This is a genomic window from Mesorhizobium sp. P2_E7 (assembly GCF_056403855.1).
In genome coordinates, this window is sequence record NZ_JBFUER010000001.1 from 3197680 (window position 1) to 3253942 (window position 56263).

Consider the following 56263-nt stretch of genomic DNA (forward strand, 5'->3'; position numbering starts at 1 on the left):
TGACGAGCTCGGCTTCGTCGACCACGCCGGCCATATAGTTCGCGATAATCCGGGATGCGAGAGCCTCGCGTGCTTCTGGCGATTGACCGTCGAGCTTGAGCTGCTCGAAGACACGCCCCAACAGCTCAAGCTCGGGTGGCTGCAGAATGCCAGCCTCCGTGGCCTTTCGTCGAATGGGCATTTGTTCTCCTCCACCCCGGTCAACGAACATACGACCGCGGCCAGGAAACTCAACTCACGTATTGAGGGCGCGCCGCCAGGCGGCACCTGACCTCAAATCCACTTCGGACCAGCGACGCCTTCAGCCCGCGGCCTGTGCCGCCGTTGCGCCGGGCGTCGACGAAATTGGCCAGCGCATCCAATGCTCGCCTTTCGCTTCATGGCGGATTGCCGGCCTGCTCCCGCAGCCAGGCGCAGAAATGCCTCGGAGCCATGCGGCGGTCGTCGGCGCGCATCAGCGCATAGTGCCAGGCTGGACCGCTCAGCACGTGACGGAAGGGGGCGACCAGAAGGCCCTGGTCCAACAAAGAACCGAACAGGGTGGGTGACAGCAGTGCCACGCCACCGCCTGCCAACGCGGCATTGGCGTTGAGTTCGTGGGTTGGAAAATCGACTGCGGCGAACCGCACGGCTGGCGGGATTTCGCCTTGCGCCATCATGAACCATTGTTCCCAGTCGGGATGCGGCAATAGATCGAAGTCGACCAGTTCCGCCGGAACGGCAAGCGAATGCGCCCCGAGCAGTGACGGCGCCAGCATCGGCGTCACGTCCACCGGAATGAGCCGGTGTTCCTCAAGGCCGGTCCACCCACCGCGACCCGTTCTGATGACGACGTCAAATGCTTTGGGATCGCGTATGTCCGTCGAGACATCGAGCTCGATGCCGGCGGGTCCCGACGCGGGATATTGCGGCAGGCGCGGTGCGAGCCAGCGTGACGCGAACGTGGGTGGTGCGGTGACCTTAAGCGGCGGCGTCGTCGCCTGAAATCGGTCGACCGCCACAGCGATCCCGGCGAGTGATTCCCGAACCTGGCTTGCCAGTTCGATGGCGGCAGGGGTCGGCACGACGCGCCCATGAGCGCGTACAAAAAGCGGCTGCCCAAGCTCGGCCTCCAACGAGCGGATACGCAGGCTGACCGCGGCAGGCGTCAGAAACAGGCGTTCGGCCGCGCGCGCAAAGCTGGCGGTCGCAACGCATACTTCGAGAATGCGCAAGGATTCGAGCGAGGGCCGCATGATTAGTTTTCCTTGTGACAGCGACAAGAAGAGCGCGTTTTTTGAGTAGCGCGCACTGGTGTAGATGCCGGCCTCGAAACTAGGAGGCATTTGATGTCGCTGCAATCAAGACACTTGTTTACCCTCTTCATGACGCTTCACCCCGTCATGGATCTTGGGCTCACGCCGGCGGGCGGCCGACGTATTTTCGCGGTCTCGGGCGGCCACTTCGAAGGCGAACGCATAAGCGGAACAATCTCGCCGCTCATCGGGTCCGATCTGCTTCTCGGCCGAGCGGACGGCACATTCCAGCAGGATGTCAGGCTGCTCCTCATCGCCGACGATGGCGGCTTGATCATCATGACCTATCGCGGCGTCAGGCGCGCGTCTCAGGCCATCGATGAACGCCTGGCACGCGGAGAGTTGGTCGATGCATCCGAATACTATCTACGCACAACGCCATATTTCGAGACCGCTGCGCCGGCCCATGCCTGGCTCAACAGCATTGTATCGGTCGCCGGCGGGGGCCGGACGGCAAGCGGTGTCGAATATGAGGTCTTTGAAATCCTCTGACGTGAAAGCGCGGCTACCCAATACGCCTCGCCTGGGGCGAGCATGGCAGATGATGCGTCGCTGGTTTTGGCTGCAAATGCAAAGGCGCCAAAGCTCGCGCATGCTGCACCAGCTGACCGACGAGCAACTCAGCGACATTGGCCAGCGCCGCAGCTCCAACGGGAAAGTCTCGCCACACCCAACAGACCGCCTCGATGAACGCTAGCCAGGCCATGTCACTCCGGTCGCTGAGCGGCGCAATCGGCAACGCCGCCATCCCATCCTCGCCAGCCGTGCGACGCCCTCAGCCCGCGGCCTGTGCCGCCTTGCGCCGCGCGTCGCTCACCGTCAGCCAGACGGCGGAGACGAGAAAGTAGAAGGCGCCGAACGCGGCATAGGGCGCGACGTTGGTGATGTCGATCGTCACTGCAGTGCCCGCCATCTTCACGAAGAAAATCCCGGCCAGCGCCGACTGGGCGCCGCTCAGCACCATTGCCCACTGCGCGCCGGACTTCCAGCGCCGGATCGCGGTGGCGAGCTGGAAAAGGCCAGACAGGACTGCCCAGACGCCGAACACGGCCAGCACCGCATTCATGCTTTTGCCGAGAGCAATGGCGACCGCCACCGTGGTGATGATGCTGATGACGAAGTTGAGCAGCTGCGTCTTGTTGCGGTTCAGGCCGCCGCTGCGCCGGGCATCGACGAAATTGGCCAGCGCATCCCAGGCGGGATAAGCGACCAGCATGATGGCCGCCAGGGACGGCATTGACTTGGCGACCGTGAACGCCAGCAGGACCCAGGCGGCCGCCACGGCAAAGCGTATGAAATAGTAGCTCTTCAGCCAGCTGTTCGAGAGCTGGGCGAGGTTGGTTTCGTTGGCCTTGGCAAGCATGTCGTTTTCTCCTTTGATAGTCTGCATACCTACTAGAAGGTAGGCAGAGTGGACGCGTTACGAGGATGCGGCGGCGAGCTCGCCGCCTAAGCCTGGCAAATTCCTTGTTAGTGAACCTTCGCCGATAGACGCTGCACGGCTGGCGTCAGGATGGCGTCAAAGACGGCAGGGTCGCCATAGGCGCGCGCCGACAGCATCGCGCCATGAAGGGTGGCCATGAAGGTCTCCGCCTCCAGTTCGGCAGAGCCGGCGAATTTGAGCACCCCCTGTTCGGCGCCCCGCTGCATAACCTTGGTCAGCCAGGACGACAGAAACCGGAAGTAGGCCCGCACCTCGACGGCTATTTCTGGCGGAAGTGCCGGGAGTTCGCTGGCAAGCAATGCGCAGACGCAAAACGGCATGCTCGCATCCTCAATGCATTTTGCCCAGAAACCGGCATAGGTCCGAAGCACGGCGAGCGGGTCAGGAAATTTGCTTTCCAGATCTGCCATGCTGGCCTCGGTACGCTCGCGATGGTGCGCCACAAGGGTGCGAACAAGGTCGACCTTGCTGGGGAAATGATGGTGAATGCTCGCCTTGCGGATTCCGACTTCGCCGGCGATGTCGGCGTAGCTGAATCCGTTATAGCCGCCGGCCACGATGAAGTTTCGAGCCGATGCCAGAATCTGATCGGAGGTCGCCACAAGATTGCTCATGTCGATGACCTACCTACTAGTAGGACGATTGTCAACATTGGATTTCCACGAGCCGGGAGATATGCGCCAAGGCCGGAGACTGATTTGGCAATCCACCCCAGAACGAAAAGCCCGCCCGCCAAGCCAGCGGGCGCGATAGTCACTACGGTCCATTCCCGCAGCGGGACAGGCCGTGCCAAATCACCTCTGCCCCAGGCTAGAACCAGCGGCGGTCACGTTCCTGGGCTTGCCCGAGCAGCAGGCCGATCAACAGCCCGGCAATGCCGCCAAGCACGAAAGCGCTGCTGATGGTGCCCGGATTCTGCTGGACGGTTTCGGACACCGTCTGCGCCTGCGACTTGAGCTGCTGCGCTGCCCGTGCCGCGCGCTCGGTGGCGCTGCCATACCAGCCGCCGGCTTCGTCGACGGCATCTTCTGCGCGGTCGGCGAGTGTGCGGTTGATCTTGGCTATCTCGCGCTTCAGCGATGCAACCTGCTTCTCCAGGGCCTCCTGGGCTTCTCGGGTGGAAATCTTCGGGGTTTCGTTGTCGGCCATGGGCTGTTCCTTTCGTTGAGGTACGGGGAACGGCGAACAGACAAGGATGGTTCCGCTGCCCGCGCTCACCGCCATTCGCCTGGCCGGCCGCTAACTTTTGATATTGAAAAGCGCTTCGCGCGGGGCTTATAAAAATAGACGTTTCCCATTGCTCTTGAGGAGAATTGCGATGGATAACGTCCAGAGCAACAAAGTTGATCCACCCGCCATCGAAGTGGTCGAAGCCTGCGGCGAATGGTTCGTTCGCGTGGTCGAAGACGGCAAGGCAACCACCACGTCGTTCGAACTCGAGGCGTTCGCCCTGACCTTCGCCGAGGGCCAGAGAATGCGGCTGGGGTTGGAAAGGATCGCGCGTATCTAGCATTCGCTGCGAATGCTTGATCGGCTCGAAGACCGCAGCCACCGTTGCCAGCCGGGTCCCTGCAAAACGACAGCGACATGCTTTTTGGGAACAGTCTCCCGATCCAACGGTTGTGGCTGATGGAGGGCACGCATTTGTCGAATCCATCGAGCCATGCCGAAACGCTGCGAGCGGTCTCCGACCTGCTTCACCGCGCCCGCCTCGTCATCCGCGATGGTGGTCATGCCGTGGCGATGTTCGAAATAGACACGCTGCTGCAGGTCGCCCAGACCGAGGTTGCGCGCAGCCTCGAACGCAACGATCGCTGAACCTCGATAGGACCTTGCGGGGCAGAAGAGCGGGCAAGCACCGCAGACGACTTTCTTCGCTTGCGGCAGGAACCTGTGTCCGGCGGGTGAGTTGACCCAAGCACCCCCATCAACAAGGAACACAAAAATGGCACCGACGAAGGCATCCTCCAAAGACCTCAGCAACCTCTTCCACGACACCCTCAAGGACATCTATTTCGCCGAGAAGAAGATCCTGGCGACACTTCCCAAAATGACCAAGGCAGCGCAGAGCCGCGAGCTTAAGGCAGCTTTCGAAAAGCACCGCGGCCAGACCGAAGAGCACGTCGCCCGGCTGGAGAAAGTGTTCGCGGTCATCGGCAAGAAGCCGGTCGGCAAGACCTGCGCGGCGATCATGGGCATCACCGAGGAAGGTGCGGAGATCATGGACGAATACAAGGGCGCGGCAGCGCTCGATGCCGGCCTGCTGGCGGCAGCACAGGCCGTCGAGCATTACGAGATTTCGCGCTACGGCACCTTGCGCACCTGGGCCGCGGAACTCGGCTACAACGAGGCGGTCAACCTGCTCGAGCTGACGCTCAGCGAAGAAAAGGAAACCGATGCGGCCCTGACCCAATTGGCGGAGTCGGCGGTCAACATCGCGGCGGAAGCCGCATAGCGCGAGCCGCCTGCCCTGCTCTACATCTCACGGAGCCCTGAAGCATCGGGGCTCCGAAAACCTTCCAGGGCGGCGGGCGCCGGATTACCAGCGCTGATGCACGTAGGGCTTGATGTCCTGGTCGTAGATCGCCTTCACCTTGGCCATCAGATCATTGGACAGCGGCGCAAGCGCTGCCGCTTCCGCATTGGAAACCGCCTGCGCCGGGTTGCGGGCGCCGGGAATGACAACCGTCACCGCGTCGAACATCAGGATCCAGCGCAGCGCGAACTTCGCCATCGTGGTGTCGCCGGACACCAGCGGACGGACCTTCTCGACCGCAGCCAGGCCAACGTCATAGGGCACGCCCGAAAAGGTCTCGCCGACATCGAAGGCTTCGCCGTTGCGGTTGAACAGGCGATGGTCGGTGCTTTCGAACTTGGTGTCCGCCTTGAACTTGCCGGACAACAAGCCACTGGCCAGCGGCACGCGGGCGATGATGGCGACATCGTTCTTCTTCGCCTGGTCGAAAAACAGTTCGGCCGGGCGCTGGCGGAAGGCGTTGAAGATGATCTGCACGCTGACGACGCCGGGATATTGCATCGCCTTCAGCGCCTCTTCGACGCGCTCGACGCTGACGCCGTAATTGCGGATCTTGCCCTGCGCGGTGAGCTTGTCGAGACGCTCGAACACCTCCGGATGGTAATACAGGTCCGTCGGCGGGCAATGCAGCTGGACGAGGTCGAGCGTATCGGTCTCGAGATATTTCAGGCTGCGGTCGATCCAGCTATTGAGGTTCTCGACGCTGTAGCCTTCGACGCTCTGTTTCGGCAGCCGCCGTCCGGCCTTGGTGGCGATGAACGGGCGCTCGCCGCCACGCTCCTTCATCACCCGCGCGATCAGCTTTTCCGAGCGGCCGTCGCCATAGACGTCGGCGGTGTCGAGGAAGGTGACGCCGGCATCGAGCGCCGCGTGCAAGGCGGCGATGGCATCGTCGTCATTGACCTCGCCCCAGGCGGCGCCGATCGCCCAGGCGCCAAAGCCGATCTCGCTGACACTGCGGCCGGTCCGGCCAAATTTCCGTGAATGCATCTCGCTGTTCCTGACTGCGGCTTCGCCGGCGATACCGGCTCCATGATTCTGATTTCGGGAAGCCTCATATCGCATGGCAACGCGATTGACATCCCTTTCCGTAAGATTTACCAGATAACAGGGTTGTATGACAACCAGGTAAGACTGCAATGATTTGGAGTCGGGAGGATCTCAAGTTGAAAACCGTTCTGAAACTGGCCGCGTCAGCGGCCTTGTGCCTTGGCGCGTTCGCCCATCCGGCACTCGCCGAAGACAACATCGTCAAGATCGGCGTCGTCGCCGCGGAGTCGGGTTCGTTCGTGTCAGCCGGCCACACGCTGCCGGCGGGCGTCGGCCTTGCCGTCAAGCAGATCAACGATGCCGGCGGCTTCAAGGTCGGCGGCAAGACCTACAAGCTGGAAATGGTCAAGCGCGACGACCGCACCGATATCGCCACGGCAATAGCAGCCACCCAGGAGCTGGTGCGCGACGTGAAGGTGCAGGCGATCTTCGGCTCGGAGACGCATGACTTTACGCTGGCCATGGCCAAGATCACCCAGCCGGCCAAGATCATCCATTTCGCCGGCAATTCGACGCTGGCGAAAATCTTAACGCCGGACTCGGTCAAGCCGGGCGGCGAGGACCACTATCTCTTCCAGTCCGAACCACAGGAGTTCCAGCGCTCCGGCTCGACCGCGCGCGGCGTGCTCTCCCTGCTCGAGCCGCTGCTCGGCTTCAAGCCGAAGAAATCGGTGATGATCGTCGGCAACGACGCCACCGGCCAGTTCCTGTCGTCCTACTATTTCAAGGCGCTGAAGGCCGAGGGCCAGGACGTCCCCGACATCATCTTCTACCCGCCTGACACCACCGACTTCTCGCCTTTCCTCACCCGCGCCAAGAGCCTCAATCCTGATATCATCCACTTCTGGTACAATGGCGATTCAACGCTGACGGCGCTGCCGCAGGCGCTCGAACTGGGTGCGGCCAAGAGCTACTTCCTCTTCGGCGTCGACCCCGGCATCTGGAAGGAAAAGCAGCTTTCGGCCGACGTGCCGGTGGCGATGAGCTGCGTGCCGGTGTGCTGGGGCGAGTCGTCCAACCCGAAGGCCAAGGCCTATTTCGACGCCTACTTCGCCGCCGGCGCGCCGCATGGCGTGACCTCGTCGGTGTCGCTGCTCTACCACGACTATGTCCACTTCCTCGTCGAAGCCTGGCAGAAGGCCGACAGTTTCGATCCGGACAAGACGGTCGAGGCGCTGCTCAGCCTCCACCACCAGGGCGTGGTCTCGGATGATTTGACCTTCAACCCGACGCACCAGGTCACCCACGCAACGGAAGTCTGCGCGGCCGCGCCCGGTGGCGACATCTCCTGTTCGATGCAGCAGCCACCGGCCGAAGCGCCGAAGAGCTGAGCCATCATCACAAGCTGGCGGCGCGCCACCCGCCGCCAGCTTTTCTTTTCTGAACTACAGCAGGTCTCGATCGCCGTGGATATTTTCATCCAGCAAATCCTCAACGGCCTTTCCATTGCCAGCGTCATCACGCTCATCGCCATCGGCGTGACCCTGATCTTCGGCCTGACCGGCATCATCAACTTCGCCCATGGCGAGTTCCTGATGGTCGGCGGCATCGTCACCTGGCTCGCCGTCAGCGCCGGGCTTGACTTTCCCATAGCGGTGGTGCTTTCGGTCCTCGCTGTCGGACTGATGGGCTATATCCTCGAGCGCGGCCTGTTCCGTTTCACGCTGGAGCGGCCGACCAACGGCTTCATCGTTTCGCTCGGCCTCATCGTCGTCTTGCAGCACGTCGTCGTGCTGTTCTGGAACCCCAACCAGAAAAGCATTCCGCGCCCGCTCACCACGGTGTGGGAAGTCGGCGGCGTGCGCATCGCGTCCGTGCGCGTCATGGTCATCCTGATCACCATAGCAGTCGTCGCGCTGAGCTTCCGCATGATCACCGCCAGCCGCTACGGCCGCGCTTTGCGCGCAAGCGTCGAGGACCGCGATACAGCCGCCCTGATGGGCATTCCGGTGCGCCGCTACATCACCGGCGTGTTCGTGCTCGGCAGCGCGCTGGCAGGGCTTGGCGGAGCGCTGCTGATTGCGCTCTTCCCCATCACGCCCTTCACCGGCGGCACCATGGTGATGAAGGGGTTTGCCGTGGCGCTGATCGGCGGACTCGGCAACATCTATGGCGCCGTCGCTGCCGGCCTCATCCTCGGCGTCGTCGAAGGCTTCAGCGCCGGTTACGGCTTCTCGCAATGGACCGACGCCTACTCCTTCGTGCTGATGATCCTGGTGCTGATGGTGCGCCCGCACGGCCTGTTCGGCGGCACCAGCGGACCGAGGATGGCGTCATGAGCATCGCCCCGAAGGCGTTGCGCTCGCTGCTTCCGGTGCTGGTCATCCTGGCGCTGATCGCGCTGGTGCCGCTCGCCTCGCCGTCGAACCGCTTCCTGTCGCTGGCGATCTCGGCCGGCATCAATGTCATTGCGCTCTATGGCCTGTCGGTGCTGTTCGGCCAGACCGGCATCTTGTCGATGGGCCATGCCGCCCTGGTCGGCGTCGGCGCCTATGCCGCGGCGATACTCGCGCGGGATTTTGGTGTCGGCTTCTGGGTCGCACTTCCAGTCGCTGCAATCGCCAGCGCGGTCTTTGCCATGATCGTCGGCATCCCGTCGCTGCGCGTCGGCGGCCACCACTTCGTCATCATGACTTTCGCCTTCGGCCAGCTGCTCGCCATCGTGCTCACCAATGGCGGCGACTATACCGGCGCTGCCACCGGGCTCGACCTGACCGACCACGTCACCCTGTTCGGCGCCAACATGACCGATTTGACGCGCTACTACCTGATGGTGGTGGCGTTCGTCACAGCGGCGGCCGTCGCAAGCTGGGCGATCATCCACTCCTCCTATGGCCGCACGCTGCGCGCCATCCGCGAGAACGAAAAGCTCGCGGCCTCACTCGGCATCAATGTGGGCCGGCACAAGATCTGCGCCTTCGTCGTCAGCGGCGTCTTCGCCGGCATTTCCGGCGTGCTGCTCGCCTATTTCCTCGGCCACATCTCGCCCTCGCAATTCTCCTCCTTCCCCAGCATCTACCTCGCACTGATGGTGATGATCGGCGGCGCCAGGCTGATCGAGGGACCGCTGGCCGGCGGCATCCTCGTCGCCTTCCTGCCGGAGGTGCTCAATCTCGATCCGGTGCAGTCGCGCATCGTCTATGGTGTGTGCCTGATCGCGGTGATCATGCTTTTGCCCGACGGCCTGATCGGCGGCGTCGTGCGGGCGCTGCGCGGCCTGTTCGCGAACAAGCCGAAGCAGGAAACCGAAGAGCGCAACAGCGCCCCTTCGGAGGTACGCCAATGAGCCCGATCCTGGCCATCAGCGGTCTCTCAAAACAGTTCGGCGGCGTCACCGCACTTGCCGGCGTCGACCTCGCCATCGAAGAGGGTGAAATCCTCGGCGTCGTCGGCCCCAACGGCTCCGGCAAGACCACGTTGTTCAACGTCGTCACCGGCGTCCACAAGCCGAGCGGCGGCACGGTGCTGTTTCGCGGCCGAGACATCACCGGCCTTGCGCCGCATGCCATATCGCGCACCGGCATCGGCTACACTTTTCAGCAGGCCATGGCCTTTGCCGGGCTTGGCGTGCTGGAAAATGTCCAGATCGCCGGCGAGCACGCGCGGACAGCTAGCGGCGCCAGCCCGTGGCCCACTCCACAAGCCCTGCTCGACTTTGTCGGCTTGGGCGCGCTGGCCGGCGAAAAAGCCGGCGTGCTGCCCTTCGGCAGCCTGCGCCTGCTCGGCCTGGCATTGGCGCTGGCCACACGGCCGTCGCTGCTATTGCTCGACGAGCCCGCCGCCGGCCTCAATGACCGTGAAACCACAGCCCTGGTCGGCCTCGTGCGCCAGCTTCCCGGCCACGGCATCACCGTCTGCGTCATCGACCACGACATGAAGCTGATGCAGATGCTGTGCCGGCGTCTTGCCGTGCTCGATTTCGGCTCCAAGATCGCCGACGGACCGACCGAAACCGTGCTGGCCGATCCCAAGGTGCTCGACGTCTATCTCGGAGGCGAGCTGTGAACCTGCTTGCCGTCTCCGAACTCGTCACCGGCTATGGCCCGACCATCGTCAATCGCGGCGTCTCGCTGACCTTGGCCGAAGGCGAGATCGTCACCATCCTCGGCCCCAATGGCGCCGGCAAGTCGACGCTGCTCAAGGCCATCGCCGGCCTGATCAAGCCACGCGCCGGCAGCATCGCCTTCGACGGCGCCGACGTCACCGGACTTGCCGCCGATGTCATGGCCCGGCGCGGCGTCGTGCTGGTGCCGGAAGGGCGAAAAATCTTCGTCGACATGACGGTGGAGGAGAACCTCCGCCTCGGCGCCTATGCCCGCCGCGACGAGGCAGCCGTCGAGGCCGATTTCGAAACCATGCTGTCCTTCTTCCCGATCCTCGCCACCAAGCGGCGCGACCGGGGCGGCTCGCTGAGCGGCGGCCAGCAGCAGATGCTGGCCATTGCGCGCGGGCTGATGACGCGGCCGCGCGTGCTGTTGCTCGACGAGCCGTCGCTCGGCTTGTCGCCGCTGCTGGTCAAGGAGATCAAGGCGATCATCCTGGGCATCGGCGAGCGCTTCGGCGCCTCGGTGCTTTTGGTCGAGCAGAATGCCGGCCTGGCGCTCGCCGTGGCGTCACGCGGCTATCTCATGCAGAACGGCAGGATCGTCGTCTCCGGTCCGATCGCCGAACTGCGCGACATGTCGCTGATGCGCGAACTCTATCTCGGCGGAGTCGCCGGATGAGCAAGCCGTTAGTCGTGAACAGCCCCTTAGTCGTGAACAGCTTTGTCGCGCAAATCCTCGAAGCGGGCATAGCTCTTGGTCAGATGGCTGCGCATGGCGCGCCGCGCCGCGTTGACGTCCCTTGCCTCGATGGCCCCGAGAATGGCGCGATGTTCTCGCTGCATGCGGTCGAGATATTTTTCCCGCTCGGCCTCGGTCATCCGGTCGAGCCGCGTCCATTGTCGCGGGATCATGGCGCTGCCGAACGTGTCGAACAGCCGGGTGAAATTCGCATTCTGCGTCGCGGCCAGAATGGCGCGATGGAAGCCAAAATCCTCTTCCGAGCCGGAACCGCCGGCACGCACCGCCGCCTCCAGCGCGTCGAGCTTCGCACTCATTTGCGAAAGCGCCGCATCGGTCCGCCGCTCGGCGGCAAGGCCCGTCGCTTCCACCTCGATGCCCATTCGCAGTTCGAGCACGCGCAGCACCTCGTCGATCGATTCGAGATCGTCGGGCAGGACGGAAAACGTCTTCGGCAGCGGGTCCTTGGCGACGAAGGCGCCGAGCCCCTGGCGCGTGGTGATCAGCCCACGGGCGCGCAGCGCGGCAAGCGCCTCGCGCACCACGGTGCGGCTGACACCCGTGGCGGCGACGATCTCCTGTTCGGTCGGCAGCCGCTGGCCCGGCGCAAGGTCGCCGGATTCGATCTGCGCGATCAGCGTGTTGACGAGCCCGGTCCTGAGATTGGGCGCCTGCGGTATGGCATCGAAAGTCATGGGCTCCGCCATCGGCGCGACTCCGGTTCGATTCTTGTTCAAAGGATTGCATCGACGGGTGTCCGCCGCAAGGTGACGAAAGGTCAGAGCAATTCCAGGGAAAAGTGTGCGCGGTTTTCCCGTCCGGAATTGCGTAACAACAACAAGATGAAGTGGCTCGCCGTTTCCTGGGAAACGGTGAAACGCTTCAGCCCGCCGGCGCGGGTCACAGGAGGATTCTCATGAAAGAACGCATCGGCTTCATCGGCCTGGGCAGCATGGGCGCCGGCATGGCCGACAATCTGCTCAGCAAAGGCTGGCCGCTGACGGTGTACGTGCATCGCAGCCGCACCGCAGCCGACCGGCTGATCGCAGCCGGCGCCACCGAAGCCGCCAGCCCGCGCGCGCTCGCCGCCGCCTGCGACATCGTCATCCTCTGCGTCACCGGCTCGCGCGAGGTCGAAGCGCTGATCAAGGGTCCGGACGGGCTGGCTGCAGCCGCGGACGGACATGCCGCCGCGGGGAAGCCGCTGCTGATCATCGACTGCTCGACCTCCAACCCGTCATCGACGACCGCACTTGCGGCCGACCTCGCCATGCAAGGCGTGACGCTGATCGACGCGCCGCTGGCGCGCACGCCCAAGGAAGCGGCCGAAGGCAAGCTCGACGTCATGGTCGGCGGCCCGGCCGCGGTCGTCGCCCGCGCGCAGCCTGTGCTCGAAGCCTTCGCCGCGCGTGTCGTCCACACCGGCCCGACCGGCAGCGGCCACACCATGAAGCTGCTCAACAATTTCGTCTCCATGGGCTATTCCGCGATCTATTCCGAGGCGCTGAGCCTCGGCGCCAAGGCCGGGCTGACGCCGCAGGTCTTCAACAGCGTTATATCAGGCAGCCGCATGGATTGCGGCTTCTACCAGGCCTTCTTCGACTTCGTCCTCAACCGCAACGAAAACGCCCAGCGCTTCGCCATCGCCAATGCGCTGAAAGACATGACCTACCTCGCCTCCTTCGCCCAAGCCGCCGGCATCGCCAACCCGATCGGCGCGGCGGTGCGCAATGGCTTTGCTACGGCAGTCACGACGGGTCATGGCGAGAAATTCGTGCCAGCGCTGTCGGATATTGTGGCGGGGTTGAATGGGGTGTCGCTGGTGGCGGCGGCGGAGTGAAAATGCCCGGGACGTGAAATCGCGTAGGGCGCTCCCCCTCTCCGTCCGCTGCGCGGCCACCTCTCCCCCACTTTGTGGGGGCGAGGAACCCAAGTTTTTCGAGGCCGCGACCTCTGCGACTAGCGTTCCTCGCCCCCATTGTAATGGGGGAGAGGTGGCTCGGCGCAGCCGAGACGGAGAGGGGGCTGGCACTGACATATGCGATTAGGCTGCAAGCGCGCGCCTTACGCAGATCAGGCGCGCCTCCAAGCACCCACTGGCGACCACCAGCCCATCCATGTCAAACCGCAAGATCGGTCGAGCGCGACATGTAAGGCGGCGCCTATCTGGTGTCGCCATGCAGGACGAGACGATGAAGACGGCACTTGAAAACTACCAAGCCCGGATGCAGCGGGTGCTGGACCACATCGACCAGCATCTTGACGGCGATCTTGGCCTGGAAGCGTTGAGCGGCGTCGCGGCGTTCTCGAAATTCCATTTCCACCGGCAGTTCACGTCGACGTTCGGCGTGTCCGTGCATCGCTATGTCCAGCTCGCCCGCCTGAAGCGCGCTTCGTACCGGCTTGCCGAGAGCGACGCCCAAAGCGTCACCGATATAGCGATGGATGCCGGCTACGACGCACCGGATGCTTTCGCCCGCGCCTTTCGGCAACGGTTCGGACAATCGCCTTCGTCGTTCCGCAAGTCTCCCGACTGGGGGTCGTGGCTCATGGCCTTCGGGCCGCTCGACAAAGCAAGGACCACGCTCATGCAGATCATCTTCGAACCCGACGACGTGACGATCCGCGACGTGCCCCCGACGCCGGTGGCGATCATGGAGCATCGCGGCGACCGGGCGACGCTCCAGGCCACCATCCAGCGCTTCATCGCCTGGCGCAAGGCCGCCGGCCTGTCGCCCGAGACGAGCCCGACCTTCAACATCTTCCGTTCCGAAAGGGAGCCGGTGAATCCTGCCGACTACAGCATGGACATCTGTGCCGGGACCGAGCTGCCGGTAGAGGGTGGGCCGATCAAGGACGCGCAAATGAAGGCTGGCGTCATCCCCGGCGGACGCTGCGCGGTGCTGCGCTACCCCGGCAACACCAACAATCTCGAGCCGGCAGCGCTTTACCTCTATCGCGAATGGCTTCCGGCCAGCGGCGAGGAAGCACGCGACTTTCCGGTCTATTGCCAGCGGCACTTTTCGTCGAACGGACCGGTGCGCGAAGTGGTGCTTGAGCTGTTTCTGCCGCTGAAATAGCGTGGTGGGGATAGCCCTGACGGTAGACCCGCCGGGGAAGTGAAATCGCAGAGGGCGTTCCCCCTCTCCGTCTCGGCTTCGCCGAGCCACCTCTCCCCCGCTCCCGCGGGGGCGAGGAACCCAAGCCTTTCAAGGGCGCAGCCTCCGAGATTAGCGTTTCCTCGCCCCCATGAAATGGGGGAGAGGTGGCTCGGCGAAGCCGAGACGGAGAGGGGGCTGGCGCAGCCGTATGCGATTGGCCCGGAGCGCGGGACAGATAAGGGAGGTTAACCCCGAGCCTGCCCGCGGATCGCCTTCCGTAGCCTTGAATGCCGCACCGGAGACGCAGCCTCCGGCATCGGCGCTGCCGGCTCCGCAACCGCCTCGCCCTCGTGCAGCCCCACACGCAGAGCCGCACCTGCCAGATGGTCGCGCATCGCCGCTTGCGCCTCTTCGGTGTCGCCGGCGCGGATCGCTTTCAGGATGCGCTCGTGCTCGCCAAGCGTGATGCTGGCCATATCGTCGGATTTCTGCTGGTTGCCTGCGGCCAGAATGCTTTCGCGCACGCGCTCGGACACGAAAACCAGGAACTGGCCCATATAGGCGTTGCGCGTCGCCTCGGCGACGGTGCGGTGGAATTCGAGGTCGCTGCGCAGCCAGGCGACGCTGCCATAGGGTGCGGCGCGCATGCCGGACAGCGCATCGCCCATGGCTTTCAGATCGGCGTCGCTTCGGCGTTTGGCGGCGAGCGCCGCCGCCTGCACTTCGAGGATGCCGCGCAGTTCGAACAGGTTGCGGAACGAATCGGCGCGCTGCAGCGTCTCATGGTCGATGGTCAGCACCGTCGGGTTGTTGGTCTCCGCCACGAAGGCGCCGCGGCCCTGCTGCGACCAGATGCGGCCTTCCGAGCGAAGCCTGGCGATCGCCTCGCGCACCACATTGCGGCTGACCCCGAAAGTGGTTGCCAGCGCCGCCTCGGTCGGCAACTGGTCACCCGGCTTCAGCCGGCCTTGCGCGATCTCGCGCGAGATGGAACTCGCCACCAGAGTGGAGAGGTGTGGACCGCGATTGACCTTGTCGAGTTTCAGCGTCATCGCTCACCTATAGTCGACAGCGGCGGCCGGCGCCAGAATGCGGCCGTTGCTCAGGATATGGCGCGGGTCGAAGGCGTCCTTGATGCCGGCGGCCAGATCGAGCGTCACCGGATCGATGCGGTCGAGGAACGCCTTCTGCTTGACCCGGCCGATGCCATGCTCGGCGCTGATCGAGCCGCCATAGCGGTCGACGACGGTGAAGATCTCGGCCTCCGCCTCCTCGAACAGATGCTCGATCGCCTCAGTGCCCATGCCTTCCGGCGGCACGACGTTGAGGTGGATATTGCCGTCGCCGACATGGCCGTAGGTGACGGCCAGCGCGTCGGGCCGGGCTTTCTCAATCGCCGCCAGCGCATCGCTGACGAAATCGGCAAGCCTGGAGATCGGCACCGAGACATCGGTGCGCAGATAACGGCCGCCCCTGCCCTGCCGTTCGACCATGATCTCGCGATAGAGCCACAGCCGCTCACCTTGCGCCCGCGTCGAGGCAATGATGCCGTCCTCGACAATATCCTCGACGCTGCCGAGGAAACCGAGCAGCATGCTGTTGAGGTCGATCAGCCCACCGGACGACACTTCGATCAGCACATAGGCCGGATAGGGCTTGCCGAGCGGATCGGCAAAATCCTGGCCTTCGCGCATGGTAATCTCGATGCCGACGCGCAGGATCAGTTCGAAAGCGGTGAGCAGGTCGCTGCAATCGCGCCGCGCCCTGGCATAGAGCGCCATCGCGTCCTCGACCGAGCGCAGGCCGACCAGTGCCGTTTCGATCTGCGTCGGCTTGGGAAACAGCTTCAGCGCGGCCGCGGTAACGATGCCCAGCGTGCCTTCCGAGCCGATGAAGATCTGCTTGAGATCATAGCCGCGATTGTCCTTGCGCAGCACTTTCAGCCCGTTCCAGATCCGGCCGTCGGCCAGCACCACTTCGAGCCCGAGCACGAGGTCACGCGTCATGCCGTAGCGCAGCACGTTGAAGCCGCCGGCATTGGTGGCGACATTGCCGCCGATGCGGCAGCTGCCTTGCGCACCGAAAGTGATCGGCAGCAGGCAGTCGCTCTCCTCGGCGGCGCGCTTGGCATCCTCGAGGATGCAGCCGGCCTCGACCACCATGGCGAAGTCGATCGGGCTGATCGAGCGGATCCTGTTCATGCGCTCCAGCGAAATGACGATCTCGCCGCCATCGGCGGCCACCGCAGCACCCACCAGACCGGTCAGGCCGCCTTGCGGCACGACCGGAATGCGCTCGGCATGGCAGAAGCGCATCACCGCCGACACCTCTTCCACCGAGGATGGCCGCGCCACCGCCAGCGGCCGGCCGTAGTGATCGCCCGACCAGTCGCGGCTGTAGCGCGCCAGATCCACCTCCTCGGTCAGCAGCCCGCCATTTGGCAGCAGGCCGGCCAGGGCTGCGATCTGCGATGCGGAGGTGGGCGGCACGGCATTCATCAAAGGACTCTGCACCCCAGGGGAAAACGACTGGACAAACACAGCTGTTGTCGTGTTATCATACAACCCTGATTGAGAACATCAAGCGAGGCGAACTTGCCGCCAAGCGTTCGATGTGGATGATCAGACTCGCAAATCACAGAATTCGGAGGACTTCCCCAATGAGCGACGCCCCGGGCTTTCGCTATATGCACACCATGATCAGGGTGCTCGACCTCGACAAGTCGATCGCCTTCTACACCGAAGTGCTCGGCATGACCTTGCTGCGCCGCGACGACTATCCCGGCGGCAAGTTCACCAATGCCTTTGTCGGCTACGGCCCCGAGGACAAGGAAGCCGTCGTCGAGCTGACGCTGAACTGGGGCCGCGAGGAACCGTATGAGGTCGGCACCGGCTTCGGCCATCTGGCGCTCGGCGTCAACGACATTTACGCCGTCTGCGCGGAACTCGAAAAGCGCGGCGCCAAGATCCCGCGCAAGCCCGGCCCGATGCAGCACGGCACCACCCACATCGCCTTCGTCGAAGACCCCGACGGCTACAAGATCGAGCTGATCGGCCTCGACACGATGTAGTCCTCTGGGCAGTAATTTCCGACCGGACCGCACCGGCCTCGCGCCGATGCGGTCCGGTCCTGTCCGCGCTTGCTTGGGAGGCGGGATCACTTGATGACCGCGATCTTGCTGCGGTCGATGGTGATGGCGACGGCGGCGATCAGCACCGCGCCGAACACCATATTTTCCAGGAAAATGTTGACGCCGACAAAGGTCATGCCGATGCGCACGATCGAGATGATCAGCGCGCCGACCGCCGTGCGGGCAACGCCGCCCAGCCCGCCGGTGATCGCCGTGCCGCCGACGATGACGGCGGCGATAGCCGGCAAAAGCAGCTGGTTGGCCAGCACCGGCGAACCGCTCGACAGCCGTGCCGCCAGCACGACGCCGGCGATGGCCGCCAGCATGCCCGACGCCGCAAAGGCGATGATCTTGGTGCGGTCGACATTGATGCCCGCTGCCCAGGCCGCCGGCTCACCGGCGCCGACAGCGATCGCCTGACGGCCAAAGCGCGTGTAGCGCAGCGCGAGAAAGGCGGCGATGCCGATCACCGCCGAAATCAGCACCACCACCGGAATGCCGACGACGGTGGCATTGATCCACGCGGTGTTTTCGCGGCCACCTTCCTCGATGGTGATGGCGCGGCCGTTGGAGACCCAGAGCGCCAGGCCGGTGACCACGCCACCGGTGGCGAGCGTCGCGACGAAGGATGGCACCCGCAGCTTGACGTGGACGACGCCGCTCAAGATTCCGAAGGCAAGACCCGACAGGATCGCGACTGGAAAGGCGGCGAGGCCGAGCGAGGGCAGCAATTGCGCCAGGATGACGCTGGCCAGCGAAGCCACCGCCTGGATCGACAGGTCGATGCCGCCGAGCAGGATGGCGAAGGTAACGCCGGTCGCCAGGATGAACAGCACGGCGGTGTTGGCAAACAGCAGCGCCACGGTCTCGCCGGTGAGGAAGCCGGGCGCGGCGATCTCGATGACCAGCAGCAGCCCGACAAGAAGGATCAGCGGAATAGCGCCTTGCGTCCACTTGCCTTCGAAAACCCGCCTGATGGAGAACGGTTCATTCATCGGCTCACACCATCGCTCTTAACAAATCAACCTGGTTCGGCTTGTTGCCGGGGCTGGCGTCGAAGCGCGCGGTGATCTCACCGTCGCGCATCACCAGCACCTGGTGCGACAGGCCGATCGTTTCCTCCAGCGTGTCGGAAATCAAAAGGATCGCCACGCCTTGCGCGGAGAGATCGCGGACCAGCTCGTAGACCTCTTCCTTGGCGCCGACATCGAGGCCCCGCGTTGGATGGTCGAGCACCAGGATACGCGAGCCCGCCGTCATCCAGCGCGCCAGCACCACCTTCTGCTGGTTGCCGCCGCTGAGCTTGCGGCAGGCGGCGTCGGGACCGGGCGCCTTGATGCTGAGCCGCTTGATCCAGTCGGCGGCGAGCCGGCGCTCCTTGCCATAGTCGATGGCGCCATGGCGCATGACGCTGGAGAGATCGGCCAGCGAAATGTTTTCCGCGATCGACAGGAACATCACCAGCCCTTCGAGCCGGCGCTCGCGCGGCACATAACCGATGCCCTTGCGCACCGCCGGCTCAGGCGAGCCGAAGCGCACGGCGTCACCGGCAATTTTCATCTCGCCGGCATCATGCTGCACGAAGCCGCCGATGGTGCGCGTCACCTCTTCGCGGCCGGAGCCGACGACGCCGGCAATGCCGACGATCTCACCGGCGCGGATCGAGAGATCGACGCCGTGATAGAAGCCGCTGGCGCCAAGGCCCCTGGCCTCGACCATGACCGTGTCGCGCGGCGCCAACTGGCGGGCCTCGCGGTAATACTCAGCCTGCAGGCCGCGGCCGACCATGATCTCGTGCAGCTCCGGCGCGGTGACCTCGGCGGCACGATGTTCGGCGACGACGGCGCCATCCTTCATCGTGTAGACGCGATCGGAGATGTTGAGCACCTCGTCGAGACGGTGCGAGACGAACACAAAACTGGCGCGGGATTTGAGCGAGCGCACGCGCGCGAACAGCACCGCGATGTCGGCGGCGTTGAGCACCGAGGTCGGCTCGTCCAACAGGATGAGCAACTGCCGCTCGACCACTTCCTCCAGCGTCAGCGCCTTGGCGAGCTCGACCATCTGGCGCGCGGCGAAGGTGAGTTCGGAGGTGCGCGCGGTGACGTCGATGTCGATGCCGATCTTGGCCAGTTGCCGCCGGGCCGCCGCATTCATGGCGCGCCAGTTGACGAGGCCGAAACGGGTGAAGCGATCTTCCTCGCCGAGATAGATGTTTTCGGCGACCGTCAGGTTGAGCACCAGCGACTGTTCCTGGAACACCATGCCGATGCCGTGCTTCGCCGCGTCACGAGCATTGCGCATGCGAAGCTGCTCACCGTCCAAAGTGAGGCTGCCGCCATCGGGCCGATAGCCACCGGCCAGCACCCGCATCAGTGTTGATTTGCCGGCGCCGTTCTCGCCGATCAGCCCGACCACTTCGTTGGGCCGCACCTCGATGGAGACGTCACGCAAGGCATGGACGCCGGGAAAATTCTTGATGAGGTTGGACGCCTGCAGCATGGCGCTCACTTCACGATCTTGAGGCGGACGCGGTCGAGCGAGAGCGCCACGGCGGCGATGATCATCAGGCCCTGCACCGTCTGCTGGATGTAGGGCGAAATGCCGAGCAGGATCATGCCATTGGCAAGCACGGTGACGATCAAGACGCCGATCAGCGTGTTGACGACGCCGCCCTCACCGCCGGTCAAAGCTGTCCCGCCGACAACAACGGCGGTGACCGCGGCAAACAGCCTGCCGTCGCCGATGACGGCATGCGACTGGCCGAGCTGCGCTGCCGCCAGCACACCGGCGATGCCGAAGAAGAAACCGGCCAGCGCAAAGGCGGTGACGCGCACGCGCACCACATTGACGCCGGAGAGCTTGGCGACATCCTCGTCGCCGCCGATCGCCAATATGTGGCGCCCGAGCTTGGTGTGGTACTGGATGACGGCCGCAAGCAAAAAGGCGCCGAACGCGACCCAGACAGCCACCGGCAGGCCGAGAAAGCGGTGCAGGGCCAGGTCGCGGATCGAGGCATCGTTCAGCTTGATGGCCGAGCCACCGAGCATATAGACCGACAGGCCGAGGCCGATGAACCACATGCCGAGCGTCGCCATGAAGGAGGGGATGCGCAGCATGGTCTGGACGAGACCGCTGACCAATCCCATCGCGGTGCCGGCGACGATGGCCGCGAGCACCGCCCACCAGCCATAGTCGTTGCCATTGCCGTCATTGGCGGCGAGCAGCACCACCACCATGGCCGATACCGACAGCGTGCCTTCGACCGACAGGTCGATGCTGCCCATCAGGATGATGAAGGTCAGCCCCATGGCCAGCGTCAGCGGCACGGCGGCGGAGTTGGCGAGGCGCACCAGATTGCGGACCTCTATGAAATTGGGATTGGCAATCGCGATCAGGATGCAGAGCACAATCAGCACCGCCAGTGGCGCCACGCTGCGCCAGCGCCTGCCGCCAAACAGTGTGGCGATGCGACCGGGGATCAAACTCATGGAAGTCGTCCGCTCGATGTCCGAAACGGACTTCAGGGGTTCCGTATGGATTGTCAAGAAACCGCTTCCCGTCTGCTGGTGACAGCCGTCGCGACAAGGGGAATCGCGACGGCTGCGGGAGGAAGCGGGCCGCCAGGGAGCAGCAGCCCGCTCCGATGGATCAGGTGCGGATCGCTCCGGTCACCCGGCCCCACAGATCGTTCCAGTCGATCTCGGGCTTCGCGTCGACATTGGTCTTGTAATATTCCTCGACATTGTCGTGTGAGATCAGCACCGCCTTGCCGTAGAATTCGCGGTGTTCCGGCGGCTCCCTGGTCGGGTCGAACTTGCCGATCTTGGCGTTGTAGCCGATGGCCAGACCCATGCCGCCCTGCCAGAACGGATCCGAGGTGACCGTGCAGGCGAACTCGCCGGTGCGCACCGCATCGACCGCCGTCTTGATGCCGTCGACGCCGACGATCGGCACCTTGCCGGCGAGGTTTTCGGCGCGCAGCGCTTCGAGCGCGCCGGAGCCCATGTCGTCATTGGCGGCCCAGATGCCCTTGATGTCGTCGCCGAAGCGGGTGAGCAGATTGCCCATCAGGTCGAAGGCTTCCGTCGATTTCCAGTTGGCGACCTGGAAGTCGAGCAGCTTGATGTCGGGGTTGGCGGCAAGGGCCGCGTCGAGGCCCTTCTTGCGTTCGATCGCCGCCGTGGTCGAGATCAGGCCGCCGAGTGCGACGATGCCGCCCTTGCCGCCGATGGTCTTGAACAGGATTTCGGCAATGGTCTTGCCGCTGTCGATGCCGTCGAACTCGATATGCGAGACATAGTTCGGGTTGAAGTCTTTCGGATGCAGGTCCGCCGGCTTGTTCCACTGCGTCACCACATAGGCGCCGGCCTTGGCGCACGCCTCGACGATCGGCCGCGCATCCGGCGTATCGTTCGGATCGGAATTCAGCACCATGTTGCCGCCGGTCTTGGCCAGCATTGCCTTGATGTCGGCAATGCCCTTCTCGGAATTGCCTTCCGACACCAGTGTGACGTGTTCGAGCCCCGCCCATTTGGCGTAGGCCTCGGCGCCCGTCTTCCACACCGCATGATAGGGGTTGGACAAAGAGCGGATCGACGTCACCAGTGTCGGCTTGTCCTGGGCGCGCAGCACGCTCGGCATGGCGAGCGCCGCCACGCCGGCGGTGGCGCCCAACATCAGCGTGCGCCGGTTGACGGTAAAATTCTTCGTGTCCTTCATGTCGCGAAATCCTCCCGATTGAATTCTGTTCCGCCCGGCGTCTTGCGCGGAGCGCGCGGCCGGGACTTCCACGTGACGGATTATCAAGCTCCTCTACTTGTACGACAACCCTTCAACACGATAACCATACCCTTTCTCTTGACGCGGCACAAGCGACTTGAGATCGTCGCGCGCAAGAGAAGGGGGCACTGATTTTGCCCCGGCAAAGGGAGTGATAATGCCGGATTACATCATCGTCGGCGGCGGCTCAGCCGGCTGCATTCTGGCCGCCAGGCTGAGCGAGGATCGCGATGTGTCGGTGGTCCTGCTCGAGGCCGGCCCGCCCGACACCGATCGCTACATCCATATGCCCGTCGGCTTCTTCAAGATGACGGCAGGGCCGCTGATCTGGGGCTATGACACCGCGCCCGGCAAGGCGATCGACGGCCGCACCATGGTCTATCCGCAGGCGCGGGTGCTCGGCGGCGGCTCCTCGATCAACGCGCAGGTTTTCACCCGCGGCTGCCCGCAGGATTATGATGGCTGGGCGGCGGACGACGGCTGCGCCGGATGGCGCTATGCCGATGTGCTGCCCTACTTCGTCCGCTCCGAGGGCAACGACACATTCGCCGATGCGCAGCATGGCATCGATGGCCCGCTCGGCGTCTCCAGCGGCGCACCGCATCCGCTGACCCGCATCTTCGTCAAGGCGGCGCAGCAGGCCGGGCTTCCCTTCCGCGCCGACTTCAATGCCGGCGAACAGGCAGGCGCCGGCTTCTACCAGACGACGACGCGCCGGGGGAAACGCTCAAGCACGGCGGTTGCCTATCTGAAACCAGCGCTCGGCCGCAAGAATCTGACGCTGCGCACCGATGCCACGGTCAGCCGCATCGTGGTCGAAAACGGTCGCGCCATCGGCGTCGAAATCATCGTCAATGGCCGCATGGAACTCATGCGCGCCGAGCGCGAGGTGATCGTCACCGCGGGCGCCATCGGCTCGCCGAAAGTTCTGATGCTGTCCGGCATCGGCCCCGCCGCGCATCTGGGTCAGCACGGCATCAAGGTGGTCCACGATGCGAAAGATGTCGGCCAGAATTTGCATGATCACATGGATGTCGATGTCGTCGCCGAGCTCAACGGACCGCATGGCATCGACCGTTATAAGAAAAAGCGTTGGCAGGCGGTTGCCGGCCTCGAATACGCGCTGTTCGGCAAGGGGCCGGTGGCTTCCAACATCGTCGAGGCCGGCGGCTTCTGGTGGGGCGATCGCGCAGAGACGACGCCTGACATCCAGTTCCATTTCCTGCCCGGCGCCGGCGTCGAGGAAGGCATCGGCTCGGTTCCCGGCGGCAATGGCTGCACGCTGAATTCCTACCATGTGCGGCCGCGCTCACGCGGCAGCGTCACGCTCCGATCGGCGGATCTGCGCGATGCCCCTGTTATCGACCCCAACCCGTTCGCCGAACGCTACGACCTCGAACGCGCCATCGACGGCATCGAGATCAGCCGCGAGATCCTGTCGCAGCCGGCTTTTTCGAAATACATCAGCCGCGAGCATCTGCCGGGCGCGGCGATGCAGGGGCGCAAGGCGCTCGAAGCCTTCGCCCGCGAGCACGGCCGCAGCGCCTATCATCCGGTCGGCACCTGCCGCATGGGCGGCGACGCCGACAGCGTCGTCGATCCCGAGCTTCGCGTGCGCGGGCTGCAGGGTCTGCGTGTGTGCGACAGCTCGGTGATGCCGAGCATCGTGTCGTCGAACACCAACGCGGCGGTGGTCATGATTGCCGAGAAAGCGGCGGATCTGATTGCGGGGCGGAAGGCGCCGGCGGCGTAGGCAGGATAATCGCATACGGCAGCGCCGGCCCCCTCTCCGTCCGCTGGGCGGCCACCTCTCCCCCACTCCGTGGGGGCGAGGAAACGCTAATTTCCAAGGCCGCGGCCTTCGTAAGCTTAGGTTCCTCGCCCCCATGAAATGGGGGAGAGGTGGCTCGGCGAAGCCGAGACGGAGAGGGGGAGCGCCATAGGCGATAATCTGCCGGCGCAACAAGCTCACTCCTCCGGAAACATCTCACGCGGCGGAAAATCTTCGCGGCTATAGTCCACCACGATGAACTTGCCGCCCTGATAGCGCTCGACCACCGGATTGTAGGTCACCTTGCCGCGCACGCGTTCGGCCTGGCTGTCGGAACTGTCGAGCGGCGTCCAGCCGAGCGTCTTGCGCGCATCGTTTCGCCAGAAGCCGCGGCTGTTGTTGGACTGACCCCAGATGACGGAGCAATCGACTCTTTCGGCCGCAGCGCAACACTCGATCAGCCGCACGAAATCGTCATGCGATATCCAGGTCGACAGGATGCGTTCGTCGGGCACTTCGGGCAGGACCGAGCCGATGCGGATCAGCACACTCTCGACCGCATGCTTATCGAAGTAGAGCCGCGCCAGCATCTCGCCATAGGCCTTCGACAGACCGTAATAGCCGTCCGGCCTGAGCAGGCAGTCCTGGTCGAGAATTTCTGTCCGCTCATAGAGGCCGACCGCATGCACCGAAGACGGAAACACCACCCGCGCCTTCTCCCGCCGCGCCGCCTCGTAAATGTGGAAAGCGCCGCGGAAATTCGGGCCGAGCACGGTCTCGAACGGCTGCTCAGTGGAGATGCCGCCGAAATGCAGGATCAGGCCGCAGCCTTGCACCAGATCGTCCACCGCCTGCTGGTCCTCGATATCGGCAATCGTGAAGCTGGCATTCTGCGGCAGCGGGATCGGCAACGGCACGAGATCGGTGAGCCGCAAGGTCCAGCCCAGGGCTGCCAACCGCGCCGACAGCAGGCGTCCGATCGTGCCGGAGGCCCCGGTCAACAGCACCGGTTTTTCGGGGATCATCACGCCTTGCCCTTCCGCAGAGACCGCAGACATGTTCGCATTGACGCCGCAAGGCGAATGAAGATTGCACACGGCGGGCACGTCGAAAATCTTATCATATCACCAGATAAATAATGGTTGCCACGAACGGCGGTTCGTTTATTGCTTGGGGACGATGAAACGTTCCTTTGGCCTTCCCCCGCAGATCAGCCGCACGGCGCAGGTTGCCGACTGGTTTGCGCGCGAAATACGGGCGGGACATTTGACCAGCGGCGAGAAATTGCCGACCGAGCAGGAACTGATCGCGCAATTCGGCGTCAGCCGCACGGTGATCCGCGAGGCCATGGCGTCGCTGCGCTCCGAAGGGCTGGTGACAAGCCGCCAGGGATCCGGCGTGTTCGTCGCCGACCATGCGGCCAACACCACATTCCGCATCATTTCCGACGAGCTGCATTCGCTGACCGAAGTGCAGAACGTGCTGCAGCTGCGGCTCGCCGTGGAACAGGAAGCCGCCGGCCTTGCCGCCGAAAAGCGCAGCGACGACGACCTTGCCCGCATGCGCGACTGCCTCGACGCCATCGACGCCTCGATCGCCGCAGGTGACAGCGCCATCGAACCCGACTTCGCCTTTCATCGGGCGATCGCGTCTGCCACCGGCAATCCCTATTTCGAACGTTTCATGCATTTTCTTGGACCCGTCCTCATTCCGCGCCAGCTGATGCGCCCGCGGGACGAGACGCCCGAGCAGCGGCGGCATTATCTGGAGCAGGTCCAGATGGAGCACCGCCGCATCTACCAGGCGATCGAGCGGCAGAATGTCGAAGCCGCCCGCTTCACCTTGCGCGAGCATCTGGAAGCCGGGCGCGAGCGCTATCGCCGCATGGTCGACGGCTAGGCCTAGCCTGCCGCCAACACCTATCTTCGATCCGCCCGCGCAGCCCATTCCGATTTACGCCAGCTCCGCGACCGGCATCTTGCAGGACTGCATCAGCGTGGTGAGCTGACGCTCTTCATCGGCGGTCAGATCGAGAAGCGGCGACCGCACCGGACCGCAATCGATGCCGGCAATGCGCGCACCCGCCTTGACGATCGACACGGCATAGCCGGCGCGCCGGTTGCGGATGGCGAGATAGGGCAGGAAGAAGGAGCGGATGAGATCGCCGACTTCCGTCGTGCGTCCGGCGCGCAGGGCGTTGAAGAAACGCAGCGCAATCTCCGGCGCGAAATTGTAGATCGCCGAGGAATAGGTCGTCATGCCTATTGCCGCGGCCGCGCTGGCATGGACTTCGGCCGTCGGCATGCCGCCGATGAAAACCAGCCGGTCGCCCATGCGGTAGCGCGTTGCGGTGAGGAGTTCGATGTCGCCGACGCCATCCTTGAAGCCGATGAGGTTCGGGCAATCCTGCGCCACGCGCTCGAGCGTCTCGGGTGTCAGAATGGCATTGTCCCTGTTATAGGCAATCACGCCAATGCCGACCGAGCGGCAGATGGCCGTCAGGTGCCGGCGCAGGCCCTCCTGCTCCGACTTGACGAGATAGGGCGGCAGCACCAGCAGACCATCGGCGCCATTGGCTTCGGCAGCCTTGGCGAATTCCACCGCCATATGCGTGCCATACCCGACACCGGCGAGCAGCGGCATGGTATCGGGAACCTCTTGCGACGCCGCCCGCACCACGCGCTTGTATTCTTCCAGCGTCAGCGAGAAGAACTCGCCGGTGCCGCCGGCGGCAAAGAGTCCGCTCGCGCCGGCCGTGCCTTGGGCAGCGACATGGGCGCGGTAGCCGTCTTCGTTGAAGGCGCCCTCACCGTCGAAGAAGGTCAGCGGAAAGGACAAGAGGCCGCGGCCAAGGGATCTGGTGAGTTCGGTGGGTGAGAACGTCAAGACGAATACTCCATGCAAGACGCCGGCAAGTGGGAGCTCTTGTCGGCAGGGATTTTGGCAGCCGGCGGCTGGTTCATACGAGGCCGGGCCGTACCTGGGCCGCGGCGGCTTCGATCGCCCTGGTGCCGAGGCCCGACTTGACGATGCGGATCAGCTCTTCCTCGCTGGTGTCCGCCGTGGAGGCGTCGAGCGCGACCTCGCCCGCATGCAGGAAGTTGATGCGGTCGCAGACCTCAAAAATCTGGTTGTAATTGTGGACGATCAGGATCACCGAAACCTGGCGCTGCTGGCGCAAATTCTGGATGAGACCCAGCACATGCGCGCTCTCGCGCACGCCAAGCGCCGCCAGCGGCTCGTCCAGCACCAGGATCTTTGGCGACGAATAGATCGAGCGGGCAACCGCGATGCACTGGCGCTGTCCGCCAGAGAGAAGATCGACGGTGCTGTTGACGCTGGGGATCGTGATGCCCAGCGTATCGAGATAGAGCTGCGCCTGTTCGCGCATCGTCCTGTTGTCGAGCAGGTTCAGGCCGAGGAAGCGCTTGTGATACTCGCGGCCGAGAAACATGTTGTGGAAGACGCTGAGGTCACCGACCAGCGCCAGATCCTGATAGACGGTTTCGATGCCCTGGGCGCGCGCATCGCGCGGCGAGGCGAAACGCACTTCCTTGCCTTGCGAGACGATGGTGCCGGTGTCGGGCTGGTGGAAGCCGGACAGGATCTTGATCAGCGTCGACTTGCCCGCGCCATTGTCGCCGACCAGCGCCAGCACTTCGCCCTGACGTAGCTTGATCGAGACATCCACGAGGGCCGTGACGGCGCCGAAACTCTTGGAGATGTTGGTCATCTCCAAGACGACCGGCGCATCCTTGCTGAGCGGAGGAATTGTGGTCTGATTGTTCATACGCGCCTCCGTGTGCGCAGGCGGTCGACCTGGATTGAGAGGATCATGGCGGCGATGATGGCTGCACCCAGATAGATGTCCGAGACCGTCGCCTGGACGCCGATCATCACCAGGCCGTTGTTGAGCGAAGCGACGACGAAGGCGCCGATCAGCGCGCCGATGACGGTGCCTGAGCCGCCCAGCAGCGAGGTGCCGCCGATGACCGCGGCGGCGATCGCCTGCAAGGTGAGGAACGGGCTGCCTGCCTGCGGATCGGCCGAGGTGAACTGCGCCGTGTTGATGATGCCGGCAAAGGCGGCGAAGCCGCCGGCGATCATGAAATTGTAGATTTTCATGCGATCGGTGCGCACACCGATTTCGCGCGCGCCGATGATGTTGGAGCCGGTGGCGATCGTGTGCAGGCCGAATGTGGTGCGCGAAAGCACCAGCGCCAGCACCAGCACCAGCACCACCGCCCACAGGAAGGGCGTGAAGGCGGTGATGCCGTGCAACGAGAACAGGCCATCCGAGGGCTGGTAGAGGCTCTGGCCGAAGATGGCGTTGAAGGGCTGTTCGACCGGCGCCACGATCGGCTGGCTGTTGTAGATCGAGACGACGATGCCTTGCAGGAAGAACAGCATGCCCACCGTGGTGATCAGCGACGGCACCTTGAAGCGAACCGTGATGATGCCGTTGATGGCGCCGACGAGGATGCCGATGAGCACGCCGATCAGCGCGCCGACGGCCAGCGGCACGCCATAGGTAACCGACAGCAGCGCCATGACATAGGGCGCGATCGAGAAGATGGCGCTAAGCGACAGATCGATCTCGCCGGTGATCATCAGCATCACCTCCGCGGCGGCGATCAGCCCGAGCCGGCCGGTGTCACGCAGCACCACGCTCATGAATTGCGGCGACAGGAAACCGCCATCGCTGCCGACCTGGAAATAGATCACCAGCACGATGGCGACGACGGCGATGCTCGCCTCGCGATAGCGCGACAAGAGGATGAGCAGCCTTTCCGTCGTAGTCTGCGGGGCCTTGACGCCGACGGCGCCTTTCCCGGCTGTTATGGCCTTGCTTGGCGGCACTTATTCACTTCCTGATTTCTGGGCGGATGGCTGCCTGAACGGCAGCAACTGGCGCCCTCGCCGCGCCATCTTAGGATGACGCGGCGAAGGCTGGAGTTGGAGGCAGAAAGCGTCAGGTCGGCTCGACGTCCGAGCGGCCCTCGAAACGGGACTTGCCGACATAGGCGTCGACATTGTCCTTGGTCACATAGGCCTGGCTGGTGTCGCTGTTGGCCGGGCCGACGAGACCGCCCGACAGCTTGTAGAGATACATTTGCTGCACCGGCAGGAAGCCTTGCAGATAGGCCTGCTGGTCGGTGGTGAAGTTGACGTCGCCGCCCTTGATGAAGTCCAACGTCTGCGGGAACAGGTCGAAGCCGGCAACCGCACCGCCTCCCTTCACCAGCCCGTATTTGTTCGACACGAAGCCGCAGGCATAGGTGTCGGAACCGCCGGTGCCGAACAGGCCGTTGACGGTCTTGTGGCTGAGATAATAGCTCTCGACGCGCGAGATTTCGGTTGCCGGATCCGGACCGGTGTTGACGACGTCGTAGGTGACGCCGCTGCCGCTGTCCTTGATCGCCTGGATGTAGCCGTCGAGACGCGGCTGCGTGTTGAGCGAACCGGGTACGCCGATCGACAGCATGACATGGCCACCCTTGGGGATCAGCTTCAGCCACTTGAGCGCCGAATTGTAGCCTGACTGGTAGAGCGGCTGGCCGACATAGGACAGCCGCTTGTTGGGGCTGCCGACCGGCACGTCGGCGTTGAAGGCGACGACCGGAATGCCGGCCTGCGCCGCCATGTCGGTGGCGGCGTCGAACGCCGTCGGATCGACCAGGCAGACCGCGATGCCGTCCGACTTCTGCGCGATCGCCGTCTGCATGGCGCTGACCATTTCGGAAACGACGTTCTTCTGCGAACCCGTCCACTGGTAGGAACAGCCGAAAGCGGCGCAAGCGTCCTGGATGCCATAGACCGTCGGCGTGAAGAACTGGTCCAGTGTCACATGGCAGACGAAGTGGAACTTGTAAGGCTTCTTCGGCAGGCCGGGCGATGAATCCGCTGCCCTCGCGGCGCTGATACCGCCGGCAAGACCGCCCAGACCACTGGCGAGGCCAGCGGCACCGAGGCCGAGTTTTCCCGCCAGCGCGAAAGCGCTGCGCCGGCTGATGCCGGCCATCTGATTTTTCGTTTCGTCGTCCATGCGTTCCTCCCTTGTCGTTTTGTAGGCGTCGCTACATTTGTCGTCTGGTTACATTGTTATATGATAACTTTTGTGTCAATGGTCTTTCACCGTCGAAATCGGGACGACGCTCTCGATCTGAACGGCGCGGGAAGGCGGCCGCAGGGTCGCCGCGAAGGACGATCAGGAATCACAGGAAGAGAACATGGCTGAAATCGAATTCAGGGCTGTCGCGAAGAACGGCCTGAAGGTGACGACGATCGGGCTCGGCGGCACGGGGCTCGGCAACATGTATCGCGCCGTGGATACGGATGCCGCGGTCAACACCGTGCAGGCGGCCTATGACAATGGCATCCGCTATTTCGATACAGCACCGGTCTATGGTTTTGGTGTCAGCGAAACCCGACTTGGGCTGGCGATCAAATCGCTGCCGCGTGCGGACATCGTCATCTCATCCAAGATCGGCTACGACCTCGTGCCGATCCCGCCTGAAGAATTGAAGCCGGCGCTGTGGGACCAGCCCGGCGCCTTCCACGCCGAGTTCGACTATTCGCGCGATGCCGTGATGCGCTCGCTCGAAGGCACGCTGAAGCGCCTCGACACCGACTATGTCGACATGGTCTCGATCCACGATCCTGACGAGGCCATCCATTTCGGCCCCGGCGAAGATCCCTATGCCAGGAGCCGTTTCAAGGAAGCCATGGACGGCGCCTATCCGGCGCTCGACGAATTGCGTTCGCAAGGCGTCATCAAGGCGGTCGGCGTCGGCATCAACCAGTGGCAGATGCTGTCCGATTTTGTCGTCGCCGGCGCCTTCGATTATTTCCTGCTCGCCGGCCGCTACACGCTGCTGGAACAGGAGCCGCTGGCCACCTTGCTGCCGCTCTGCCAACAGCGCGGCACCAGGATCATCATCGGTGGCCCCTACAATTCCGGCATTCTGGCAACGGGCGCAGTGAAAGGCGCGACCTTCAACACGCGGGAGGCGCCCGAGCCAGTGCTGGAGCGAGTGCGCCGCATCGAGGCGATTTGCGCCAGCCACAAAGTCTCGCTGCCGGCGGCAGCGCTGCAATTCCCGCTCGGCCATCCCCTGGTGTCGAGCGTCATTCCAGGCGCACGCTCGGCCGACGAGTTGAAGCAGAATCTGGGTTATCTCCGAGAGACCATTCCGCCGGCACTATGGGTCGATCTCAAGCAGGCCGGGTTGATCGAGGCGGGCGCGCCGACTCCCTAGTGGCAGGATAATCGCATAGGTTGGCGCCGCCCCCTCTCCGTCCGCTTCGCGGCCACCTCTCCCCCACTTTGTGGGGGCGAGGAACCCAAGCTTTTCAAGGCCGCGACGTCTGCGATTAGCGTTTCCTCGCCCCCATGAAATGGGGGAGAGGTGGCTCGGCGAAGCCGAGACGGAGAGGGGGCTGGCGCTGCCATAGGCAATTGCTCGAACCAACACTCAAAACGACAGCTATGCGCAACCCTTTCAACCGCCACTTGCGCAACCTGCGCAACCCACCGGAAACCCCCGGTTGCGCGGCCTTCGGCGGCAGCGAAGCGGCGATGCGAAAGCGCTTTTGCGCCAGTTCCGCGATCACACCATATGAACCGATCCAACCTCTGATACCTTGTTGAGCGCGGGACTTGTCCCGCTTTGGCCGGTGCTTCAGGCAACCCCATCCCAACCCCCCSCCCCCTGTGGCGCCGGCCATCCCCTCCCCCTCGGACCATTCCTCTCCCGCTGAAAGACAGCTTGCCCAAGGCACCGCCAGAGGCTTCACACCTCAGCTGGCGAATGCCATCGATCGCTTTTGATCGCCTGACGTCGTCCGGTTGAACCCGTTGGCGGGAGCGGACTCGGCCGTGCTGCTGCCCTTGCCAAATCCCGACATGCCGCTCATAGAACGGCTTGGATCATCGTCTGATCCGAAAGGCTGTTGCCCATTTGCCAAGGATCCTTCCGATGTCTGTGACGCCTTGGTCAAAACCGTGACGGCTACCCTCGGCAGCCTGGGCTGGACGGAGTTCTTCGGCGATCAGCTTGAGCCTGATGAGGCAGACCTCGTCCCGATGCGTATCGCCTCGGTGCACCGCGACCGTCTCGCCGGCCTGTCCCAGTCAGGGCCAACGGATCTGACGCTGCCGGCCAATGCCAACACCGGCGACTACGCCGTCGGCGATTGGGTGCTTGTCGATCCCCATACGCATCTGCTGCGCCGCCGCCTGACCCGCAAGACGGTGCTGGAGCGCCGCACCCAGGGCGGCAGGGTGCCGCAGCTGGCCGCGGCCAATGTCGACACGCTGTTCATCGTCACCTCCTGCAATGCCGATTTCAACATCGCCCGGCTCGAGCGCTATCTGGCGCTGGCCAACGAGGCCGGAACGACGCCGGTGATCCTGCTGACCAAGGCCGATACGGCTGACGATGCCGAGGCGTATCGAACGCAGGCCGCAGCCCTTCAGCGCGGACTGGCCGTGGTGATGCTGAACCCGCGCGTCGCCGATGCCGCAACCGCGCTCGCCGCCTGGTGCGGTGCGGGCCAGACGGTGGCGCTGGTCGGCTCGTCCGGCGTCGGCAAATCGACGCTGGTCAACACGCTGGCCGGATCAGGGCGGCAACTGACCGCGGGCATCCGGGAGCACGATGCGAAGGGCCGCCACACCACGACGGCGCGTTCGCTGCATGCCATTGCCGGTGGCGGCTGGGTGATCGATACGCCGGGCATGCGCACGCTGCATGTCAGCGACGTCGCCTCCGGCATCGACACGCTGTTTGCCGAAATCACCGAGCTTGCCCCGCTGTGCAAGTTCCGCGACTGCACCCATGTCCACGAACCGGGCTGCGCGGTGCAGGCTGCCTTGAAGGCCGGTACGCTCGATCCCGAGCGCCTGGCCCGCTGGCGCAAACTGTCCGAGGAAAACCAGGGCAACACGCCGGTCCAGAGCGGCCCGCGCGGCAACAAATCGCCGGGCGGTCGCCCAAAGCGGCGCTGAGCTGCCAAGGCATTCCAGAAAGAGAATTCAGGAAGCCCGGCGATGTGCCTTCAAACCGCCGGTCTGGTTCCGCCGCAAATCAGATAATAGCACTCGCCGTAGCTTATGTAGTCAGCCGAGCCTCTGTCCGGCCATTTGCCGGTTTCGTCGTGGGTCTTGAGAAGGCGTCTGCACTGCATCACCTTCGCTGCATTGCTGTTCGGAAACAGGGCGTTCAATACAGCATCCGGCGCGTCGAACATAATCGCCGCGAGAATGAGGCAGCCCAGGCTGGCGGCGAGGAACAGTTGGACGTTTCGCATTGCTACCGAATACGGCCGGGCCGATGTCCTGACAATGAACAACCCATATCATGATTAACACATGCGTAGCAGCTTTTTTGCTTAATCCAGTATAGGTACGGAAGAGTACTTGGCACCCAGATGCAGCCAGGTCTGCTGAACGGCTGTAGCGCCTTCGGCAGGACAATCGCATAGGGCACCCGCTAGTCCATCCCGCACGAGCACCCCGCATAATCCCTTGGGGTTATGGCCGCGCTGCGCCGGCTAAGTCATGCTCCGCCTCAACTTCGAGAAATGCGACCGGACCGCCTGCTCTTGAGGCAGCTTCCGGAAAAAGCATCGGACACAAGCTTCCCGGAGGCGGAACAATGCAAGACACTGTCAAACTCGACCGCGCGCTCGGCCTCTGGTCCGTCGTGCTTTTCGGCCTGGCCTACATGACGCCGATGATCGTCTTCGGCACCTTCGGCGCGCTGGCAACGGCGAGCCAGGGCACCACCGCCATGGCATATCTCATCGCGGCCGCGGCCATCCTGCTCACTGCCATCAGCTACGGCGTTATGGCGCGCGTCTATCCCGTCGCCGGCTCGGCCTACACCTATGCCCGCCGCTCGATCAGCCCCAGCATCGGCTTCCTCGTTGGCTGGGCTGTGCTGCTCGATTATTTCTTCCTGCCGATGGTGATCTGGCTGATCGGCGCTGCCTATCTTACGTCCGCCTTCCCCGCGGTTCCGACCTGGGTGTGGATCGTCGGCTTCATCGCGGTGACGACGATCGTCAACGTCGTCGGCATCGCCTTCGCCAACCGCATCAACTTCATCTTGATGCTGGTGCAGCTCGGCGTGCTCGTCGCCTTCCTGGTGCTGGCCGCCCGCTATGTCGTGGCGCTGAACGGCCCCGGTGGCCTCGTCTCGGTAACGCCCTTCTTCAAGGAAGGCGTGCCGTTCTCGGCTTCGGTCGCGGGTGCGGCGATTGCCGCCTACTCTTTCCTTGGCTTCGACGCCGTATCGACGCTGACCGAGGAGACCAGGGACGCCAGGAGCACCATGCCGAAGGCGATCCTGATCATTGCGCTCGCCGGCGGCCTGATCTTCATCGCCTCGGCCTATATCACCCAGCTTGCCCATCCCGGCGCCGAATTCGCATCGGTCGATGCCGCCGCCACCGAAATCGCCAAGGCGATCGGCGGCGACCTGTTCGTCACCATCTTCCTGGCGACGCTGGTGGTGGCGCAGTTCACCTCCGGCCTTGCAGCACAAGCCAGCGTCGGCCGGCTGCTCTATGCCATGGGCCGCGACACGGTGCTGCCGGCCTCGTTCTTCGGTAATCTGCATCCGAAGTGGCACACGCCGATCCTCAATCTGATCCTGGTCGGTGTGGTCGGACTGGCCGCGCTGACGATGGATGTCACAACCTCGACCTCCTTTATCAATTTCGGCGCCTTCCTCGCCTTCACCGCCGTCAACGTCTCGGTGATCGCGCTCTACCTCAAGCGCGACCAGCAGGTGCGCCCGCTCGGCATGCTGATAGGCCTGATCGTCCCGGCGCTGGCAGCGGTCTGCGACCTCTTCCTGCTGTGGAACCTCGATGAGCATGCCAAGGTGCTCGGCCTCGTCTGGCTGGCCGTCGGCGTCGCCTACCTCGCCTACCTCACCAGCTTCTTCAAAATCGCGCCGCCAGAGATGGATTTCGCGGAGTAGGCTAGGTGAGAAACAGCCGGAACAGTTCCGCCTGACTTGAGATGGCGAGTTTGGCATAGATCTGCCGGCGATGGACCTTCACCGTGTTGGGTGACAGCGACAGGACCGCGGCAAGCGAGAGATTGGAATGCCCCTTGAGGATCAGCGTGACGATTTCGGGTTCGCGCCGGGTCAGCAACGGATGCTCGATCCGCGTCGCGGGCGCTGCGTTCTTGATGTCGAGCGAGAGGCCCGGCACATGAAACCAGTGCCGCGCCGCGAGCGCGCAGACAATGGGTGCGGCGGATCTCAGCCGCTCCAGCTCCTCCTCGGCAAACACAGGCGCCGCACCGGTTCGCGACAAAGACAGTACGCCGGCAAAACCGTTCTCCAGTTTCAAGACGAAGCCGATCTCGTCGCCGATCTCGGTCGTCGCGTAGTGCCGCCGATAATATTCGGTGTGCAGGAAATCGTCGGGCGCCAGTTCCCGCATGACGATCATGCGCTCTGTGCCATCGCTGCGCACCGCGTCGTAGAACGGGTCCAGCACGTAGGCGCCGGCGAGGTAGCGGTCGACGATGATCGACCGCTCGGCGACGATCTTATCGTTGTAGAGGTCGAAGGCGCGACCTGCCGGCGAATAGAGAAAACCGTTCATCATCTGGAAGGGCGCGAGCAGCCGCAACGCCGCAGCCAGGGCATCGGGAAATCCGCGCGCGCCGATGGCGGCTGCAGCGGCACCGAGGCCGGCATTCCAGGCATCGAAGGACGGAGGCGAGCCTCTGGCGGCGGGTTTCATCGGAACGATAGGTCTCGTAGTGGCGGCGTCCGCAAGATTGCACAGGTCCGCCCGCGCAGCACAAGGAGAACCTCGCCATGAGCCATCCGCTGGACCTCAACGCCAACGCCATCGCCGACGGCATCCGCTCAGGGGCCTTCAGCGCCGAAACGGTGGTGGGCGAGTCCATCCGCCGCGCCAAGGCAGTCAACCGGATGCTCAATGCCTTTGCCGTCATCCGCGAGGAGCAGGCGCTGGAAGCGGCCCGCCTGGCCGACCGCACAGTGGCGCGCCGCGAGGCGACCGGGCCGCTGCACGGCGTGCCGTTCGCGGCCAAGGACCTGACGCCGACCGCCGGCGACCTGACGACGCTGGGCTCTTGGACCAAAGGCGATTGGGTGCCGACCGAGACGGCGCTCTGCATCCGCCGCCTGCAAGCGGCCGGCGCGATCCTGATCGGCAAGACGACGACGCCGGAATTCGCCTTCTCCTCCTTCACCAACAGCCCGCGCTGGGGCTCAACCCGCAACCCATGGAACCCGGAGCGCACCAGCGGCGGCTCCTCCGGTGGATCCGCCGTGGCGGTGGCGACAGGCGTGGTGCCGTTGGCCGAAGGCACAGACATGGGCGGCTCGGTGCGCATCCCGGCCGCCTTCTGCGACGTCGTGGGCTTAAAACCGAGCCTCGGCCGCATCCCGATGACCATCCTGCCCAGCGTGTTCGACAACATCTCGCATTTCGGCCCGCTGGCGCGCAGCGTTGGCGATGCCGTCGCCTTCATGGAAGCCACGGCAGGCGGCAGCGACGAGGACATCACCTCGCTGCCGATCGGCTTTGACGGGGCAGCCGCGCGGATGGGTGGGCTCGAAGGCAAGCGCTTCGCGCTGTCGTTCGACCTCGGTTACTACCAGATCCAGCCGCAGGTCGAAGCCGTGATCCGGCAGGCGGTCGCCGAGATGCGCAAGGCGGGCGCCATCGTTGACGAGGTGCCGATGGCCTGGACACGCGCCGTCAACGACGAATGGTTCGATCTCTGGTGCGTCTTCATGTCGGCCTTCTTCGGCGGCGAGCTTGCCGGCCATCGCCATCACATGGACCCGTCGGTGGTCGCGATGATCGAGCGCGGACTGGCGATGAACGCCACCGCCTACAAGCGCGTCGAGCTGCTGCGCACCGCAATGTGGCGCGACATGGCAAAACTCTTCGAACGCTATGATGCGCTGCTGTGCCCGACCTGCGCCATCACGGCTCCGCCGGTTGGCGAAACCGACGACGACTATGTCGCGACACTGCCCGACGGCCGCTTCAAGGGCCTGGACCTGACCTGCCCCTTCAATATGCTGCCGCAACTGCCGGCGCTGTCGCTGCCCGCCGGATTGGCGGCGGACGGGCTGCCGGTCGGCCTGCAGATCGTCGGGCGGCGCTTTGCGGACGAGGAGGTGCTGGCGATGGGGGCGGCGGTGGAGGCGCGACTCGAAGTTGCCGGCTTCAGTGCGGATCGGTTCAACGCTGCACTAAGGACGTTCGCATAGGGCAGCCGCCAGACCCCCACTCCGTCTCGGCTTCGCCGAGCCACCTCTACCCCCATGTTCATGGGGGAGAGGAAACGCTAACCGCCTGGGTCACGGCATCGAAAGACTTGGGTTTTCGTCTCTCGTCAAAAAGCTTGGGATTTCCTCATCCCCCACGAATGTGGGGGAGAGGTGGCTCGGCGAAGCCGAGACGGAGTGGGGGAACGCCGTAGGCGATTGCCATTGCCGCTAAACGACAGCAGCCCATCATCCCCGCTTCACCCAAACCGTGCCGCCGTCCACGCCCCACCAGCCGCATTCGACTCCACCGCCGCCGCAACAAACTTCACCCCACGCGCACCATCCACAACATCCGGCACCTGCGCCGCCCGCGCCGCATCGACCACCCCACCTGACCTATGCGCGCGAATGATATCCGCGGCGTCGCGGTAGAAATTGGCGAAGGCCTCGATATAGCCCTCCGGATGCGCCGCCGGCATGCGCGACACGCGCTGGGCTTCCGCCGTCGAGCCATGGCCGCCGCGCACCAGCGTGCGGGTTTCTTCGCCATAGGATGAGAAGCGCAACTCCTCCGGCCGGCAGCCCGACCATTCGAGCCCGGCTTTGTCGCCATAAATGCGCACGGACAGATCGTTGTAGTGGCCGGGCGAGGTCTGGCTGGCCAGGATTGTGCCGCGCGCCCCGCCCGTCCAGCGCACCAGCACATGCGCGTTGTCGTCGAGCCGGCGCCCGGGCACGGCGGTGAACAGATCCGCCGACACGGCTTCAGCCTCGCAGCCGGAGATATAGCTCGCCAGGTTGAAGGCGTGCACGCCGATATCGGCCAGCACCGCCGACTGCCCGGCGCGCGCCGGATCGGTGCGCCACTCCGCCTGCTTCTGGCCTTCGGCGTCGATCGGCTTCGTCAGCCAGTCCTGGATGTAGGCGCCGTGCACCGACACGATACGCCCGAGCTCACCAGCGGCCACCATCTCGCGCGCCTGGCGCACCATGGCGTAGCCGGTGTTGTTGAGCGTGACGACGAAGCGGCGCTTTTTCGCCTTCGCCAACGCCACCAGCGCCTGCGCCTCATCCAGCGTCGTCGACAGAGGCTTGTCGCAGATCACATCTATGCCGGCTTCAAGGAAGGCCGTAGCGATCGGCGCATGCAGATGGTTGGGCGTGACGATGACGACCGCCTCGATACCGTCCGGCAGCATTGCTTCCGCCTTGGCCATGGCGCGATAATCCGCATAGCTGCGCTCCGGCGCGATGCCGATCTCGGCGGCCGAGGCGGCAGCATTTTCCGGGTCCGACGACAGCGCGCCGGCAACCAGCACGATCTGGTCGTCCAGCCGCATGGCGAGCCGATGCACGGCGCCGATGAAGGCATTGCGCCCGCCGCCGACCATGCCGACCCTGAGCCGCTTGCCCGCCGATCCATCCGATGTTGCGTAGACCATTTCAAGCTCCTCCACCTGTGGCTTCGATCCATGCCGTGACTTCAAGGCGTTGCGACGGTTCAGAATCTTCTCTTCCGTCGCATTCCTCGACAACTGTCGCCGCATGGATCCCAGGGTCTCCGCGACGGAGCTTCGCCCCTGCTTCGCCCTAGGATGACGACGTTGTAAAGGCTTCCGCCCAACCACGCCGAACCCAACCGCTTTCGAACACGATTTCCAATTTTCATATTGTAAAACGATCGTATCGCGCTAGCCTGAAATCATGAGTGGGGCAAGCAAGGCATCGGGACGATCGATCGCCGACGAGGCGGCGACGCGCAAGCGCGGGCGCTCGCTGGCCGCACTCGGCTACATCCAGCCGCAGACCTATGAGGAGCTGCGTGCGGTGCTGTCGTCGGGCACGGTGCATTTCCCCAAGCGGCTGCGCCAGGTGGCGATCTTCCTGTGGCAGCATCCGAGCGACGTCGCGCTCGGCACCATCGCACAGGTGGCGGCACAGGCCGGTGTGCAGCCTTCGACCCTGGTGCGCTTTGCCCAGATTTTCGGCTATTCCGGCTTTTCGGATTTCCAGGGCCTGTTCAAGGAGCACGTCAAGGGATCGTGGCCGGAAGGGCGCGGCGAGCCGCGCACCGAGACCGAGCCCAACCTGCATTTCCTGCACGGCATGGTCGGGGCATCGCAGGCCTCGCTCGGCCGCATCGAGGCCGGCTTCGACGTCAAGAGTTTCGACAAGATGGTGGCGCTGCTGGCGGACGCCGAGTTGATCTATGTCATCGGCTCCAAGCGCGCCTTTCCGGTCACCGCCTATCTGTCGCTGACCCTGTCGCAGCAGGGCGTGCGCAACGTGCTGGTCGACAATGTCGGCTCCTCGGCACTTGACCAGATCGGCTGCATCGGCGGCCGGGATGCCGTGCTGGCGGTTTCCTTCAGTCCCTACAATTCGATCACACCTGATCTCGTGGCGGTCGCGCATGAACGCAAGGCCCGCATCGTCACCGTCACCGACAGCACCTTCAGCCCACTGATCCGCCTGTCGGACGCCTGGCTGGAAGTGGTGGAATCCGACTTCGCCGGCTTCCGCTCGCTGGCGGCGTCGCTCGCGGTGGGGATGGCGCTGGTCCATGGGGTGGCGGCGCGGCGCGGCGAATGAGCTGCCGCTGGCACAATTGACTATCCAGAATTAGCGTTCCATATTTCTAAAAATAGAAACTTTGTTCCCGGGAGGAGGAATGGAGATCCGGCTGGACGGCAAGGTGGCCTTGGTCACCGGGTCGACGCAAGGCATTGGCCGTGCGATCGCCGAGACCTTGGCGCGCTCCGGTGCGGCCGGCCTTCTCGTCACTGGGCGCGAGATAACACGTGGCAAGGCCGTGGCGACCGAGCTCTCGCAATTGGGCACGCCGACCATCTTCGTTGCCGCCGACCTCGCTGATCCGGAAGCCCCTGCCCTTCTGGCGCAGGCCTGCATCGAGCGCTTCGGCCGCATCGATGCGCTGGTCAACGCCGCCGGCCTGACCGACCGCGCCTCCTTCCTCGACGCCAGCCTCGACGACTGGGCGGCGCTGTTCGCTGTCAACGCACGCGCGCCGTTCTTCCTGATGCAGGCGGCGATTGCCGACATGAAGAGGCGCGGGGAGCCCGGCGCCATCGTCAACATCCTGTCGATCAACGCCCATTGCGGCTCACCGGAACTCGCCGTCTATTCCGCCACCAAGGGCGCGCTGGCGACGCTGACCAAGAACGCCGCCAACGCCCACCGCTTCGACCGCATCCGCGTCAACGGCATCAATGTCGGCTGGACCGATACGCCAGCCGAACGCGTGATGCAGGCCGAGACTTTGGGCAATGGCCCAGGCTGGCTCGACAAGGCCAATGCCGCGCAGCCTTTCGGACGGCTGCTGACGCCGACCGACATCGCCAGCCTCGCCGTCTTCCTGCTCTCCGACGCTGCCGGCCCGATGACCGGCGCGGTGATCGACCAGGAGCAGGCGGTAATCGGGGCGAACCGGTGAGCGCCTCCGCTGAGACACTCGGGCCGGAGTTGCTCGATCGTTTGCCGGCGTCGGTGCAGACACCGTCCTACGACCGCACGCTCCTCTCGCCCGGCATGGCGCATCTCGGCGTCGGCGCCTTCCATCGCTGCCATCAGGCCGAGTACACCGACGACCTCATCTCGCTGCGCTTCGACCGCTGGGGCATCGTCGGCATCAACATCCGCCCGCCCAGCCTCACCGACACGCTGGGACGGCAGAGCGGCCTCTACACGCGGCTGATCCGCGAAAACAGCCATATTGAGGCGCGCGTCATCGGCAGCATCGTCAGGGTGGTCGACAGCCAGGAGAGTGCCGCGCCGGCGCTCGGCGTGCTGGTCTCACCCGACATCGAACTGGTGACGATGACGGTTACGGAAAAAGGCTATTGCCATATCCCGTCGAGCGGCGAACTCGATCTCGCCCATCCCGATATCGTCCACGACCTCGCCAACCCCGAGACGCCGCGCAGCCTGCCCGGCCTGTTGGTGCGGGCGCTGGAGCTGCGCATGGCCACGCATGGAAGACCGCTGACGCTGCTGTCCTGCGACAACATTCCAGCCAACGGCATCATCCTCGGCAATGTCGTGCGCAGTTTTGCCGGAAGGCGCGGCAATGGGCTGGCGGATTGGATCGCGGCCAATGTCGCCTTCCCGTCTTCCATGGTCGACCGCATCGCGCCGGCGGTAACGCAGGCTGACCTCGACAGCGTCGAACAATGGTTCGGCTACCGCGATGCCGCCGTCGCCGTCGGCGAGCCGTTCCGGCAGTGGGTGATCGAGGAAAAATTCGCCGGCCGCATGCCGCGCTGGGATTTGGTCGGCGCCACCTTCGTCGACGACGTCACGCCGTTCGAGCATCTCAAGATGCGGGTGCTGAACGGCGCCCAGACGACGCTTGCCACGCTTGGCGAGCTGGCCGGGCTCGAGCACACATCGGATGCCATGGCCGACCCGCTGCTGTCGGACTTCATCAGGCGCATGCTGGTCGAAGAAACTGTGCCGACGCTGATGCCGGTATCCGGCATCCTGCCCCTCGCCTATGTCGAGCAAAGCCTCGGCCGGCTGAAGAACACGGCGATCCGCCACCGCAACCACCAGGTCGCCACCGACGGTTCGCAGAAGATCGTCCAGCGCCTGCTCAACCCGATCCGTGACCGTCTGAGCCAGGGTGAGAGCATCGGCCTTTTGTCGGTGCCGGTCGCCGGCTGGATGGCCTATCTCATCCAGGCCTCTGACCGCTTCGGTAAACGCTGGCCGGTCTCCGATCCCTATGCGGACAAAGTCGCCGCAATCGCCGATGCGACCGGCCATGATGCGCGAGCGCTGGCTTCGGCGATCCTGGCCATCGACACGATTTTCGACCCCGCCCTCGCGGCTGACGGGACGTTCCGTGCGGCCGTCACCTCGGCACTGGGCGACCTGCTTTCGGACGATCCGATGGCGGCCGTCCGGCACAGTCTGGAACAAGATGAGGCCGCACGGTTGAAGCGATCCAAACAATCGGCATTATAGGGGTTGGGAGGCACTATGAAACTTGGACTGCTCACCGCGCCATTTGCGGAGACGCCGCTTGCCGAGGTCGCCGATTGGGCAAGCTCGGCTGGCTTCGAGGCGCTGGAAATCGCCTGCTGGCCGAAAACATCCGGCGCGACGCGACGCTATGCCGGCACCAGCCATATCGATACCGCTTCCACCTCACCCGCGCAGGCGAAAGAGATCGTCGCGGAGTTGACGCAGAAGAAGCTGACGGTCTCTGGCCTCGGCTATTATCCCAACCCGCTGCACCCAGACCCTGCGCATCGCGAGGCCGTCATCGGCCATCTGAAGAAGGTGATCGTGCTGGCCGCCAACATGGGCGTATCCGTCGTCAACACCTTCTGCGGCGGCGATGCCTCGAAGACAGTGGACGTCAACTGGCAGGACGCGCTGAAAGTCTGGCCTGAGATCGTCGCTTATGCGCGCGACCACGGTATAAAACTTGCCTTCGAGAACTGCCCGATGATCTTCAGCTATGACGAATGGCCGGGCGGGCACAACATCGCCTATTCGCCGCAGATCTGGCGCCGCATCCTGGAGGCATGGGGCGGAGAAGTCGGCATGAATTTCGACCCTTCGCACCTGGTCTGGCAGATGATCGACCAGGGCCGCTTCATCAGGGAATTCGGCCCCTACATGCTGCATGTGCACGCCAAGGACCTGATGATTGATCATGATGGACTTTACGAGCGCGGAATCCTCTCGGCCGGGATAGGCTGGCAGGTGCCGCGCATGCCCGGGTTGGGCGATGTCGACTGGAGCGGCTTCTTCTCCGGCCTTTACCGCGCCGGCTACGACGGCTCGGTCATCATCGAACACGAAGACAGGCGCTTTGAAGGCAGCGACGATCAGGTGAAGCGCGGTTTCCTGCTTGCCCGCGACGTGCTGCGCCCCTTCGTCAAATGACGAGGCAATGGCTTGGTCTGATCCTGCCAAAGGGTCAGGCCCTGAAACTGAAAACAATGTGGAGGAGTACTGACATGAAGAAAATACTGACCATGGTCCCGCTGCTTGCGGGCGCTGCCTTGTTGGCCTCGGTGGGCGTCTCGTCTGCGGAAGGCAAATACACGATCGGCATTTCCAACACCGTGCAGGGCAATGGCTGGCGCGAGGAAATGGTCTGCGCCATGAAGGCGCAGGCGCTGGCGTCCGGCGAGGTCGCCAAGCTCAACATCGCCCACCGCAACACCGACGCCGCCGGCCAGCTCGAAGACATCCGCAATCTGATCAGCGCCAAGGTCGACGCCATCGTCGTCAACCCCGCCGATCCCGCCGGCATCAAGGCGGGCCTCGAGGAAGCCACCAAAGCCGGCATCGTCGTCGTAGCCGTCGACCAGGCGGTCACCGAGCCATCGGCCTACATCATCTCCAACAACCAGGAGCAGTATGCCTATCTCGGCGCCAAATGGCTGTTCCAGCAGATGGGCGGCAAGGGCGAAGTGTTTTACATGCGCGGCGCCGCCGGCGCTTCGGCCGACTCTGATCGCGACAAAGGCTTCAAGAAGGCGCTGGCCGAAAACCCCGACGTGAAGGTCGCGCAGGAGGTCTTCACCGGCTGGCAGCAGGACCAGGCCAAGCAGCAGATGCTGTCGTTCCTAGCCACCGGCACGCCGTTCAACGGCGTCTGGACCTCCGGTATCGACAACGTCATCGTCGACGCGCTGGTCGAATCGCAGGCGCCATTGGTGCCGGTGGTCGGCGCCGACAATGCCGGCTTCGTCGGCCAACTGAGCTCGGTCAAGGGCCTCGTCGGCGCTGCCGTCACCAACCCCGGCTCGATCGGCGGTGCGGGCGTGACGCTGGCGCTGCAGATCCTCGACGGCAAGAAGCCGGCGCAGCAGACCGTGCTGGTCGACCCGCAGCTGTGGGACAACGCCACCGACGAAGGCAAGGCCAAGCTGAAGGCAGCGGCCGACCCGTCGCTGAGCCCGGAATGGCCGGTCTCGATCTCGATCCCTGAGTGGACGACGTATACGAAGGAGCAGATCATCGCTTGCAAGGGGCCGGGGGAGTAAGCAGTTTTAGCTGACCATCCGTCAGCGCCGCCCCTCACCTGCCTGCCGGCATCCTCTCCCCGTATAGTGACGGGGAGAGGGACGCTCGTCGCCGATTTCGCCAACCTTCAACGTTGCAGGAAGGGCGCCAGTGCCGCGGCGAGCTTCTCTCTCCCCGTTTACGGGGAGAGATGTCCGGCAGGACAGTGAGGGGCGGCGCTGACATTCGCAGTTATTTGACCACACAAATCGAGACCCAAACCATTTGACCACCAGCCCCCTCCTCGACGCCACCGGCGTCGCCAAGAACTACGGCGCGGTTGCCGCGCTTCGCAACGCATCGCTCTCCGTGCTGCCGGGCGAGGTCCACGCCTTGATGGGCGCCAACGGTGCCGGCAAGTCGACGCTGGTGAAAATCCTGACCGGCGCCATTCCGGCGAACGCTGGCCACATTCTGATCCGTGGCGAGGCGCGCGACATTCGCTCGCCCGCCGCCGCACGCCGCGCCGGCCTATTGCCCGTCTACCAGGAGCCGTCGCTGATCCCCGATCTCGACGTTCTGTCCAACCTGCGGCTCACCGGCACGCCGGTCGAGCCGTTCCGTGCCTGGGTGCGCGAGCTCGGCATTGCCGACCTCGATTTGCGCGACACAGCGCGCGACATTCCGCTGGCCGTGCTGCGCGTGCTCGACCTTGCGCGCGCTCTTGCCGTCGAGCCCGACGTGCTGCTGCTCGACGAAATGACGGCAGCACTCCCCGCCAACCTCGCCGAAAAAGTGCTGGAAGTGGTGCGCCGCCAGGGCGACTCGGGGCGCGCGGTGATCTTCATCTCGCACCGCTTCGTCGAAATCTCCGCACTCTGCGACCGCGCCACCGTGCTGCGTGACGGCGAGACTGTCGGCGTCGTCGACATCGTGCCTGGCGTCGAGGAGAAGATCGTCGAGCTGATGCTCGGCACCCGCATCGTCAAGACCCATGTCGCCGGCCGTAGCGCCACGGAGAAGGCCGCGCCCGCCGCCGCCCGGCAGCGGCTGGCCGTGCACAATCTGCGCGTCGGCACCAAGCTCAGCGATGTCTCCTTCGATCTCGCCGATGGCGAGGTCGCCGGCGTCGTCGCGCTCGAAGGCCAGGGCCAGGATGAATTGTTCGCCGCCCTTGCCGGCTCGATCCGGCCATCCGGCGGAACGATCGAGGTCGATGGCGCCCCCGTGAAATTTTCGCACCCGATCGATGCCATCCGCGCCGGCATTGCCTATGTGCCGGGCGACCGGTCCGAAGCGCTCGCCATGCAGCGCTCGGTGCGCGAAAACATCGCGCTGCCCTTCAGTGCGGCGCTCCGCAACTGGGGGCCGATCGCCATGCGCCGCGAGCGCACAACCGTGCTCAGCGCCATCGAGCGGCTGCAGATCGACACCCGCGCGCAAGGCGAGGTTCAGCGCCTGTCCGGCGGCAACCAGCAGAAGGTGACCATCGCCCGCTGGATCGCGGCCGACGCCCGCACCATCCTGTGCTTCGACCCGACGCGCGGCATCGATGTCGGCACCAAGCAGGAGATCTACAAGCTGCTGCGCGAACTCGCCGGCAACGGCAAGTCGGTGCTGTTCTACACCTCGGAGCTGGAGGAGGTGCAGCGCGTCTGCGACCGCGTCATCGTCATCTTCGGCGGCCGCCTCGTCGACATCTTCCCCGTCGAGGAGGCCGACGAGCCGGCGCTGATGCGCGCCGCCTACGGCCTGCCGCGCGGCGCCAAGGCCGATATCGGCATTCTGGCCGATCCCACCGCCCATGCCTCCGATGCCCCGGAGACGTCGCCATGAGCCACTTCCTGCGCCGCCAGGGCTGGGTCGTCGGCCTGTTCGCCCTCCTCATCGTGCTGTTCATCGCCACCAGGATCATCCAGCCGGCCTATGGCAGCAACGACTTCGGCTCGCTCGCCCGCGCTGTTCTGCCCTACGCCTTCGCCGTTGCCGCGCAGACGGTGGTGGTCATCGCCGGCGGCATCGACCTGTCGGTCGCCGCTATGATGGCGCTGACCAGCGTCACCGCGGCATCGATGATGAATGGCGCCTCAGAGGAATACGCCCTGTTCGTGGTGCCCTTCGTGCTCGCCATGGGTTTTGCCCTCGGCGCACTCAACGGCCTGCTGATCGTCGTCACCCGCGTGCCCGATATCGTCGTCACGCTTGCCATGCTGTTCGTGCTGCAGGGTGCGGCCCTGCTGGTGCTCGACGCGCCGGGCGGCGGCATCGCCGAATGGCTGAAGGCGCTGATCTCCGGCACCGTGCCGATCCCCGGCCTGCCCGACGCCATCGACGCCTGGCTGCCCAAGGCGCTGCTGGTGCTGATCGTCTGCCTCTGCATCATCTGGATACCGCTGCGACGCTCGCGCCTCGGCCTCTCCATCTATGCCATCGGCTCCAGCGAACTGGCGGCCTTCCGCTCCGGCGTGCCGGTCAAGCGCACCCGCATCATCGCCTATGCGCTGTCGGGCCTGTTCGCAGCCTTCGGCGGCCTGGCGCTGACCATGAGCACCGGCATCGGCGCCCCCATCCCCGGCCCTTATCTGCTCGCCAGCGTCGCCGCGGTCGTGCTGGGCGGCGTCGCGCTCGGCGGCGGCAAGGGCGGCCTGCTCGGCCCCATCGTCGCCGTCTTCGTGCTGCGCCTGGTGCGCACGGATTTGACGCTGCTTGCCATCGACCCGAATGTCACCGCGATCATCGAGGGCCTGATCATGGTGGCGGTGGTGATGTTCGGCGCGTTTATCACGATGCGGGGGCGGCGATGATGAGGGGACATCGAGATAAGGGTAGCGATCCTTCGCGCCCCCCTCTGTCCTGCCGGACATCTCCCCCTCTAGGGGGGAGATCAGCCTTCGCATTGGCTTTCGCCAATTTTCAAAGTTGCAGGAAAGAGCAGGGCGCCGAAGCTGCTAATCTCCCCCCTAGAGGGGGAGATGGCCGGCAGGCCAGAGGGGGGCACCGTAGAGCACCGTCCTCGCCCGCCTACCGCACCTGGCAAACCTCATCGCGAGCAAGGGCAGCGTCATGAGTACAACCGCGATTACTCCTCAATCCATCCCCTTCGGCCGCCGCGTAAAACGCTTCATGGCCGATCGCCCTCTCATCCCGCTGATCATCCTGCTCGTCATCCTGGTGGCGATCCTGCAGATCCTGCGTCCCGGCATCGTCAACGAGCGCTGGATCGCCAACACCATCAAATTCGCCATTCCCTTGGCGATCCTCGCCGGCTGTCAGACCATGACCATGCTGACCGGCGGCATTGACCTTTCGGTCGGCACGGTGGCGACGATGAGCGCCTTCATCATGGCGACGCAAGTGGTCAACCAGGACCCGGCGGTGGCCTTCCTCTTGGCGATGATGCCGGCGGTGCTGATCGGCCTCGTCAACGGCATCGGCGTCGGCGTCTTCCGCGTCCACCCGCTGATCATGACGCTGGGCACCAGCCTGATCGGCACCGGCTGCCTGCAGGTCTACCAGCGTACGGTGATCGCGTCCGGCGCCAAGATCCCCGACTTCCTCGCCTGGCTCGGCACCGGCGTGACGTGGGGCTTCCCCAACGCGCTGCTTTTGTTCCTGCCGCTGGCGGCGCTGATCGTCTTCACGCTTGCCCGCACCGGCTTTGGCCGCCTGCTCTACGCCGTCGGCGACAATGAGCGCGCGACCCGCCTGTCGGGCGTGCAATACTGGCAGGTCATCACCGCGCTCTACGTCACCTCCAGCGTGCTCGCCGGCATCACCGGCCTGCTCTATATCGGCCTGATCAAGGCCCCTTCATTGTCGCTTGCCGAACCGCTGGTGCTGCCCTCGGTCGCCGCCGCCGTGATCGGCGGCACCTCCATCTTCGGCGGCCGCGGCGGCTACACCGGCACCATCATCGGCGCACTGATCCTGACCGTGCTGACGACGCTGCTGACGATCCTGCAGATGCCGGAGGGCGCGAGGCGCATCCTGTTCGGACTGATCGTGCTGTTCGTGACGGCGGCGTATTTGCGGATTGTGGAGGAGAGGTAGGGGGCGGAGCATACGGCAGCGCCAACCCCCTCTCCGTCCGCTGCGCGGCCACCTCTCCCCCACTTTGTGGGGGCGAGGAAACGCTAATCCTAGAGGTCGCGGCCACTGAAAGCTTGGGTTCCTCGCCCCCATGAAATGGGGGAGAGGTGGCTCGGCAAAGCCGAGACGGTGAGGGGGAGCGCCCTACGCGATTGTCCTACACCGGACAATCACGGCCGCAACTGCCACCCGCCTACTTCAACGAAATCGCGATCCCGCTCAAATCCGCATTCACCTGCAGCCCCACCTGCCGGCCTGTAAGCTCGAGCGTGGCGCCCTTGTCGTTGGTCATGACGATCACCTGCGCACCCTTGCCGATCGCGCCGCCACCGCCGGCCGCGCCGTAAACCCCGGTCGCATCGCGGACCCTGCGGATGTGCCGCACGGTGCCGCGGAAATAGGTCTTGGAAACGCCGAAGGCGAAGCCGCCCGAGACGCCCCCGATCGAGATCGGATAGGAACGGCCATGGTAGGTCAGCGTGCCCTCGCCGCCGGAACCGCCGACGAAGAAGGCCGCCTTGTAGACGGAAAAGCGGATCGTGGCGCTGTCGGCATGCGCGGCACTGGCAGCGCTGACGGCAACAGTCGCGATGGCCGCAACCGCAAGCGAACGAAAGCTGGATGAGATGGTCATGATGAGAACTCCACAAGATCGCCGCTCACCCAACCGGCAGGGCTCGTCGGCGTCGAATCAAACTGGAACAATTTAGCGTGTGGTTTGGTTCCAGGCAGGCGAGGAGAAGCCGCCACCGCACGAGGGCACGCGCTTGCATATATCGAGCAGCGTCAGGGCTGCGCTATTTTCTTTTCCCCCGCTTCAGCACCCTCCGCAGCATCAGCTTCAGCCGCCTCACCTGATACTGCCGCCGCAACGTCGCCAGCGCCGCGCGGTGGGCGGTGTCGATCGCGGGCAGCGTGTCCGGTGCGCTCGCCTGAGGCAGCGCCAGCAGCGCGTCGGCATGACGGTCGGCGAAGGGTTTCGGGTCATAGCTGGCGAACGGCGTCGGCGGATCGCTGAGCACGGTGGGGTTGCTGTTGATCTCGAACACCACAAGCCTGCCGTCCACGAAGGTGTAGTCGATGCGGCCATACTGCATGCGGGCTTTTTCGAAGACCTGCATGACCGCTTCGGCATGCGGATTGGCAGCAGCGTAGGTCCTGATTTCTTCGATGTGCGCCGGCAGCAACCGCTCGGGCGAATTCTTGACGAACCATGATTTCGACATCGCGCAGTGCTGCCCATAGATCGTATCGCCGACCCGAAAGGCAGCGTATTTCCGGTAGTAGCCGTCCGCCCCTGGCGTACCGATCATCTCCACCACCATCGGCCGCACCAGATCGCTGCCGTCCAACAGGGCGATCGCGGCGTCCAGCGCCGGGCGGCCGTGCAGCAGCGGCGGCTCCTTGTAGAGCGCCCCCACCTCGTCACGAATGAAAACGGGATACCGTACCGGATCTTTCAATTGGCCCGGCCTGAACACACGAAAAGCGTTGCTGCCGTCGGCGTGAAGCATGTGCAAAAGGTCGAAGCGCTGCAGGCTGGCGGTCGGGTGATTGAGCTGCGTCAGGCCTGTCTTCTCAGCCAGTTCGGCGCTGATGGAGGCGGCGCGGCTCAATTCGTCGGTGCTTAGCCGGTCCATGTCGGACCAGATGACGACGCCGGCGCGAACGCCGCGCAGCAGCCCGGCATCTTCATAGTGCACCAGCCGGAACGACGCCTGCAGGTCGGTCCGATGATAAAGCAGCACCACTGCCTGGGTGTAGGCGTGCCCCCTATGCGCCACATAAAATATCATGCGATCCCATTATCCGTATGTAATTGCAAAGGGGAACCATGATGATTAGACAGGTTTTGGGAAAACCGTGAAATGGTTCTCATTCCGGAGACACGTCAAAAAGAGATAGAACTGGCTGGCGTTTCCGTGAAGCTGCAAACCGCATTTGCAAGACCTGCAATGCACCATATAGCGCGCTAAAAGTCGAGGCAGCCGACAAATGAATGTAGACAATGTTGCGGTACCCATCCGCCGGTTAGACATGGAAGACATGCCGTTGCTGATGGAGCTTGAGGCTGCCGCCTGGGCCGCCCCGCTACAAGCGAGCGAGGCAACCATTCGCCGCCGGCTGGCACTCGGACATACCATGTTCGGAGCAATCGATGGCAACGTGCTCGCCGGCACCATCTGCTTTACCGAGACCAGCCAGGACCCGCTGGTGCGGGCCGAGTTCCCGGCAAATTTCGATGCCTATGCGTCACTGCCGCGCAGCGAGCCGGTCCACGCTCTTTACGCCTACAATCTGTGCGTCCGGCCGAGCCATCGCGGCTCCAACACGGCGATCCGGCTGCTGAAGGAGATGGAACGCCACGGCCGACGCCTCGGCGCCCGCTGGCTGATCGGCGATGGCCGCTGCTCGTCCTATGCCGGTTCCCCGGGCGACGACGATGACCATGTCAAGGCTGACCCGAAGTTCCGCGCCACCATCGACCTTTGGAACGAGACCAGCATAAGACCGCCGTTGGAAGAAATCATCCGGGATCCGCTGCTCCGTCTGCATTATCGCGCCTTTGAGTGCGAGTTCCTCTATGTCATGCCGGATTTCTTCCCGCAGGACGCAGCATCGGGGGGATTTCGGGTCATTTCAGCCAAGGATCTCAGTGCCAAGGACCTCGATGAATGACACACGTGCAGGCCGCTTCATGACGATTCCGTTTTTCGATCCGTTCGTGCTCGGCGACGATCCGTTTCCGCATTTTGCCCGCATGCGTGCCGGCGGCGGCGTCGCGCGCGGCACGGCACCCTATCCCGAGATTGCGGACGCCTATTATGTCTTCAGCCATGAACTGGTGTCTCGCGCGCTGAAGCATCCCGCTCTGCTGCAGGCGCCGCCGGGCCAGTACGAAGAGGTACGACGCAAGCTTGTCGACCAGGCGGCGATGGCGCTGCTTACCCGGTCTTTGCTGCTCGCCGATCCGCCGCGGCATGGCGGGCTCCGCCGGCCGGTCGCCGGTTACCTCGCTCGTCCGGCCGTCGACGTGCTGTCGGAGGGTCTTCGCGCGCTCAGCCGTGACCTGGTCGACCAGGCGCTGGCCGAAGGCCGCGTCGACGCCGTTGCCGGCCTCGCCGTGCCGGTGTCCTTCTGGCTGCTGCAGGAAATTCTCGGCCTTGAGATTGAGGACCCCTGGGCACTGAAATCGGTGACCCGCCGCATAGCCACCGCCTTCGACCTGCGAAAGGAGCAGCCGGCAGCAGCGAGCGCCGAGGCCTATGGCGAATGCCAGGCTTTTGTCGAGGAGCGGCTGGCCCGACAAGCCTATCGGCCGGATGGAATGGTCGCCGGCATGGTGAGGGAGGTGGCAGAGGGCCGCTGGTCGCGCGAGGACATGGTGGCCAACGTCGTCTTCATGCTGTTTGCCGGACAGGAAACCGTCGTCGATGCTCTCGGCAACGCCCTGGTCGCCCTGGATCGTTTCCCCGAACAGCGCGCGCTGCTCGAGCGCGGCGTAGTCGACTGGAGCAACGCCGCGGCCGAACTGCTTCGCTATGGTGCCTCGGTGCAATACGCCGTCGCCCGCATCGCGGCGGAAGACATCGACCTCGGCGAAATCAGGATTGCGGCCGGCGAAGCGGTCGTACCGGTGCTCGGCAGCGGCAACCGCGATGATGCCGTCTTCCCGCATGGCGACCGGCTGGACCTCACGCGCCAGCCGGCCGTGTCGATGACGTTCGGCACCGGCCTGCATGTCTGCCTCGGCCAGCACGTCGCCCGCATCGAAATCGCGGCGATGATCGAAGCGCTGTTCACCCGTGCGCCCGGCTGGCGGCTTGATGCCGCAAATGCCGAGCGCCGCGCCTCGATGTCGTTTTACGGCATGGCCACCGCGCCGCTTTTCCTCAGCCCCGCTGCGTGAACAGCGGCCGCGTCTGGGCGATGACCGCCGGGTCGAGCGATGCGACGATTTCCGCGACCTTTGCCCGCAAGGTTCTGACCGTCGCATCGTCGAGCGGATCAAAAATATCGTTCTGATCTCTCGACGCCCTGTACTCTTCGAGCGACGGTGCCTCGCTCGACGGCGTGAAGCCGCCGCCGCGGGCATGCTTGTCAGCCAGTTCCTGCTTCGATTTCACGGCATAGTGGCGGATCCAGCCGACCTTCCATTCCATCGGCATGGCGGCCGGGTGCTTGTCGAGCGTCATGCCGTCGACCAGCGTCCGGCGCAGCGAGATGCGGAAGCCGTGCGGGTGCGGCATGAGCAGCTTTGGATCCCGCAGCGCCTTGCGCAGGACCGACGACACGCGGGCAAACGATTTCTTCCAGCGCGCGGTCGGGGCGACATGCGTGCCGCGCCTTTGAAACCGCACCGTCACCAGTTCATCGTCATAGACCTCTTTGTCGTCGCTGCCGAAATTCACCCAGCGAAAAGCGGCGCTGCGCACGCCGGGCCGGCTCAACAGCGAGCGGACCAGTTCCGCTCCGCTCCAGGGCGGTCCGTCGAGCGGCTCGAGGAACTCGTCGGCGTCCATGAAGCCCAGATAGCGGTAACCGTGCAGCAGCGCCTGCCAGTAAAGATAGGAATAGGCCCGCCGCTGCGGCAGCACCGTATCGTGCCGCCAGTCAACCAGCCGGATCCAGCCGGCATCGCGCAACGCCGAAAGCACCGCCGTCTGCGGGCCGGCGTTGCAGTTGTCGGCGATCATTAGGTCGAAGCCATGTAGCTTGTGCCACGCGACCCACTCGATCACATAGGGCTGCTCCAGCTTCATGATCGCACAGATCACCGGCCTTTTGACCGAAAACGGAATTCTCATCGCAACGCTTTCCCCGCGCCATCGGCTGCCGCCCGAGGCTCGACCTGCCGGAACGGAATCGCATCACCATAGAAGGCTGCGAGCTGCTCGGAAGAGGCCGTCCAGTCGCCCATGTCGAACTGGTGGAACCGATAGCGGGCGTCTTCAAGCGGAAGCAGGTCGATATCGGGCCTGATGCGCGGGTCGAATATGCCGGCCACCGGCAGATGGATGGTGCGCGCCGACGACAGCCAACTGGCCAGCCAGGAGAAGCTGCTGACCCCCGTGACGAGATAGCTCGCCCGGCGCAGCGTCTCGAAATCCGTCACCGGCGACGCCTTCGGCGCGAAAACAGCATCGGGAAAGCGCTGCCGCAAGCGCCGGCAATAATCATTGTCGTCATGCGTTTGGCCGACAAAGACCGGCTTGCGGCGGCTCTCCTTGATGAGTGTCTCAAAGAAGCCGAATGGCATCGGGCAATAGTTGCGGTGGAAGCCGTCGAGGATGTCGCCGGCCCGCACATGAATGACAACAAAATCGTCGCCATAGGTCGGCGCGTCGACCGCGCGTCCGTCAAACAGCCCGGAAACCTCATCCCGGTCATAATAGCCCAACCGCTGCGCGAAGCCTTTGAAGCGGATGCTTCGCGCCCGTTTTTCGCGGAACGCCGCAGTGATGCTGTCGAGGTCGTAGCGGTGATAGCCATCGATCCGCAGCAATCGAAATTTCCAGAACAAGGGCGGCTGCACCCTGGCAATGGACCATTCCGGCAGGTCAGCGTTGCAGACATAGCCACCGGGAATGCGCTTGGCCAGCACATGGCAAAACATGTACTGGAACATCCTGTTCGCGACGCCGCCATAAGGCTGCATCACGATGGGAACATGCCGCATTGGACCCCTTTCGCCAAAAGACAGTCATTGTTACCCGAGCGGCGCGGGCCGGTCGACAGGCCACTTCCTACACCGATACGTGAATCCGCCAGCGCCCGAAAAACAGCATCACGGGCTCCGCAAACCTCAGAGCCGTTGCGACCATCATCGCGATCCAGCAGAAGATGACCAGCGACACCACGCCGCAAACGGCGATCACCTGAGCATCCCTACCCCACCTCCGCAAACAGCCAATCCCGGAACGCCTTCACCTTGCGCTGCCTGATCGCTTCCGGCGGGTACACCACGTAAAAACTCGAAACCGCCTTCAGCGCGTGGTCGAAGGGTTGCCTGCGGGCAAAGTCGCGACAGTGGCGGATGTGGCGCCGGCCTATCTCTATCTGATGGGCAATGAGTTCATGACCGGCGAGACCATCCATATCGATGGCGGGCAGAGGTTGGTGTGAGCGGGCAAGTGCAAATCACACAGAGCGTTCCCCCACTCCGTCTCGGCTTCGCCGAGCCACCTCTACCCCCACATTCGTGGGGGAGAGGAAACGCCAATGGCCGGGGTCGCAGCCTTGAAAGGCTTGGGTTTCCTCGCACCCAAAAAACTTGGGTTTCCTCTCCCCCATGTACATGGGGGTAGAGGTGGCTCGGCGAAGCCGAGACGGAGTGGGGGCTGGCGCTGACTTATGCGATTGCGCCAGCTAGGAGGGGGCGCCCGCCCTACGGATATTTCGCCGGCTTTGGCGCGTAGATTTGCGGATCGAAGTCCAGGTCCTTGGGCAGCGGCAGGCTCGAGCACTGCAGATGCATCTGGCGGGCAATCAGCCTTCGCTGCTGCTGCTGATGCTCCTTTGCCGCCGCGACGAGGCCCATGCTGTAGGGCCCAAGCAGCACGCCGAAGCCCCATCCCGGCTGCCCTTTCTCGCGCTGGTCGTAGTTCATGGCATCCGTGCGCGCCTGCTGGCATTCCGGCGTCGCCCATTTCGGGTCCTGCGGCGACAGCGAGGCTCCGTACTGGACCGGAGAACTGACGCATCCCGCCACTGTCGCGGTCAACGCGACGACCATTGCAATCCTCATCCGCAAGCCCCTCCTAATTTAGGACGGCGACTACAAGATGATTCGAGCCGCAAAAAGGCAGCTTCGGGATTTCGGAGCGCCGCTCAGCCCAAAAGGTTGCGCGCCGTGCGCATGAAGATTTTCGAGCCGATCGGGATCAGATCGTCGGGAAAATCATAGTCCGGATTGTGCAGCGAAGGGGTACGCTCGCCGGCACCGAGGAAGAACATGGCCGACTTGGCCTTGTGGCCGAAAATGCCGAAATCTTCCGAGGCGCGCATCGGCAGGGCTTCCTCGCTGCGCATGACACCTTCTTCGTCCAGCGCGCGGTTGAGATGCTCCACCGCATCCGGCGCATTGACGCTGGCGACGAAGATCTCGTGATAATCGCAGCGGACCGACAGGCGGTGCTCGACCGCGATCCTGGTGGCCAGCACTTCCGCCGCGGCGACCAGCTCCGCCATGCGCTCGTCACGCCTTGTGCGCAGCGTCGCCCAGACCTCGGCGTGGGCGGGCGCAATGCCGAACACGGCCTCGCCCATCGTCGCATGGGTGACGGTCACCATGCTGAAATCGTCATCGGCAAAGGTGCCGCGCCCGAGAGCCGGCAGCGCCGGCATCAGCTGGCTGATCGCCGGCATCGGCGACACCCCGGTTTCGGGCATGGACGAATGCGCGGTCTTGCCCTCCAGCACGATGCGGATGCCGCGCGACGCGCAGTTGACCACGCCGGGCTTCAGCCGCACCTCGCCAAACGGCACGCCGGGCAGATTGTGCAGCGAGAAGGCGAAGTCCGGCGCGATCTCGCCAAAGCGCGGATCGGCAACGACGCCGGCCGCGCCATTGCCGGTCTCCTCCGCCGGCTGGAACATCAAGACGACGCGGCCGCGCGCCGGCCTTTCGCGGCCAAGCTGGCGGCCGAGTGCGGCGAGGATCGCGGTATGGCCGTCATGGCCGCACATATGCGATTTTCCCGATACCTGCGAGGCATGGTCGACGCCCGAAAGCTCCTCGATCGGCAGCGCGTCGAGTTCCGAGCGGAACAGCACTGTCGGCCCTGCCCGACCGCTGTCATAGACGGCTGCCACGCCATGGCCGCCGAGGCCGGTCAGCACTTTGTCCGGCGAGGTATCAGCGAGGAAGGCAACAACCTCCTTCGCGGTCTTCTCCTCCTCATTGGAAATCTCCGGCTGCCGATGCAGCTTCCGCCGCCATTCGGTCAGCTCGATGAGGTCTCGGTTGGTGAGGGTCATGGCGGGGCTCCGGTGATGCTGTCGGTCAAAACACGAT

The 56263-nt window shown here is 64.4% G+C and carries 56 protein-coding genes (2 of these 56 running past the window's edge); 28 read left to right on the forward strand and 28 right to left on the reverse strand.

Annotation, left to right across the window (positions count from 1 at the left end; genetic code table 11):
* Both AC1DYC_RS15745 and AC1DYC_RS15750 read right to left on the reverse strand, forming a co-directional pair.
* A protein-coding gene (locus AC1DYC_RS15745; RefSeq protein WP_477309704.1) for a hypothetical protein crosses the window boundary here: on the reverse strand, positions 1-181 show its 5' portion. It extends 29 nt beyond the left edge of the window; only the first 181 of its 210 coding nucleotides appear in the window; the start codon lies at positions 179-181; its stop codon lies off the left edge, out of view.
* Positions 182-377: 196 nt separating this feature from the next.
* Entirely contained in the window at positions 378-1235 is an 858-nt protein-coding gene (locus AC1DYC_RS15750) for a LysR family transcriptional regulator (protein ID WP_477407655.1), read from the reverse strand.
* Between the two features lie 93 nt (positions 1236-1328).
* On the opposite strand from AC1DYC_RS15750, the gene AC1DYC_RS15755 reads away from it, so the two are divergent.
* Positions 1329-1787, forward strand: a complete 459-nt coding sequence (locus AC1DYC_RS15755) for a DUF3237 domain-containing protein (protein WP_477407657.1) — start codon at positions 1329-1331, stop codon at positions 1785-1787.
* Between the two features lie 283 nt (positions 1788-2070).
* Here AC1DYC_RS15755 and AC1DYC_RS15760 read toward each other — a convergent pair whose 3' ends face one another.
* The 3 genes from AC1DYC_RS15760 to AC1DYC_RS15770 form a co-directional block, all read right to left on the reverse strand.
* Complete coding sequence (locus tag AC1DYC_RS15760) at positions 2071-2658, reverse strand: DUF308 domain-containing protein (RefSeq protein WP_477407659.1); 588 nt, start codon at positions 2656-2658, stop codon at positions 2071-2073.
* A 107-nt stretch (positions 2659-2765) separates the two neighbouring features.
* The gene (locus AC1DYC_RS15765; RefSeq protein ID WP_477407661.1) at positions 2766-3353 is read right to left on the reverse strand and encodes a TetR/AcrR family transcriptional regulator; all 588 of its coding nucleotides are present in this window, start codon (positions 3351-3353) and stop codon (positions 2766-2768) included.
* 196 nt (positions 3354-3549) lie between these two features.
* A complete protein-coding gene (locus AC1DYC_RS15770) occupies positions 3550-3888 on the reverse strand; it encodes a hypothetical protein (protein ID WP_477407663.1) in 339 nt (112 codons plus the stop codon).
* A gap of 169 nt (positions 3889-4057) precedes the next feature.
* Here AC1DYC_RS15770 and AC1DYC_RS15775 point away from each other — a divergent pair, with 169 nt between their 5' ends.
* The 3 genes from AC1DYC_RS15775 (at position 4058) to AC1DYC_RS15785 (ending at position 5194) form a co-directional block, all read left to right on the forward strand.
* Complete coding sequence (locus tag AC1DYC_RS15775) at positions 4058-4249, forward strand: hypothetical protein (protein ID WP_477407665.1); 192 nt, start codon at positions 4058-4060, stop codon at positions 4247-4249.
* Positions 4250-4383: 134 nt separating this feature from the next.
* Positions 4384-4557, forward strand: a complete 174-nt coding sequence (locus tag AC1DYC_RS15780) for a hypothetical protein (protein ID WP_477309694.1) — start codon at positions 4384-4386, stop codon at positions 4555-4557.
* Between the two features lie 127 nt (positions 4558-4684).
* Positions 4685-5194, forward strand: coding sequence for a YciE/YciF ferroxidase family protein (locus tag AC1DYC_RS15785; RefSeq protein WP_477407667.1), 510 nt, complete (start codon positions 4685-4687; stop codon positions 5192-5194).
* Positions 5195-5278: 84 nt separating this feature from the next.
* On the opposite strand, the gene AC1DYC_RS15790 is transcribed toward AC1DYC_RS15785, so the two are convergent.
* On the reverse strand, positions 5279-6265 hold the full coding sequence (locus AC1DYC_RS15790; protein ID WP_477407669.1) for an aldo/keto reductase: 987 nt from the start codon (positions 6263-6265) through the stop codon (positions 5279-5281).
* Between the two features lie 176 nt (positions 6266-6441).
* Between AC1DYC_RS15790 and AC1DYC_RS15795 the strand changes: the two genes are divergently transcribed.
* The 5 genes from AC1DYC_RS15795 to AC1DYC_RS15815 all read left to right on the forward strand — a co-directional run bounded on the left by AC1DYC_RS15795 (position 6442) and on the right by AC1DYC_RS15815 (position 11049).
* Positions 6442-7656, forward strand: coding sequence for an ABC transporter substrate-binding protein (locus tag AC1DYC_RS15795; RefSeq protein ID WP_477407671.1), 1215 nt, complete (start codon positions 6442-6444; stop codon positions 7654-7656).
* A 75-nt stretch (positions 7657-7731) separates the two neighbouring features.
* Positions 7732-8604, forward strand: a complete 873-nt coding sequence (locus AC1DYC_RS15800; protein WP_477407673.1) for a branched-chain amino acid ABC transporter permease — start codon at positions 7732-7734, stop codon at positions 8602-8604.
* Positions 8601-9611, forward strand: coding sequence for a branched-chain amino acid ABC transporter permease (locus AC1DYC_RS15805; RefSeq protein WP_477407675.1), 1011 nt, complete (start codon positions 8601-8603; stop codon positions 9609-9611). The genes AC1DYC_RS15800 and AC1DYC_RS15805 overlap by 4 nt, the downstream gene beginning before the upstream one ends.
* Positions 9608-10330: an ABC transporter ATP-binding protein gene (locus AC1DYC_RS15810; protein ID WP_477407677.1), complete on the forward strand. Its 723-nt coding sequence runs from the start codon at positions 9608-9610 to the stop codon at positions 10328-10330. The genes AC1DYC_RS15805 and AC1DYC_RS15810 overlap by 4 nt, the downstream gene beginning before the upstream one ends.
* Entirely contained in the window at positions 10327-11049 is a 723-nt protein-coding gene (locus tag AC1DYC_RS15815; protein WP_477407679.1) for an ABC transporter ATP-binding protein, read from the forward strand. The genes AC1DYC_RS15810 and AC1DYC_RS15815 overlap by 4 nt, the downstream gene beginning before the upstream one ends.
* Before the next feature lie 26 nt (positions 11050-11075).
* Here the strand turns inward: AC1DYC_RS15815 and AC1DYC_RS15820 are convergent, their stop codons facing one another.
* Positions 11076-11816 (reverse strand): FadR/GntR family transcriptional regulator, encoded by a 741-nt coding sequence (locus AC1DYC_RS15820; RefSeq protein ID WP_477407681.1) that lies wholly within the window; start codon positions 11814-11816, stop codon positions 11076-11078.
* A 209-nt stretch (positions 11817-12025) separates the two neighbouring features.
* Here AC1DYC_RS15820 and AC1DYC_RS15825 point away from each other — a divergent pair, with 209 nt between their 5' ends.
* Both AC1DYC_RS15825 and AC1DYC_RS15830 read left to right on the forward strand, forming a co-directional pair.
* The gene (locus AC1DYC_RS15825; RefSeq protein ID WP_477407683.1) at positions 12026-12949 is read left to right on the forward strand and encodes an NAD(P)-dependent oxidoreductase; all 924 of its coding nucleotides are present in this window, start codon (positions 12026-12028) and stop codon (positions 12947-12949) included.
* Between the two features lie 352 nt (positions 12950-13301).
* The gene (locus AC1DYC_RS15830; RefSeq protein WP_477407685.1) at positions 13302-14189 is read left to right on the forward strand and encodes an AraC family transcriptional regulator; all 888 of its coding nucleotides are present in this window, start codon (positions 13302-13304) and stop codon (positions 14187-14189) included.
* 266 nt (positions 14190-14455) lie between these two features.
* Here AC1DYC_RS15830 and AC1DYC_RS15835 read toward each other — a convergent pair whose 3' ends face one another.
* Both AC1DYC_RS15835 and AC1DYC_RS15840 read right to left on the reverse strand, forming a co-directional pair.
* Positions 14456-15262 (reverse strand): FadR/GntR family transcriptional regulator, encoded by an 807-nt coding sequence (locus tag AC1DYC_RS15835; RefSeq protein ID WP_477407687.1) that lies wholly within the window; start codon positions 15260-15262, stop codon positions 14456-14458.
* A 3-nt stretch (positions 15263-15265) separates the two neighbouring features.
* Positions 15266-16708: an FAD-binding oxidoreductase gene (locus AC1DYC_RS15840; RefSeq protein ID WP_477407689.1), complete on the reverse strand. Its 1443-nt coding sequence runs from the start codon at positions 16706-16708 to the stop codon at positions 15266-15268.
* 161 nt (positions 16709-16869) lie between these two features.
* Between AC1DYC_RS15840 and gloA the strand changes: the two genes are divergently transcribed.
* Entirely contained in the window at positions 16870-17280 is a 411-nt protein-coding gene (gene gloA, locus AC1DYC_RS15845; RefSeq protein ID WP_095199052.1) for a lactoylglutathione lyase, read from the forward strand.
* A gap of 86 nt (positions 17281-17366) precedes the next feature.
* On the opposite strand, the gene AC1DYC_RS15850 is transcribed toward gloA, so the two are convergent.
* From AC1DYC_RS15850 to AC1DYC_RS15865, 4 genes are all read right to left on the reverse strand, one after another.
* On the reverse strand, positions 17367-18335 hold the full coding sequence (locus AC1DYC_RS15850) for an ABC transporter permease (protein ID WP_477407692.1): 969 nt from the start codon (positions 18333-18335) through the stop codon (positions 17367-17369).
* A 4-nt stretch (positions 18336-18339) separates the two neighbouring features.
* Positions 18340-19842 (reverse strand): sugar ABC transporter ATP-binding protein, encoded by a 1503-nt coding sequence (locus AC1DYC_RS15855; RefSeq protein ID WP_477408324.1) that lies wholly within the window; start codon positions 19840-19842, stop codon positions 18340-18342.
* A 5-nt stretch (positions 19843-19847) separates the two neighbouring features.
* Positions 19848-20831 (reverse strand): ABC transporter permease, encoded by a 984-nt coding sequence (locus AC1DYC_RS15860; RefSeq protein WP_477407694.1) that lies wholly within the window; start codon positions 20829-20831, stop codon positions 19848-19850.
* 160 nt (positions 20832-20991) lie between these two features.
* Positions 20992-22062, reverse strand: coding sequence for a sugar ABC transporter substrate-binding protein (locus AC1DYC_RS15865; protein ID WP_477407696.1), 1071 nt, complete (start codon positions 22060-22062; stop codon positions 20992-20994).
* Positions 22063-22279: 217 nt separating this feature from the next.
* On the opposite strand from AC1DYC_RS15865, the gene AC1DYC_RS15870 reads away from it, so the two are divergent.
* Complete coding sequence (locus AC1DYC_RS15870; protein ID WP_477407698.1) at positions 22280-23875, forward strand: GMC family oxidoreductase; 1596 nt, start codon at positions 22280-22282, stop codon at positions 23873-23875.
* Positions 23876-24090: 215 nt separating this feature from the next.
* Here the strand turns inward: AC1DYC_RS15870 and AC1DYC_RS15875 are convergent, their stop codons facing one another.
* Positions 24091-24918, reverse strand: a complete 828-nt coding sequence (locus AC1DYC_RS15875; protein ID WP_477407700.1) for an NAD-dependent epimerase/dehydratase family protein — start codon at positions 24916-24918, stop codon at positions 24091-24093.
* Between the two features lie 154 nt (positions 24919-25072).
* On the opposite strand from AC1DYC_RS15875, the gene AC1DYC_RS15880 reads away from it, so the two are divergent.
* Positions 25073-25792, forward strand: coding sequence for a FadR/GntR family transcriptional regulator (locus tag AC1DYC_RS15880; protein WP_477305372.1), 720 nt, complete (start codon positions 25073-25075; stop codon positions 25790-25792).
* Positions 25793-25846: 54 nt separating this feature from the next.
* Here the strand turns inward: AC1DYC_RS15880 and kdgD are convergent, their stop codons facing one another.
* The 4 genes from kdgD to AC1DYC_RS15900 form a co-directional block, all read right to left on the reverse strand.
* Positions 25847-26779 carry a 5-dehydro-4-deoxyglucarate dehydratase gene (gene kdgD / locus AC1DYC_RS15885; protein WP_477407702.1) on the reverse strand — a complete coding sequence of 311 codons (933 nt, stop codon included), beginning with the start codon at positions 26777-26779 and terminating at the stop codon, positions 25847-25849.
* 73 nt (positions 26780-26852) lie between these two features.
* The gene (locus tag AC1DYC_RS15890; protein ID WP_477407704.1) at positions 26853-27683 is read right to left on the reverse strand and encodes an ATP-binding cassette domain-containing protein; all 831 of its coding nucleotides are present in this window, start codon (positions 27681-27683) and stop codon (positions 26853-26855) included.
* On the reverse strand, positions 27680-28753 hold the full coding sequence (locus AC1DYC_RS15895) for an ABC transporter permease (RefSeq protein ID WP_477407706.1): 1074 nt from the start codon (positions 28751-28753) through the stop codon (positions 27680-27682). Before AC1DYC_RS15895 ends, AC1DYC_RS15890 begins: the two co-directional genes overlap by 4 nt.
* Positions 28754-28865: 112 nt before the next feature.
* Positions 28866-29939: a substrate-binding domain-containing protein gene (locus AC1DYC_RS15900; RefSeq protein ID WP_477407708.1), complete on the reverse strand. Its 1074-nt coding sequence runs from the start codon at positions 29937-29939 to the stop codon at positions 28866-28868.
* A 184-nt stretch (positions 29940-30123) separates the two neighbouring features.
* On the opposite strand from AC1DYC_RS15900, the gene AC1DYC_RS15905 reads away from it, so the two are divergent.
* Together AC1DYC_RS15905 and rsgA are read left to right on the forward strand one after the other, a co-directional pair.
* Positions 30124-31152: an aldo/keto reductase gene (locus tag AC1DYC_RS15905; protein WP_477407710.1), complete on the forward strand. Its 1029-nt coding sequence runs from the start codon at positions 30124-30126 to the stop codon at positions 31150-31152.
* A 734-nt stretch (positions 31153-31886) separates the two neighbouring features.
* Positions 31887-32903, forward strand: coding sequence for a ribosome small subunit-dependent GTPase A (gene rsgA / locus AC1DYC_RS15910; protein ID WP_477407712.1), 1017 nt, complete (start codon positions 31887-31889; stop codon positions 32901-32903).
* A 50-nt stretch (positions 32904-32953) separates the two neighbouring features.
* On the opposite strand, the gene AC1DYC_RS15915 is transcribed toward rsgA, so the two are convergent.
* On the reverse strand, positions 32954-33247 hold the full coding sequence (locus AC1DYC_RS15915; protein ID WP_477407714.1) for a hypothetical protein: 294 nt from the start codon (positions 33245-33247) through the stop codon (positions 32954-32956).
* Positions 33248-33552: 305 nt separating this feature from the next.
* Between AC1DYC_RS15915 and AC1DYC_RS15920 the strand changes: the two genes are divergently transcribed.
* On the forward strand, positions 33553-34884 hold the full coding sequence (locus tag AC1DYC_RS15920; RefSeq protein WP_477407716.1) for an APC family permease: 1332 nt from the start codon (positions 33553-33555) through the stop codon (positions 34882-34884).
* A gap of 1 nt (position 34885) precedes the next feature.
* On the opposite strand, the gene AC1DYC_RS15925 is transcribed toward AC1DYC_RS15920, so the two are convergent.
* Positions 34886-35662 carry a helix-turn-helix transcriptional regulator gene (locus tag AC1DYC_RS15925; RefSeq protein ID WP_477407718.1) on the reverse strand — a complete coding sequence of 259 codons (777 nt, stop codon included), beginning with the start codon at positions 35660-35662 and terminating at the stop codon, positions 34886-34888.
* Between the two features lie 77 nt (positions 35663-35739).
* Between AC1DYC_RS15925 and AC1DYC_RS15930 the strand changes: the two genes are divergently transcribed.
* Positions 35740-37173, forward strand: a complete 1434-nt coding sequence (locus AC1DYC_RS15930; protein ID WP_477407720.1) for an amidase — start codon at positions 35740-35742, stop codon at positions 37171-37173.
* Positions 37174-37430: 257 nt separating this feature from the next.
* Here AC1DYC_RS15930 and AC1DYC_RS15935 read toward each other — a convergent pair whose 3' ends face one another.
* A complete protein-coding gene (locus AC1DYC_RS15935) occupies positions 37431-38615 on the reverse strand; it encodes a Gfo/Idh/MocA family protein (RefSeq protein WP_477407722.1) in 1185 nt (394 codons plus the stop codon).
* 262 nt (positions 38616-38877) lie between these two features.
* Between AC1DYC_RS15935 and AC1DYC_RS15940 the strand changes: the two genes are divergently transcribed.
* From AC1DYC_RS15940 to AC1DYC_RS15975, 8 genes are all read left to right on the forward strand, one after another.
* Positions 38878-39765, forward strand: a complete 888-nt coding sequence (locus AC1DYC_RS15940) for a MurR/RpiR family transcriptional regulator (protein ID WP_477407724.1) — start codon at positions 38878-38880, stop codon at positions 39763-39765.
* Between the two features lie 79 nt (positions 39766-39844).
* A complete protein-coding gene (locus AC1DYC_RS15945; protein WP_477407726.1) occupies positions 39845-40627 on the forward strand; it encodes an SDR family oxidoreductase in 783 nt (260 codons plus the stop codon).
* Positions 40624-42159: a mannitol dehydrogenase family protein gene (locus tag AC1DYC_RS15950; RefSeq protein ID WP_477407728.1), complete on the forward strand. Its 1536-nt coding sequence runs from the start codon at positions 40624-40626 to the stop codon at positions 42157-42159. The genes AC1DYC_RS15945 and AC1DYC_RS15950 overlap by 4 nt, the downstream gene beginning before the upstream one ends.
* Before the next feature lie 15 nt (positions 42160-42174).
* On the forward strand, positions 42175-43089 hold the full coding sequence (locus AC1DYC_RS15955; RefSeq protein WP_477407730.1) for a sugar phosphate isomerase/epimerase family protein: 915 nt from the start codon (positions 42175-42177) through the stop codon (positions 43087-43089).
* Positions 43090-43163: 74 nt separating this feature from the next.
* Positions 43164-44198, forward strand: a complete 1035-nt coding sequence (locus AC1DYC_RS15960) for an ABC transporter substrate-binding protein (RefSeq protein WP_477407732.1) — start codon at positions 43164-43166, stop codon at positions 44196-44198.
* Positions 44199-44442: 244 nt separating this feature from the next.
* Entirely contained in the window at positions 44443-45993 is a 1551-nt protein-coding gene (locus tag AC1DYC_RS15965; RefSeq protein ID WP_477305338.1) for a sugar ABC transporter ATP-binding protein, read from the forward strand.
* Positions 45990-46961 carry an ABC transporter permease gene (locus AC1DYC_RS15970; RefSeq protein WP_477407734.1) on the forward strand — a complete coding sequence of 324 codons (972 nt, stop codon included), beginning with the start codon at positions 45990-45992 and terminating at the stop codon, positions 46959-46961. The genes AC1DYC_RS15965 and AC1DYC_RS15970 overlap by 4 nt, the downstream gene beginning before the upstream one ends.
* A gap of 259 nt (positions 46962-47220) precedes the next feature.
* Positions 47221-48207, forward strand: coding sequence for an ABC transporter permease (locus AC1DYC_RS15975; protein WP_477305334.1), 987 nt, complete (start codon positions 47221-47223; stop codon positions 48205-48207).
* Between the two features lie 232 nt (positions 48208-48439).
* Here the strand turns inward: AC1DYC_RS15975 and AC1DYC_RS15980 are convergent, their stop codons facing one another.
* On the reverse strand, positions 48440-48880 hold the full coding sequence (locus AC1DYC_RS15980) for a hypothetical protein (protein ID WP_477305332.1): 441 nt from the start codon (positions 48878-48880) through the stop codon (positions 48440-48442).
* A gap of 163 nt (positions 48881-49043) precedes the next feature.
* The gene (locus AC1DYC_RS15985; protein WP_477407736.1) at positions 49044-50042 is read right to left on the reverse strand and encodes a hypothetical protein; all 999 of its coding nucleotides are present in this window, start codon (positions 50040-50042) and stop codon (positions 49044-49046) included.
* Positions 50043-50241: 199 nt separating this feature from the next.
* Here AC1DYC_RS15985 and AC1DYC_RS15990 point away from each other — a divergent pair, with 199 nt between their 5' ends.
* Together AC1DYC_RS15990 and AC1DYC_RS15995 are read left to right on the forward strand one after the other, a co-directional pair.
* Positions 50242-50925 (forward strand): GNAT family N-acetyltransferase, encoded by a 684-nt coding sequence (locus AC1DYC_RS15990; protein ID WP_477407738.1) that lies wholly within the window; start codon positions 50242-50244, stop codon positions 50923-50925.
* Positions 50926-50944: 19 nt separating this feature from the next.
* On the forward strand, positions 50945-52156 hold the full coding sequence (locus tag AC1DYC_RS15995) for a cytochrome P450 (RefSeq protein ID WP_477407740.1): 1212 nt from the start codon (positions 50945-50947) through the stop codon (positions 52154-52156).
* On the opposite strand, the gene AC1DYC_RS16000 is transcribed toward AC1DYC_RS15995, so the two are convergent.
* From AC1DYC_RS16000 to AC1DYC_RS16020, 5 genes are all read right to left on the reverse strand, one after another.
* Positions 52140-53054 carry a hypothetical protein gene (locus tag AC1DYC_RS16000; protein WP_477407742.1) on the reverse strand — a complete coding sequence of 305 codons (915 nt, stop codon included), beginning with the start codon at positions 53052-53054 and terminating at the stop codon, positions 52140-52142. The two genes, AC1DYC_RS15995 and AC1DYC_RS16000, sit on opposite strands and share 17 nt — an antisense overlap.
* Positions 53051-53926, reverse strand: coding sequence for an alpha-1,2-fucosyltransferase (locus tag AC1DYC_RS16005; RefSeq protein ID WP_477407744.1), 876 nt, complete (start codon positions 53924-53926; stop codon positions 53051-53053). Before AC1DYC_RS16005 ends, AC1DYC_RS16000 begins: the two co-directional genes overlap by 4 nt.
* Before the next feature lie 708 nt (positions 53927-54634).
* Positions 54635-54994, reverse strand: coding sequence for a hypothetical protein (locus AC1DYC_RS16010; protein ID WP_477305312.1), 360 nt, complete (start codon positions 54992-54994; stop codon positions 54635-54637).
* Between the two features lie 83 nt (positions 54995-55077).
* Positions 55078-56226, reverse strand: coding sequence for an amidohydrolase (locus tag AC1DYC_RS16015; RefSeq protein ID WP_477407746.1), 1149 nt, complete (start codon positions 56224-56226; stop codon positions 55078-55080).
* Between the two features lie 25 nt (positions 56227-56251).
* Positions 56252-56263 carry the final stretch of a hypothetical protein gene (locus AC1DYC_RS16020; protein ID WP_477407748.1) on the reverse strand. 405 nt of this gene lie beyond the right edge of the window, so the window shows 12 of its 417 coding nt (coding positions 406-417); the start codon falls outside the window, past its right edge; it ends in the stop codon at positions 56252-56254.

Bases quoted from the DNA above. Each gene is read 5' to 3' on its own strand.
- AC1DYC_RS15835 (WP_477407687.1), bottom strand. From the start codon at position 15,262: ATGACGCTGAAACTCGACAAGGTCAATCGCGGTCCACACCTCTCCACT.
- AC1DYC_RS15930 (WP_477407720.1), top strand. From the start codon at position 35,740: ATGAGCCATCCGCTGGACCTCAACGCCAACGCCATCGCCGACGGCATC.
- AC1DYC_RS15900 (WP_477407708.1), bottom strand. From the start codon at position 29,939: ATGGACGACGAAACGAAAAATCAGATGGCCGGCATCAGCCGGCGCAGC.
- AC1DYC_RS15760 (WP_477407659.1), bottom strand. From the start codon at position 2,658: ATGCTTGCCAAGGCCAACGAAACCAACCTCGCCCAGCTCTCGAACAGC.
- AC1DYC_RS15890 (WP_477407704.1), bottom strand. From the start codon at position 27,683: ATGAACAATCAGACCACAATTCCTCCGCTCAGCAAGGATGCGCCGGTC.
- AC1DYC_RS15870 (WP_477407698.1), top strand. From the start codon at position 22,280: ATGCCGGATTACATCATCGTCGGCGGCGGCTCAGCCGGCTGCATTCTG.
- AC1DYC_RS15925 (WP_477407718.1), bottom strand. From the start codon at position 35,662: ATGAAACCCGCCGCCAGAGGCTCGCCTCCGTCCTTCGATGCCTGGAAT.
- AC1DYC_RS15840 (WP_477407689.1), bottom strand. From the start codon at position 16,708: ATGAATGCCGTGCCGCCCACCTCCGCATCGCAGATCGCAGCCCTGGCC.
- AC1DYC_RS15945 (WP_477407726.1), top strand. From the start codon at position 39,845: ATGGAGATCCGGCTGGACGGCAAGGTGGCCTTGGTCACCGGGTCGACG.
- gloA (WP_095199052.1), top strand. From the start codon at position 16,870: ATGAGCGACGCCCCGGGCTTTCGCTATATGCACACCATGATCAGGGTG.
- AC1DYC_RS16000 (WP_477407742.1), bottom strand. From the start codon at position 53,054: ATGAGAATTCCGTTTTCGGTCAAAAGGCCGGTGATCTGTGCGATCATG.
- AC1DYC_RS15855 (WP_477408324.1), bottom strand. From the start codon at position 19,842: ATGCTGCAGGCGTCCAACCTCATCAAGAATTTTCCCGGCGTCCATGCC.
- AC1DYC_RS15970 (WP_477407734.1), top strand. From the start codon at position 45,990: ATGAGCCACTTCCTGCGCCGCCAGGGCTGGGTCGTCGGCCTGTTCGCC.
- AC1DYC_RS15940 (WP_477407724.1), top strand. From the start codon at position 38,878: ATGAGTGGGGCAAGCAAGGCATCGGGACGATCGATCGCCGACGAGGCG.
- AC1DYC_RS15755 (WP_477407657.1), top strand. From the start codon at position 1,329: ATGTCGCTGCAATCAAGACACTTGTTTACCCTCTTCATGACGCTTCAC.
- AC1DYC_RS15770 (WP_477407663.1), bottom strand. From the start codon at position 3,888: ATGGCCGACAACGAAACCCCGAAGATTTCCACCCGAGAAGCCCAGGAG.
- AC1DYC_RS15980 (WP_477305332.1), bottom strand. From the start codon at position 48,880: ATGACCATCTCATCCAGCTTTCGTTCGCTTGCGGTTGCGGCCATCGCG.
- AC1DYC_RS15830 (WP_477407685.1), top strand. From the start codon at position 13,302: ATGAAGACGGCACTTGAAAACTACCAAGCCCGGATGCAGCGGGTGCTG.
- AC1DYC_RS15860 (WP_477407694.1), bottom strand. From the start codon at position 20,831: ATGAGTTTGATCCCCGGTCGCATCGCCACACTGTTTGGCGGCAGGCGC.
- AC1DYC_RS15810 (WP_477407677.1), top strand. From the start codon at position 9,608: ATGAGCCCGATCCTGGCCATCAGCGGTCTCTCAAAACAGTTCGGCGGC.
- AC1DYC_RS15995 (WP_477407740.1), top strand. From the start codon at position 50,945: ATGACGATTCCGTTTTTCGATCCGTTCGTGCTCGGCGACGATCCGTTT.
- AC1DYC_RS15935 (WP_477407722.1), bottom strand. From the start codon at position 38,615: ATGGTCTACGCAACATCGGATGGATCGGCGGGCAAGCGGCTCAGGGTC.
- AC1DYC_RS15750 (WP_477407655.1), bottom strand. From the start codon at position 1,235: ATGCGGCCCTCGCTCGAATCCTTGCGCATTCTCGAAGTATGCGTTGCG.
- AC1DYC_RS15985 (WP_477407736.1), bottom strand. From the start codon at position 50,042: ATGATATTTTATGTGGCGCATAGGGGGCACGCCTACACCCAGGCAGTG.
- AC1DYC_RS15805 (WP_477407675.1), top strand. From the start codon at position 8,601: ATGAGCATCGCCCCGAAGGCGTTGCGCTCGCTGCTTCCGGTGCTGGTC.
- AC1DYC_RS15975 (WP_477305334.1), top strand. From the start codon at position 47,221: ATGAGTACAACCGCGATTACTCCTCAATCCATCCCCTTCGGCCGCCGC.
- AC1DYC_RS15865 (WP_477407696.1), bottom strand. From the start codon at position 22,062: ATGAAGGACACGAAGAATTTTACCGTCAACCGGCGCACGCTGATGTTG.
- AC1DYC_RS15765 (WP_477407661.1), bottom strand. From the start codon at position 3,353: ATGAGCAATCTTGTGGCGACCTCCGATCAGATTCTGGCATCGGCTCGA.
- AC1DYC_RS15920 (WP_477407716.1), top strand. From the start codon at position 33,553: ATGCAAGACACTGTCAAACTCGACCGCGCGCTCGGCCTCTGGTCCGTC.
- AC1DYC_RS16010 (WP_477305312.1), bottom strand. From the start codon at position 54,994: ATGAGGATTGCAATGGTCGTCGCGTTGACCGCGACAGTGGCGGGATGC.
- AC1DYC_RS16015 (WP_477407746.1), bottom strand. From the start codon at position 56,226: ATGACCCTCACCAACCGAGACCTCATCGAGCTGACCGAATGGCGGCGG.
- AC1DYC_RS15875 (WP_477407700.1), bottom strand. From the start codon at position 24,918: ATGATCCCCGAAAAACCGGTGCTGTTGACCGGGGCCTCCGGCACGATC.
- AC1DYC_RS15990 (WP_477407738.1), top strand. From the start codon at position 50,242: ATGAATGTAGACAATGTTGCGGTACCCATCCGCCGGTTAGACATGGAA.
- AC1DYC_RS16005 (WP_477407744.1), bottom strand. From the start codon at position 53,926: ATGCGGCATGTTCCCATCGTGATGCAGCCTTATGGCGGCGTCGCGAAC.
- AC1DYC_RS15825 (WP_477407683.1), top strand. From the start codon at position 12,026: ATGAAAGAACGCATCGGCTTCATCGGCCTGGGCAGCATGGGCGCCGGC.
- AC1DYC_RS15785 (WP_477407667.1), top strand. From the start codon at position 4,685: ATGGCACCGACGAAGGCATCCTCCAAAGACCTCAGCAACCTCTTCCAC.
- AC1DYC_RS15820 (WP_477407681.1), bottom strand. From the start codon at position 11,816: ATGGCGGAGCCCATGACTTTCGATGCCATACCGCAGGCGCCCAATCTC.
- AC1DYC_RS15880 (WP_477305372.1), top strand. From the start codon at position 25,073: ATGAAACGTTCCTTTGGCCTTCCCCCGCAGATCAGCCGCACGGCGCAG.
- AC1DYC_RS15775 (WP_477407665.1), top strand. From the start codon at position 4,058: ATGGATAACGTCCAGAGCAACAAAGTTGATCCACCCGCCATCGAAGTG.
- AC1DYC_RS15790 (WP_477407669.1), bottom strand. From the start codon at position 6,265: ATGCATTCACGGAAATTTGGCCGGACCGGCCGCAGTGTCAGCGAGATC.
- AC1DYC_RS15960 (WP_477407732.1), top strand. From the start codon at position 43,164: ATGAAGAAAATACTGACCATGGTCCCGCTGCTTGCGGGCGCTGCCTTG.
- AC1DYC_RS15905 (WP_477407710.1), top strand. From the start codon at position 30,124: ATGGCTGAAATCGAATTCAGGGCTGTCGCGAAGAACGGCCTGAAGGTG.
- AC1DYC_RS15955 (WP_477407730.1), top strand. From the start codon at position 42,175: ATGAAACTTGGACTGCTCACCGCGCCATTTGCGGAGACGCCGCTTGCC.
- AC1DYC_RS15850 (WP_477407692.1), bottom strand. From the start codon at position 18,335: ATGAATGAACCGTTCTCCATCAGGCGGGTTTTCGAAGGCAAGTGGACG.